General features: G+C 72.5%; 46 protein-coding genes (2 of these 46 only partly in view). 16 read left to right on the forward strand and 30 right to left on the reverse strand.

All coding sequences use genetic code 11. From position 1 onward, the window contains the following. Positions 1-13 carry the 5' end (the start) of a DUF5130 family protein gene (locus tag ACL02T_RS25420; protein WP_412833283.1) on the reverse strand. The gene continues 488 nt to the left of window position 1, outside the view, so 13 of the gene's 501 nt are visible here — the first part of the coding sequence; the start codon lies at positions 11-13; its stop codon lies off the left edge, out of view. Next, a protein-coding gene (gene ctaJ / locus ACL02T_RS25425) for an aa3-type cytochrome oxidase subunit CtaJ (protein ID WP_412833284.1) crosses the window boundary here: on the reverse strand, positions 1-245 show its 5' portion. 1 nt of this gene lie to the left of the window's left edge; the window shows 245 of its 246 coding nt (coding positions 1-245); it begins with the start codon at positions 243-245; only part of the stop codon is in view: it crosses the left edge, with 2 bases visible at positions 1-2. The genes ACL02T_RS25420 and ctaJ overlap by 14 nt, the downstream gene beginning before the upstream one ends. Positions 246-304: 59 nt before the next feature. After that, entirely contained in the window at positions 305-1,720 is a 1,416-nt protein-coding gene (locus ACL02T_RS25430; protein ID WP_412833285.1) for a DUF2252 domain-containing protein, read from the reverse strand. Between the two features lie 169 nt (positions 1,721-1,889). Between ACL02T_RS25430 and ACL02T_RS25435 the strand changes: the two genes are divergently transcribed. After that, positions 1,890-4,223 carry a hypothetical protein gene (locus tag ACL02T_RS25435; protein ID WP_412833286.1) on the forward strand — a complete coding sequence of 778 codons (2,334 nt, stop codon included), beginning with the start codon at positions 1,890-1,892 and terminating at the stop codon, positions 4,221-4,223. A gap of 116 nt (positions 4,224-4,339) precedes the next feature. Here the strand turns inward: ACL02T_RS25435 and ACL02T_RS25440 are convergent, their stop codons facing one another. After that, positions 4,340-4,906 carry a dTDP-4-dehydrorhamnose 3,5-epimerase family protein gene (locus ACL02T_RS25440; protein ID WP_412833287.1) on the reverse strand — a complete coding sequence of 189 codons (567 nt, stop codon included), beginning with the start codon at positions 4,904-4,906 and terminating at the stop codon, positions 4,340-4,342. After that, the gene (gene rfbB, locus ACL02T_RS25445; RefSeq protein WP_412833288.1) at positions 4,903-5,886 is read right to left on the reverse strand and encodes a dTDP-glucose 4,6-dehydratase; all 984 of its coding nucleotides are present in this window, start codon (positions 5,884-5,886) and stop codon (positions 4,903-4,905) included. The genes ACL02T_RS25440 and rfbB overlap by 4 nt, the downstream gene beginning before the upstream one ends. A gap of 40 nt (positions 5,887-5,926) precedes the next feature. Between rfbB and ACL02T_RS25450 the strand changes: the two genes are divergently transcribed. The 4 genes from ACL02T_RS25450 (at position 5,927) to ACL02T_RS25465 (ending at position 9,576) form a co-directional block, all read left to right on the forward strand. Continuing rightward, positions 5,927-6,757 (forward strand): SDR family oxidoreductase, encoded by an 831-nt coding sequence (locus tag ACL02T_RS25450; RefSeq protein WP_412833289.1) that lies wholly within the window; start codon positions 5,927-5,929, stop codon positions 6,755-6,757. Then, the gene (gene rfbA, locus ACL02T_RS25455) at positions 6,754-7,647 is read left to right on the forward strand and encodes a glucose-1-phosphate thymidylyltransferase RfbA (protein ID WP_412833290.1); all 894 of its coding nucleotides are present in this window, start codon (positions 6,754-6,756) and stop codon (positions 7,645-7,647) included. The genes ACL02T_RS25450 and rfbA overlap by 4 nt, the downstream gene beginning before the upstream one ends. An 83-nt stretch (positions 7,648-7,730) precedes the next feature. Beyond that, a complete protein-coding gene (locus ACL02T_RS25460; protein WP_412833291.1) occupies positions 7,731-8,705 on the forward strand; it encodes an ERCC4 domain-containing protein in 975 nt (324 codons plus the stop codon). A gap of 145 nt (positions 8,706-8,850) precedes the next feature. Next, on the forward strand, positions 8,851-9,576 hold the full coding sequence (locus ACL02T_RS25465) for a glycosyltransferase family 2 protein (RefSeq protein ID WP_412833292.1): 726 nt from the start codon (positions 8,851-8,853) through the stop codon (positions 9,574-9,576). Positions 9,577-9,637: 61 nt separating this feature from the next. On the opposite strand, the gene ACL02T_RS25470 is transcribed toward ACL02T_RS25465, so the two are convergent. Continuing rightward, complete coding sequence (locus ACL02T_RS25470; RefSeq protein ID WP_412833293.1) at positions 9,638-10,282, reverse strand: response regulator; 645 nt, start codon at positions 10,280-10,282, stop codon at positions 9,638-9,640. A 152-nt stretch (positions 10,283-10,434) separates the two neighbouring features. Between ACL02T_RS25470 and ACL02T_RS25475 the strand changes: the two genes are divergently transcribed. Next, on the forward strand, positions 10,435-10,860 hold the full coding sequence (locus ACL02T_RS25475; RefSeq protein WP_412833294.1) for an ester cyclase: 426 nt from the start codon (positions 10,435-10,437) through the stop codon (positions 10,858-10,860). A 37-nt stretch (positions 10,861-10,897) separates the two neighbouring features. Here the strand turns inward: ACL02T_RS25475 and ACL02T_RS25480 are convergent, their stop codons facing one another. After that, a complete protein-coding gene (locus ACL02T_RS25480; RefSeq protein ID WP_412833295.1) occupies positions 10,898-11,944 on the reverse strand; it encodes an LCP family protein in 1,047 nt (348 codons plus the stop codon). A gap of 230 nt (positions 11,945-12,174) precedes the next feature. Between ACL02T_RS25480 and ACL02T_RS25485 the strand changes: the two genes are divergently transcribed. After that, positions 12,175-13,275: a class I SAM-dependent methyltransferase gene (locus ACL02T_RS25485; RefSeq protein WP_412833296.1), complete on the forward strand. Its 1,101-nt coding sequence runs from the start codon at positions 12,175-12,177 to the stop codon at positions 13,273-13,275. A 10-nt stretch (positions 13,276-13,285) separates the two neighbouring features. On the opposite strand, the gene ACL02T_RS25490 is transcribed toward ACL02T_RS25485, so the two are convergent. Next, on the reverse strand, positions 13,286-14,602 hold the full coding sequence (locus tag ACL02T_RS25490; RefSeq protein WP_412833336.1) for a glutamate-1-semialdehyde 2,1-aminomutase: 1,317 nt from the start codon (positions 14,600-14,602) through the stop codon (positions 13,286-13,288). 374 nt (positions 14,603-14,976) lie between these two features. On the opposite strand from ACL02T_RS25490, the gene ACL02T_RS25495 reads away from it, so the two are divergent. From ACL02T_RS25495 to ACL02T_RS25510, 4 genes are all read left to right on the forward strand, one after another. Continuing rightward, positions 14,977-15,720 (forward strand): phosphatase PAP2 family protein, encoded by a 744-nt coding sequence (locus ACL02T_RS25495; protein ID WP_412833297.1) that lies wholly within the window; start codon positions 14,977-14,979, stop codon positions 15,718-15,720. 196 nt (positions 15,721-15,916) lie between these two features. Continuing rightward, entirely contained in the window at positions 15,917-17,182 is a 1,266-nt protein-coding gene (locus ACL02T_RS25500) for an MATE family efflux transporter (RefSeq protein WP_412833337.1), read from the forward strand. Further along, on the forward strand, positions 17,179-18,129 hold the full coding sequence (locus ACL02T_RS25505) for a glycosyltransferase family 2 protein (protein ID WP_412833298.1): 951 nt from the start codon (positions 17,179-17,181) through the stop codon (positions 18,127-18,129). The genes ACL02T_RS25500 and ACL02T_RS25505 overlap by 4 nt, the downstream gene beginning before the upstream one ends. Further along, positions 18,126-19,445: a polysaccharide pyruvyl transferase family protein gene (locus ACL02T_RS25510; protein WP_412833299.1), complete on the forward strand. Its 1,320-nt coding sequence runs from the start codon at positions 18,126-18,128 to the stop codon at positions 19,443-19,445. Before ACL02T_RS25505 ends, ACL02T_RS25510 begins: the two co-directional genes overlap by 4 nt. On the opposite strand, the gene ACL02T_RS25515 is transcribed toward ACL02T_RS25510, so the two are convergent. The 9 genes from ACL02T_RS25515 to ACL02T_RS25555 all read right to left on the reverse strand — a co-directional run bounded on the left by ACL02T_RS25515 (position 19,390) and on the right by ACL02T_RS25555 (position 34,278). Further along, entirely contained in the window at positions 19,390-20,970 is a 1,581-nt protein-coding gene (locus ACL02T_RS25515; protein WP_412833300.1) for a right-handed parallel beta-helix repeat-containing protein, read from the reverse strand. The genes ACL02T_RS25510 and ACL02T_RS25515 overlap by 56 nt on opposite strands. Position 20,971: 1 nt before the next feature. Beyond that, positions 20,972-22,396 (reverse strand): O-antigen ligase family protein, encoded by a 1,425-nt coding sequence (locus tag ACL02T_RS25520; protein ID WP_412833301.1) that lies wholly within the window; start codon positions 22,394-22,396, stop codon positions 20,972-20,974. Between the two features lie 9 nt (positions 22,397-22,405). Next, entirely contained in the window at positions 22,406-24,151 is a 1,746-nt protein-coding gene (locus ACL02T_RS25525) for a Wzz/FepE/Etk N-terminal domain-containing protein (protein ID WP_412833302.1), read from the reverse strand. After that, entirely contained in the window at positions 24,148-25,359 is a 1,212-nt protein-coding gene (locus ACL02T_RS25530; RefSeq protein WP_412833303.1) for a glycosyltransferase family 4 protein, read from the reverse strand. Before ACL02T_RS25530 ends, ACL02T_RS25525 begins: the two co-directional genes overlap by 4 nt. Before the next feature lie 265 nt (positions 25,360-25,624). Then, a complete protein-coding gene (locus tag ACL02T_RS25535; protein ID WP_412833338.1) occupies positions 25,625-27,583 on the reverse strand; it encodes a heparinase II/III domain-containing protein in 1,959 nt (652 codons plus the stop codon). A gap of 35 nt (positions 27,584-27,618) precedes the next feature. Continuing rightward, positions 27,619-29,799 (reverse strand): bi-domain-containing oxidoreductase, encoded by a 2,181-nt coding sequence (locus ACL02T_RS25540; protein WP_412833339.1) that lies wholly within the window; start codon positions 29,797-29,799, stop codon positions 27,619-27,621. 11 nt (positions 29,800-29,810) lie between these two features. Next, positions 29,811-31,730 carry an asparagine synthase (glutamine-hydrolyzing) gene (gene asnB / locus ACL02T_RS25545; protein ID WP_412833304.1) on the reverse strand — a complete coding sequence of 640 codons (1,920 nt, stop codon included), beginning with the start codon at positions 31,728-31,730 and terminating at the stop codon, positions 29,811-29,813. Positions 31,731-31,747: 17 nt separating this feature from the next. Beyond that, positions 31,748-32,914, reverse strand: coding sequence for a glycosyltransferase family 4 protein (locus ACL02T_RS25550; RefSeq protein ID WP_412833305.1), 1,167 nt, complete (start codon positions 32,912-32,914; stop codon positions 31,748-31,750). 38 nt (positions 32,915-32,952) lie between these two features. After that, positions 32,953-34,278 (reverse strand): nucleotide sugar dehydrogenase, encoded by a 1,326-nt coding sequence (locus ACL02T_RS25555; RefSeq protein ID WP_412833306.1) that lies wholly within the window; start codon positions 34,276-34,278, stop codon positions 32,953-32,955. 343 nt (positions 34,279-34,621) lie between these two features. Between ACL02T_RS25555 and ACL02T_RS25560 the strand changes: the two genes are divergently transcribed. From ACL02T_RS25560 to ACL02T_RS25575, 4 genes are all read left to right on the forward strand, one after another. After that, complete coding sequence (locus ACL02T_RS25560; protein ID WP_412833307.1) at positions 34,622-35,422, forward strand: sugar phosphate nucleotidyltransferase; 801 nt, start codon at positions 34,622-34,624, stop codon at positions 35,420-35,422. Positions 35,423-35,431: 9 nt separating this feature from the next. Beyond that, a complete protein-coding gene (gene rfbC, locus ACL02T_RS25565; protein ID WP_412833308.1) occupies positions 35,432-36,019 on the forward strand; it encodes a dTDP-4-dehydrorhamnose 3,5-epimerase in 588 nt (195 codons plus the stop codon). Between the two features lie 230 nt (positions 36,020-36,249). Further along, positions 36,250-37,776, forward strand: coding sequence for a sugar transferase (locus tag ACL02T_RS25570; protein ID WP_412833309.1), 1,527 nt, complete (start codon positions 36,250-36,252; stop codon positions 37,774-37,776). Positions 37,777-38,015: 239 nt separating this feature from the next. Further along, entirely contained in the window at positions 38,016-39,521 is a 1,506-nt protein-coding gene (locus ACL02T_RS25575; RefSeq protein ID WP_412833310.1) for a sugar transferase, read from the forward strand. Between the two features lie 61 nt (positions 39,522-39,582). On the opposite strand, the gene ACL02T_RS25580 is transcribed toward ACL02T_RS25575, so the two are convergent. From ACL02T_RS25580 to ACL02T_RS25630, 11 genes are all read right to left on the reverse strand, one after another. Further along, a complete protein-coding gene (locus tag ACL02T_RS25580) occupies positions 39,583-40,077 on the reverse strand; it encodes a hypothetical protein (RefSeq protein ID WP_412833311.1) in 495 nt (164 codons plus the stop codon). A 791-nt stretch (positions 40,078-40,868) separates the two neighbouring features. Further along, a complete protein-coding gene (locus ACL02T_RS25585) occupies positions 40,869-41,615 on the reverse strand; it encodes a hypothetical protein (RefSeq protein ID WP_412833312.1) in 747 nt (248 codons plus the stop codon). A gap of 191 nt (positions 41,616-41,806) precedes the next feature. Further along, positions 41,807-42,838 carry a protein kinase family protein gene (locus ACL02T_RS25590; protein WP_412833313.1) on the reverse strand — a complete coding sequence of 344 codons (1,032 nt, stop codon included), beginning with the start codon at positions 42,836-42,838 and terminating at the stop codon, positions 41,807-41,809. Continuing rightward, the gene (locus tag ACL02T_RS25595; protein WP_412833314.1) at positions 42,828-45,563 is read right to left on the reverse strand and encodes an ATP-binding protein; all 2,736 of its coding nucleotides are present in this window, start codon (positions 45,561-45,563) and stop codon (positions 42,828-42,830) included. Before ACL02T_RS25595 ends, ACL02T_RS25590 begins: the two co-directional genes overlap by 11 nt. A 30-nt stretch (positions 45,564-45,593) precedes the next feature. Further along, positions 45,594-45,998, reverse strand: a complete 405-nt coding sequence (locus tag ACL02T_RS25600; RefSeq protein WP_412833315.1) for a hypothetical protein — start codon at positions 45,996-45,998, stop codon at positions 45,594-45,596. Between the two features lie 60 nt (positions 45,999-46,058). Next, positions 46,059-46,547, reverse strand: a complete 489-nt coding sequence (locus ACL02T_RS25605) for a hypothetical protein (RefSeq protein ID WP_412833316.1) — start codon at positions 46,545-46,547, stop codon at positions 46,059-46,061. A 148-nt stretch (positions 46,548-46,695) separates the two neighbouring features. Next, complete coding sequence (locus tag ACL02T_RS25610) at positions 46,696-47,520, reverse strand: helix-turn-helix domain-containing protein (RefSeq protein WP_412833317.1); 825 nt, start codon at positions 47,518-47,520, stop codon at positions 46,696-46,698. 478 nt (positions 47,521-47,998) lie between these two features. Continuing rightward, on the reverse strand, positions 47,999-51,583 hold the full coding sequence (locus ACL02T_RS25615) for a tetratricopeptide repeat protein (RefSeq protein WP_412833318.1): 3,585 nt from the start codon (positions 51,581-51,583) through the stop codon (positions 47,999-48,001). Further along, complete coding sequence (locus ACL02T_RS25620; RefSeq protein WP_412833319.1) at positions 51,580-52,311, reverse strand: hypothetical protein; 732 nt, start codon at positions 52,309-52,311, stop codon at positions 51,580-51,582. The genes ACL02T_RS25615 and ACL02T_RS25620 overlap by 4 nt, the downstream gene beginning before the upstream one ends. Before the next feature lie 179 nt (positions 52,312-52,490). Then, positions 52,491-53,003 (reverse strand): hypothetical protein, encoded by a 513-nt coding sequence (locus ACL02T_RS25625; RefSeq protein ID WP_412833320.1) that lies wholly within the window; start codon positions 53,001-53,003, stop codon positions 52,491-52,493. A 100-nt stretch (positions 53,004-53,103) separates the two neighbouring features. Beyond that, positions 53,104-54,396 (reverse strand): helix-turn-helix domain-containing protein, encoded by a 1,293-nt coding sequence (locus tag ACL02T_RS25630; RefSeq protein WP_412833321.1) that lies wholly within the window; start codon positions 54,394-54,396, stop codon positions 53,104-53,106. A gap of 211 nt (positions 54,397-54,607) precedes the next feature. Between ACL02T_RS25630 and ACL02T_RS25635 the strand changes: the two genes are divergently transcribed. Further along, the gene (locus ACL02T_RS25635; RefSeq protein ID WP_412833322.1) at positions 54,608-54,763 is read left to right on the forward strand and encodes a hypothetical protein; all 156 of its coding nucleotides are present in this window, start codon (positions 54,608-54,610) and stop codon (positions 54,761-54,763) included. Between the two features lie 197 nt (positions 54,764-54,960). Here the strand turns inward: ACL02T_RS25635 and ACL02T_RS25640 are convergent, their stop codons facing one another. After that, positions 54,961-56,085: a DUF222 domain-containing protein gene (locus ACL02T_RS25640; protein WP_412833323.1), complete on the reverse strand. Its 1,125-nt coding sequence runs from the start codon at positions 56,083-56,085 to the stop codon at positions 54,961-54,963. Between the two features lie 111 nt (positions 56,086-56,196). Beyond that, positions 56,197-57,519 carry a UDP-glucose dehydrogenase family protein gene (locus ACL02T_RS25645; protein WP_412833324.1) on the reverse strand — a complete coding sequence of 441 codons (1,323 nt, stop codon included), beginning with the start codon at positions 57,517-57,519 and terminating at the stop codon, positions 56,197-56,199. Positions 57,520-57,671: the final 152 nt, after the last annotated feature.

The raw sequence follows: 57,671 nt of genomic DNA on the forward strand, positions 1-57,671 counted from the left end.
CACCAGTGGCCACGGGCACCCCCGGTCGTCGCGGCCCCCTCGGCCGGCTCGATGTGCTCGGCAGGGGCGGGCAGGTGTGCCCCCTCGGGGTTCGCCGTCCACAGCACGGGGTCGTAGTCCCACTTCTCACCCGTGCGGTACCTCGGCCGCTTCGCCATCTTGGGCGCGATCGTCAGCAGGGCCACGACCACGTAGATGACGACGGGCGGCACCACGAAGGCCAGCACCGTCTGCACCACGCTCACGGTCACACAACCTAGTCCATCCGTCGGGGTCCGGGCACGTCAGGCGCGGTGGACCCTGCTCACACCCCCGGCTCGCAGGGCAGCACGCCCCGCCGGATCGCTCCCGTCAGCTCGTCGAAGTCCCGTTCGGTCTGGTCGGCGTAGGCGCGGGCGAAGCGGCACATCGCCTGCCGCACCTTGCCGCCCCCGCCGAGGTACCCGCAGATCATCGACGCGCCGCTGGTGCGGGCGTGGCCCTTGGCCAGCAGCCGGCCGCAGACGGCGGCGTAGTCGGCGAGGGTGGCCGCGTCGATGCCGTCGAGGACGATCGCGCCCTTCATGTCGCGGAACTGCCGGACGTAGTACTGCCGGTCGCCGACGGTCGTCCAGCCGAGGAGCGGGTCGGACACGGTCTGCAGGGCCTGCTGGTACTCGACGACGCGCTGGCCCTGATGGGCGTGCCAGGCGTCGTCGCCGTGCACGTACGGGGCGACGACGGACCGGCGGGCCTGCTTGAGCTGCAGGAACAGGACGTCGTCGGCCGCCGAGCCCTCACACAGCGCGATGTAGGCGCGCAGCCCGACCGAGCCGACCCCGACGACCTTGTGCGCGACGTCGACCACCCGGTACCCGCCGACGACGCGCGCCCAGTGCGGCGGCAGGGTCCGCAGGTACTCGTCGAGGGCGGCCAGGATCCGCTCGTACTGCCGCGGATCGGGGCGGGTGATCAACGGCGGCTCGGTGACCAGGCGCCGGTCCGCGCCGTCCCGTTGGGTGAACCGGGGCAGCGCGCGGTCACTGGTGCGGCGCCTGGCCTTACGGGCCGCGGAGGCGACGGCCTTGCGACTGCTCTTGCGCGGGGCCCGCTCGTGCAGCTCCTGCGCGCCGATGCGTTCGAACGAGCGGCCCAGCAAAGGCTCGTCGGCCAGCCGCTCGAGGTGGCGGCGGTAGGCGTCGACGCACTCCTCGACGGCGGTCTCGCACTGCTGTTCACCGGCCGCGTTGTCCCGGCCGGCCACCCACACGCTCGCCGTCAGCCGGCGCAGGTCCCACTCCCAGGCCCCGGGGTGGGCCTCGTCGAAGTCGTTGAGGTCGAAGACGAGCTCCCGCTCCGGCGAGGCGTAGAACCCGAAGTTGCCGAGGTGGGCGTCGCCGCAGATCACCGGCCGGATCCCGGTGGCGGGCAGGGTGGCGAAGTCGGCGGCGTGCTGCGCCGCGGCGCCGCGCAGGAAGGCGTACGGGCTCGCGCTCATCCGCCCGATCCGGACCGGGACGAGCCGCCCGACCCGGCCCTCGTTCGTCGCGATCACGGACTCGACCGCCCCGATCCGCCGGTTGTCCGGCGACCACTCCCCGAGCGAGGACCGCGGCACGTCCCGGCGCAGGCCCCGGCCGAGGGCGTACCGCTCCGTGCGCGGCACGGCCGGCGCCGAGAGCCGGGCGAAGCCGTCGCGGTCGCGCGGGTGCAGCGAGGCGAGGACGGCGTGCGGTTGCATGCACAGGTGATACCCGACGGGCGGCCCCGCCGCCGGGTCCGACGGCACGTGGTCGCCTTCCCCTTTTCGGCACGCTGCCACGAGCGGTTGGCCGCACGGATACAGCCGGTGATCTCGCGGTCACCCGCTCGGGTTGTTCACCCGTCGCCGGCCGACGACGATGGGCCGCATGCGCTTCCGGCGGGCGGCCCTGGCCCTGGTCGCGGCGGCCGGTCTCGCCGGGCTCGCGGGCTGCGCGATCTCGGGGCCGACCCCGCTGTGCGATCAGGCGCGCGCGCTCGTCGACCAGGGCCAGCTGGCCCAGGCTGCGGAGCTGTTCGCCCGTGCCCAGGTGCGGGCCGAGGGGCAGTGTGCCCAGAACGGGCTCGACGAGGTCGGCGACCGCTACGCGATGGCCTACGAGGACGCCGCCCGCGGAGCCGCCGCCGAGATCGAGGGCCGGACCGATATCGCCCGCTCCGCCTACGAGTCCGCGCTCCGGCTCGACGCCGGCAACCAGGCGGCGTCGAACGGTCTGGTCCGCCTCGACCTGCCGGCGGCCGAGCGCAGCAGCCCGCTGCCCCTGCCCGCGGTCGCGCCCTACCCGCAGGCCCGGTGGTGGACGGGCTGGCAGCTCGCGGTGCCGGCCCTGGTGCTCGGCCTGCTGGCCGTCGCGGGCGTGGCGGCGTTGTGGCGGCGGGGTGGGTCGGTCCGGTACGACGAGCCGGACGGCGCCGGCCCGAACCCTCCCGGACGCAGGCCCGGACGAGCCGGCGCCGGGTGGCTCGGGTGGGGTCGAGGTCGGACCGACCGGCGGGCGAGCTCGGCCGCCCGAGACGCCGAGCCGTGGGACGAGGTCGGGCCCTCGGCGGACGGGGACCCGGCGTGGGACGAGGAGTGGTCCGGAGGGGACGAGCGCGTCCGCGGCGGGGAGCCCGGCGGCGGAGAGGGCCGCGGGAGGGACGCGGGCGGGGGCAGTGGCGGGCGACCGGGCCTCGCCCGCGGCGGCGCCACGCCCGAGCCGCGTGCAGGACGCTCGTGGCTGCAGGGCCGGGACCTCGGACGCGGCACGGCGCGGCGCGGCTCCCGCCGCAGCACGCCGGCGGAAGCCGACGCCCGGTGGGACCAGGCCCGCGCCGGGGCGCAGGACGAACGCGAGCCCGCCGCCGTACTCCCTCCGGGCTCCCGCCCGCTCCCCGCCGCGTCCGGCGCCGCGGCGGCCGTCGGGGTCCTCGGGGCCGGTGAGGTCGCAGCCGAGAGCCGGGAGACCGATTCGACGACCCGGCGGCCGGACGAGCCGATCCCGCGACGCGAGGTGGAGCCGTCACCGCCCCAGCAGGCCGAGCCGCCACCTCAGAAGGCCCAGCCGACACCGCAGGAGCCCCCGCCGCAGGAGGTGGCCGAGCCGTCGCCGCAGCAGAGGGCTCACCCCTCGGAGCCGAGCGAGGCCGAGCAGCCGGCCTCGGACGACGCCGAGCCGACCGACGCCGGCACCGTCACGGCCGGCTCGCGCGAGGCACCACCATCCGCGGAGCCGGAGCCGGAGCCGGAGCCGGAGCGCGGGCGGGCGGATCCGGTGGAGGGGCGAACGGACGAACCGCCCGCAGCCGAGTCGGGCGGGGGCGGTCCCGACCCGGCGGAGAGCGGACGGACCCCGAGCCAGGCCCGGGACGTGGAGCCGCGCGGAGCCGAGCCGCCCCGGTCGGGCGGCCGCACCGTCGCCAGCACGATCCCGGGGCCGGATCCGACGCTCTCGGACGACGAGCCGGTCGAGGAGCGTGCGGCCGCCGAGGCACCCGCCGTGCCGGCGGCGAAGCCCGAGCCGGCTCTCCGCGCTCAGCTCGCCGATCTCGACCTGGAGGTCGGGCAGCTCCAGCGCATCCTGAACCGGTCGCTCCGCACCGACCGCGACGGCGGACCGCCCCGCTTCTTCGCCACCCGCGAGCCGGTCAAGGGCCCGGCCGTCGCCGTCACGCTCGCGATCGTGGCCCTGCAGCTCACCGGCGGCGGACACACCGGCACGACCCTCTGCATCCGCCGCACGGTCTCGGCCGAACGGCAGCCGGGTCCGTGGGTGCCGGAGGCCCGCGACGACCGCTGGCAGGACGTCGCCGAGGAGGTCGACCACCGCCTCCCCGGCACCATCAACGACTCCGACGGCCGGATGTGGATCACGCCCGGCCGGGACGAGCTCCGCGGCGTCCTGCTCGACCTGAACCGGATCCGTCCCGCGTGGCTGCCCCTGCTGCACGGCGACGACCCGAGCACCTCGGTCCCGCTCACCGCGCCACCCCCGGATCAGGTCACGGGCCTGCGGACCGCCTTCGACGGAGCGCAGCCGCTGGTCAGCCCGCAGCCGCTCCCCTCGGGCATCCGCCTGCTCGCGATCGTCGACGCCCTGCTCGCCGGCCCCGCCCTCACCAACGTCCGCGTCGACGCCGTCGCCAACGAGGTCCTGGCCCTCGCGACCGCCGAGTCCGTCGAACACGCGCTCGACGACCACCTGCTCGCCCTCGGCCGCTGAGCCCACCGGACCTCGAGATCAGCTGGCGTGGACCGGCACGATCGGGATCCGACCGGGCACGTCCACAACCGGTGATCGTGTCCAGCCGGGTGTGGCTCGGCCGCGGACCGCGCCCCCTACCGGTACACCGGCAGGATCCCCTGGTCCTTCGCCTCGGCGAGGGTCGGTGCGTCCCGGTCCTTGTCCGACAGGATGAGCTCGAGATCCGACGGCCACGGCAGGCCCAACGACGGGTCCAGCGGCGAGATCCCGTGCTCGGCCGAGGGGTTGTACGGCGTGGAGCACAGGTAGGCCATCACCGTCGCCTCCTCCAGCGCGACGAACGCATGCCCCAACCCCTCACTCAGGTACACCGCCCGCAGGGAGTCGGAGTCCAGCTCCACCGCCTCCCACCGCCCGAAGGTCGGCGACCCCACCCGCACGTCGACGATCACGTCGAGCAGCCGGCCCGACGGGCACGACACGTACTTCGCCTGGCCCGGCGGCACGTCCGCGAAGTGCACCCCGCGCACCACCCCGAGCCGCGACACCGAGTGGTTGGTCTGCCCCACGACCAGGTCGAACCCCAACGCCTCGGAGAACACCGGCCCCTGGAACGGCGCCACGAACATCCCGCGCCGGTCCGGGAACACCGGCGGCTCGAACACCCATGCCCCCGAGATCCCCAGCTCCCGGTACTTCACGACGCCACCCCGCCTCGCAGGGAAGCAGCCTTGAGCGGCTCCCACCAGTCCCGCCGCTCCCGGTACCACGCCACCGTCTCCGCCAGCCCCACCTCGAACGGCACCCGCGGCTCGTACCCCAGCTCCGAGCGGATCTTCGACCAGTCCACCGAGTACCGGCGGTCGTGCCCCTTGCGGTCGGGCACCGGCTCCACCCGCGACCAGTCCGCCCCCACGGCCTCGAGCAGCCGCGCGGTCAGCTCCCGGTTCGTCAGCTCCGTCCCGCCGCCGATGTTGTAGACCTCCCCCGCCCGCCCCGAGGCCGCGACCAGCGCGACCCCCCGGCAGTGGTCGTCGACGTGCAGCCAGTCCCGCACGTTGAGCCCGTCGCCGTACAACGGCACCGTGCCCCCGTCGAGCAGGTTGGTCACGAACAACGGGACGACCTTCTCCGGGAACTGGAACGGCCCGTAGTTGTTGCTGCACCGCGTGATCGACACGTCCAGCCCGTGCGTGCGGTGATACGACCGCGCCAGCAGGTCCGAGCCCGCCTTCGACGCCGAGTACGGCGAGTTCGGCTCCAGCACGTGGTCCTCGCGCCACGACCCCGAGTCGATCGAGCCGTACACCTCGTCCGTCGACACGTGCACGAACTTCCCCACCCCGGCGTCCGACGCCGCCTGGAGCATCACCTGCGTCCCGACCACGTTCGTCGACACGAAGTCCGCCGCCCCCGCGATCGACCGGTCCACGTGCGACTCCGCCGCGAAGTGCACCACCAGGTCACAGCCACGCACGGCCGCCGCGGCCGCCGCGGGATCCCGGACGTCCCCCACGCGCAGTTCCACGTCGCAGCCGGCCAGGTTCTCCCGCCGCCCCGCGTACGTCAGCAGATCCAGCACCCGCACCGACCCCGCCGAGACCGGGTACGCACCGGACACCAGCGACCGCACGAAGTGCGACCCGATGAACCCCGCCCCACCCGTGACCAGAACGCGCACCCGGCGAGGGTAGCGACGGACCGGTCGACACAATGACCCCGTGCGCGCCCTCATCCTCGGAGCCGGCGGCCAGCTCGGGAAGGCGCTGGCCGCGGCCCTCCCCGACGCCCGGGCCCTCACCCGCGCCGACCTGGACCTGACCGACCCGGCCGCACTCGCCGCCGTCGACTGGTCGTCCTTCGACACGGTGTTCAACGCCGCCGCCTACACCAGGGTCGACGCCGCCGAGACCCTCGAGGGCCGCCCCCTCGCCTGGGCCGCCAACGCCACCGCCCCGTCGGCGCTCGCCCGCATCGCGACCGAGCACGACCTGCGCCTGGTGCACGTCTCCACGGAGTACGTCTTCGACGGCACCCACGAAGGCCCGATTTCCGAGAACACCCCCGTCGCCCCGCTCAGCGCCTACGGGGCCTCGAAGGCCGCCGGCGACGCCGCCGTCGCGACCACCCCGATGCACTGGATCGTCCGTCCGACCTGGGTGATCGGCGACGGCGCGAACTTCGCCCGGACCATGCGCACCCTGGCGCACAAGGGCGTCCGCCCGACCGTCGTCGCCGACCAGATCGGAAGGCCCACCCTGGCGTCCGACCTCGCCGCCGGGATCCTCCAGCTTCTCGAGTGCGATCCCGGCACCTACCACCTCACCAACGACGGCGAGCCCGCCACCTGGGCGGACGTCGCCCGGTTCGTGTTCGCGGCCTCGGGACGCGACCCCGGCGACGTCACCGACACCACCACCGCGGCCTACTTCGCCGACAAGCCCGATGCGGCCCGACGGCCGTCGAACAGCGTCCTCGACCTGTCGAAGGCGAGGAAGGCCGGCGTCACGCTGCCGGACTGGCGCGCGAGCCTGGAGGGCTACCTGACGTGAAGGGCATCGTCCTGGCCGGTGGCACCGGCACCCGGCTGCACCCGATCACCCGCGGCGTCTCGAAGCAGCTGCTGCCGGTGTTCGACAAGCCGATGATCTACTACCCGCTGTCCACCCTGATGCTGGCCGGGGTCCGGGAGATCCTGATCATCACCACGCCCGAGGACGCCCCGAGCTTCCACCGTCTCCTCGGCGACGGCAGCGACCTCGGCCTCGCCCTGACCTACGCCACCCAGGCCGAACCCAACGGCATCGCCGAGGCCTTCCTCATCGGCGAGGACCACATCGCGGGCGAGAACGTCGCGCTCGTGCTCGGGGACAACATCTTCCACGGCCCCGGCTTCTCGAGGACGCTCCGCGACGCCCGCGACGGCCTCGGCCCCGAGGGCGACGGGTGCGTCCTGTTCGGTTACCCGGTCAAGGACCCGCAGCGCTACGGCGTCGGCGAGGCCGACGAGCAGGGCCGGCTGATCTCGATCGAGGAGAAGCCCGACAAGCCTCGCTCCGACCGCGCGATCACCGGCCTCTACCTCTACGACAGCCAGGCGGCCGAGCTGGCCGAGAACCTGCGGCCGTCCGCCCGCGGGGAGCTGGAGATCACCGACCTCAACCGCGCCTACATGGAGCAGGGCCGCGCCCGGCTCGTCGACCTCGGCCGTGGCTTCGCCTGGCTCGACACCGGCACCCACGAGTCGCTGATCGAGGCCGGGCACTACGTGCAGGTCCTCGAGAACCGCCAGGGCATCCGCATCGCCTGCCTCGAGGAGGTCGCGCTGCGGATGGGCTTCATCGACGCCGAGGCCTGCCACGCCCTCGGGGAGAAGCAGGCCAAGAACGGCTACGGGCAGTACGTCATGGACGTCGCGACGTCCTTCAGCGCGACACGCTGAGCGACCCGACGGTCGTGTCCCGCGCGGCACGCCCCGACCGGCACGTCCGGGGCAGCCCTTGCGCGGTGCGTCAGACTCGCCGGGTGGAGCTGATCGTCGCCCGCAATCCCGACCCGGCCAGCTCGCTGCCCTACCTGATCCGGGTGCCGTGGGCCGGCGGGCTGGTGTTCCGGGCGAAGGACACGTGGCCGCGGACCAAGGCGATCTACTGCCACCCGGTCGGCGACGACGAGTGGCCGGACGACGCCGAGATCGTCGAACGGGTGGCGCTCAAGTCCTGTGTGCGGCGCGGCGCCGCGATCGACGTCGTCGCCGACCGGGGCCGCGAACAGCGCTCCCAGATCGTCTACACCCGCGCCCGGGGCCGGGAGATGGTGTTCTGGCAGTCCCCGCGGACCCGCCGGCAGGCCCGCCCGGACGTCCGGCTCCCGACCGCCCGCGCCGCCGGCATCCCCGAGCTCGAGATCGTGGTCGACGCCCACGAGCGCTACGCCTACTCCTTCGCCGGGCAGCAGGTGACGACGACGAAGCGGGGCCTGGCCTGCGGCGACTACGCCGTCCTGGGCACCGACGGGACCGTCGTCGCGGCCGTGGAGCGCAAGTCGCTCGCCGATCTGATCGGCAGCGTCTCGGACGGCCGGCTGCGCTTCGCCCTGACCGAGCTCGCCACGCTGCCCCGCGCGGCCGTGGTCGTCGAGGAGCGGTACTCGTCGATCTTCAAGCAGGACCGCGTCCGGCCCGCGGTGATCGCGGACGGCCTCGCCGAGCTGCAGGTCCGCTGGCCCGCGATCCCGATCGTCTTCTGCGACACCCGCGCGCTCGCCGAGGAGTGGACCTACCGGTTCCTCGCCGCGGCGCGCTCCTGGGCCGACACCGAGGTCGCCGCCGCGGAGCGGATCGGCGGCGCGTCCGCGCTGGTCGACGCCCCGGCCGCACCCCCGCCGTCGACCGCCGAGGTCCGGCGGTGGGCCCGGGAGAACGGGATCGCCGTCCCGGACAGGGGCCGGCTGCGGCCCGAGGTGCACGAGGCGTGGCGCAGGGCGCATTCGGCCGGGTAGTCCGGTGCGCGAGGAAGGTCGGTTTACAGTTCAACCACCTGTGTAACGCGTTCGCCGCGGGCGGCGATAGCGAGGCGGGCCGGTGCGTCGTCACCGGTCCGCGCCCGTGGCGGTCGGGCGCGTCGACACAGGCGGGGGTGGCGAGATGCACGGTCCGGGCACTGCGCGAGCGCGGGTCTCGGTCGTCGTGCCGACGCGCAACGAGCGCCGCAATGTCGAGCACCTCCTGGCCGGACTGCATCCGAGCCACGAGGTCGTGCTGTCCGACGGCGGATCCGTCGACGGCACGGTCGAGGCCGCCCGGCTCGCGCGGCCGGACTGCCGGGTCGTCGCGCAGGGCTGGAACCGGGGCTCGAGCCTGCTGGCGGGCCTGCACGCGGCGCGCGGCGACGTGCTCGTGATGCTCGACGCGGACGGGTCCACCTGCCCGAGCGAGGTGCCGCGGATGGTCGCGGCGATCACCGACGGCGCCGACGTGGTGCGCAGCGCCCGCGCCACCCGCCGCTCACCCTCCGAGACCGCGCTCGCGGCCGTCGCCTCGGCGTGCCTCGCCGCGACCGTCACCGATCCGTGGTGCGGGACGACCGCGCTGCGACGCTCGGTCGTCCCGCGACTCGGGCTGCCGGACCTGACCCGCCACGCGACCGAGTTCGAGCTGCTCCTCGTCGCCCGCGCGGCCGCGGAGGGGCTGGCGGTGCGCGAGGTGCCGGACGTCCGGGCCGCGCCCTGGCACCGGCCCGGCCCCCGCCCGTCGGTCGCCGAGACCATCCGGATGCTGCGGACCCTGCGGGCGGAGCGCCGGTCGGACCGCGCGCACCCGGTGGTCCCGCTGCCCCGCACCTCGGTCGAGGGGATCGCCGACCGTTCCTGACGCCCCGGCCGGGCGCCAGCACCTGCCGGCGCAGGCCGCCCCCGTCACCCGCTGGACCCGGTCAGCCCCGCACCCGACGGACGGCGGCGAGCACCATCCCCATCAGCTGCTCGGGCGTGTCCGCCCACCCCTCGGCCCCGTGCCGCACCGCCTCGTCGAAGCGTTCCGGCCGCCCCGACCGCGCGTAGACGACGAACGGGGTGTGCACGCCCGCCGCCCGCAGCTTCTGGAGCAGGTCGTACCCGGCCTGCGGGTGCTCCAGGCGCTCCATGTCCGAGACGACGACGTCGTAGGCCGGGTTCCGGCCCACCCGCTCCAGGGCGTCCTCGGTGGAGGAGCTCAGCTCGACGTCGACGCCCAGCGCCTCCAGCGCCGCCACCTCGTCCCGGTTGGTGCTGGGGTGGTCGTCGACCCAGAGCACGCGTGCCCGGCCGCCGGCGTCGTTCAGCATCGTCGCCGCGGTGTCGACCCGATCGAGCGCGGCCTGCTGCCCCATCGGCGGTGCGCCCTTGGCCGCGGTGGCCCGAGCGAGCGCCGTGGCGGCCTGCTGCCGGCTCGACGCCGAGATCTCCAGCCCGCCCGGCCCCTTCACCGTCAGCGAGCCGGACAGCAGCCGGCTCAGCGGCGTCCGGAACAGCACGACGACGAAGACCACGAGCACCGGCCACACCAGCACGCCGATCAACCCGGTGACGTCCGCCAGCACGACGCCTCCTCTCCCGGCCCGGGACTCGCGGGCGGTGAGCACGCCGTTACGCGTACGCAGAACTGCGCAGCGACGGCGCGGCCGGCGGGGAGCACCCTGGTTTCCCCTCCGTGACCGATCGGGGGGTCTTCCCACGGGACGAGGTGACGACGATGGACGACCTGCAGCTCATCCGGGACGAGTTCGCGACCTGGAACGACCGGGACCTCGACGGCTGGCTGGCGCTCTACTCGACCAAGGCGGTGTTCGACTCCCCCGGCGGGGTGCACCTGGAGGGGCACGACGGCGCCCGGCAGTTCTGGACGGGCTACCACGAGGGCTTCCCGGACCACCGGATCACCGAGCGGAGGATCTTCGGCCAGGACGGCCAGGTGCTGATCGAAGGGACGTTCGAGGGCACCCACACGGGCCCGATGCCGACGCCGGACGGCCAGGTCGTGGAGGCCACCGGCAAGCCGGTCCGCGTGCCGTTCTGCGTCGTCTACCTCGTCGAGAACGAGGTGATCGTCGGCCACACCCTCTACTTCGACCAGATGGAGATGCTCATCCAGCTCGGCCTGGTCCCCGCCGCGAGCTGAGCTGCGGAGGCGCCGATGGGGGGTCGGCGCCTCCTGCTCAGTTCGGCGTACCGGACAGCGCCTCGCCCGGGTGCGCGGCGACGTACTGCGCCGTCGTCCCCGCGCGGAAGGCGGACCAGAGCAGCGTCCCGGCCTGCTCGTCGAGGTAGACGACGGACTGGGCGCCCTCGCGTCCGAGCCCTGCGACCGGGGCGCTGGTGAACGTGACCCCGGCCGGCCGCAGCCCCTTCATCTCCAGCGCCAGGTCGCGCAGGCCGCCGTTGGTCAGGGTGTCGTCGACGCTGACGGTCCGGCTGGTCGCGTCGACCAGGTTGTAGAGGCCGACCGGGTCGGACAGGTCGTCACCGGCCTTCGCCAGCACCGCCTTGATCGCGTTCTGCTGGCGCTTGGCCCGGTCGAGGTCGCCGCCGGGCAGGTCGTGGCGCTGCCGCACGTAGGCCAGCGCCTGCGCCCCGTCGAGGTGGTTGAGGCCCTCGTGGAAGGCGACGCCGGCGTTGCTCGTCGCCGCCGCGACCCGCACGTCGATCCCGCCCACCGAGTCGACCATCTCCCGGAAGCCCGCGAAGTCGATCACGCCGAAGTGGTCGACGCGCACCCCGGTCAGGTTCTCGACCGTCCGGATCAGCAGCGGTGCCCCGCCGAACGCGTATGCAGCGTTGATCTTGTTCATCCCGCGGCCGGGGATGTCGACCCAGCTGTCGCGCGGGATCGAGGTGACGGCGGCGGTGCGGCCGTCCCCGGCCACCCGGGCCAGCATGATCACGTCGCTGCGCTGGGAACCGGCGTCCACCCCGGCCGGGGCGTCCGTACCGGTGGTCGGCTCGGGCGAGCGGGTGTCCGTGCCGATCAGCAGGAAGGTCGTGCCCCCGGTGGTCGCCGGGCGGGCGTCGGCGGGGATGCCGGCGAAGGCGTCGGGCACCCGGCCGACGTTGTTGCCCAGGCTCTCCGTGAGGATGTAGATCGCCGCCGCGGCCGCCAGGATCAGCGCCAGGACGGTGACGAGCAGGCCGATCAGGACCCGGCGGCCCTTCCGGCTCCGTCTCCCGACGGCGTCGAGCACCACCGTGGGCGCGTCCTCGTGCATACCTCTCCCGTCTCACGACCTCGATCGTCTTGTCCGAGACGGGGCACGGGGTGTTACACGAGTCAGCAGAAGGGGCCGTGCGTGGTCCTCCCGCACGACCGTCGTCGCTCGAGGATCTCGACGTACTAACGCGCACCCGTCGTGTCGCGACTCCAGGGTTACCGCGCGCAGCACTTGGCCCGGTCGCCGTGGCAGTGCGGCGTCGTCCCCGACCTCAAGGACGCTCCGACATGATCCGTTGCCGATTCTGCGGCTCCGAGCAGGGTTCCGTCGTCCTCGACGCCGGTCGCCAACCGGCCAGCGACCTCTTCCCGGCTGCGTCGGAGCCGGGTCCCGACGAACTGTACCCGCTCCGGATGTGGATGTGTGCGAGCTGTCATCTCGCTCAGCTCGTCGAGGACCCGACGGTCCCGGAGGAACCCCGTGGCCAGGAACCCGAGGCGTTGCTGCGGCAGGCGGCGGACGCCGTCGGGTCGCTGGCTGCCGCCGGCTTCCTGCAGCCGGGGTCGCGCGTCGTGGAGTACACCAGCCCGCACGGCGGTGATTGGCTCCCCCTGCTCACCGCTCGCGGGCTCGTGGCCGCCGCGCCCGACGAGCAGGCCGACCTCGTCGTGGACAACATCAGTCTCATGCATGAGCGCGACCAGGCGGCCGCGCTGCGGGAGCGGGTCGAACGGCTCACACCCGATGGCGTGATCGCCTTCCAGTACCACTCGCTCGCGACGATCCTCTCGCGCGCGCAGTGGAACGCACTGCGCCACGGGCACTACGCCTACTACTCGACCCCAGCCCTGATCGGGATGCTCCAGGCCATGGGGCTGGCGGCCGTCACAGCCGCCGGCTTCCCGCTCTACGGCGGCACGGTCCTTCTGGTCGCGCGCCGCGGCGGGCGTCCGGACGACCGCCTTCGACAGATCCTCGCCGAGGAGATCGAGGCGGGCGTCCTCGACGCAGTCACCGCGGAGGCGTTGCAGCGGGACTGTGCGGCCACCTCCGAGGCCCTCGCGTCCTTCGTGCGCGCGGAGCGCGCGGCGGGTCGGCGCGTGGTCGGGTACAGCGCCGCGTCACGGGCCGTTGCCCTGCTCTGCCGAGCCGGGATCGGGCCCGAGCTCCTCGAGGTGATCGGGGACGCCTCCCCCGCCAAGCGCGGGCGTCGCATGCCGGGCAGCGCGATCCCGATCGTCGACCCGGCCGCCCTGGTCGGGACCCGGCCCGACACGGTGGTGCTCTTCGTGCCGGACCTGCTCGACGAGGTGCGCCGGGCGATGCCGGAGATCGAGGCGAACGGCGGGACCTGGGTGGTGGCGGAGGATCTCGTCCCGGCGCGGTGACCGCGCCGGGTCAGGCGAACCGTCGGAAGACCGGCTTGACCGGACGTCCTCCCGTGTAGCGGAGCGGGTCCCCGGCTTCGAGGGCCAGACGGTAGACCTCGCAGGCGTCGGCGACGACCTCGATCGTCCGGTCGACGTCCTCGTCCGTCAGCGCGGCGCTGACCACGAACGACGGGCCGAGCACGCCACCGCGGACGAGTTCGCGCAGGAACAGCGTCCGGTACTCCTGCGAGGGACGGCCGGTTCCATCGAGCGTCGCAAAGACGAGGTTGCTGGAGCGCCCACGGACGACGACGTGCTCCCCCACGCCCGCCCGTGTCGCAGCCTGCGAGACGCCGGCACGCAGCCGGTCGCCGAGCCGGTGCAGCTCGCCGATCACGTCCTCCTCGGCGAAGACGTCCATGACGGCCATGGCCGCGGCCAGCGAGTGGGTCTCCGCCCCGTGCGTGGTGGACAGCAGGAACACCCGCTCGTGCTCGTGCCGGAGGCCGCCCCGCTCCATGACCTCGCGGCGCCCGGCGAGCGCCGACACGGCGAAACCGTTGCCCAGGGCCTTGCCGAAGGTCGAGAGGTCGGGGACGACGCCGTACAGGCCCTGCGCACCGGCCGGCGACCACCGGAACCCGGTGATCATCTCGTCGAGGACGAGCAGGCACCCGTGCCGGTCCGCCAGCGCCCGCACGCCGGGCAGGTAGTCGGCAGGCGGGTCGAAGGCCGTGGCCGCCTCCATGACGAGGCAGGCGATGGCGCCCTCGTGCTCCGTGAGCAGCGCGTCGAGCGCGTCGAGGTCGCCGTAGGGGAACGCGAGCGTGTCCTGGGGCGGAATACCGCTGGGCATCGGCGTCGTGCCGATGAACCAGTCGTCCGTCGAGAAGAACGGCTGGTCCCGGCACACGGCCACCATCGGGCGACCCGTGTGCGCGCGGGCGAGACGGACGGCCGCTGTCGTGGCGTCGGACCCGTTCTTGGCGAACTTGACCATCTCCGCGGTCGGCACGGTCTCCAGGAAGCGCTCGGCCGCCTCGGCCTCGACCAGGCTCGGCCTGACGAAGTTGGTACCCCTGCCGATCTGCGCCTGAACCGCGCCGACGACGCGAGGGTGGGCGTGCCCCAGCACGACCGATCGCAGACCGGACCCGTACTCGATGTACCGGTTGCCGTCGACGTCCCAGACGTGGGCACCCCGGCCGTGCGAGATGACGGGAGCCAGCCCCTCGGGGTACTGGTCGTCGCCCTTCGCATAGGTGTGTGCGCCGCCGGGGACGGCCCGGTGGAGACGTTCGTTGACCTCCTGCGACCTTCGCCGGGATCGCGTGCCGCGGTGCACACCGTGCAGTCGCTCCCCCTCCGCGGGCGCGTCACCGATGCACGGTTCCACCGGAGGCAGGAGGGCGGTCGTCACCGGTGACGGTCGGTCCTCTCGGCTGTCGAACACGGTCCCCCCGGGATGTTCAGAGGCGGCGAACGCCGGACGAGCCGGTCGCGCCGGTGCGGGTCTGCCGGCCCGTTGCGGCGCTGCACCGATCGCTCCGACGGATCGTAGGGCGGTTCGCCACCCGTGCTCGCGCCGTTACCGGTGGGGCGCCTCGACCGCGAGGTAACACGGGCCGGAGAGCGACCGAGCCCCGCACGACGGGCCCTCGTGCGGACCGGCGCAGGAGGGTGAGGACGACCGGACCCGAGACCGTCGCAGGAGGTCTCATGCCAGGAGCGGCACCAGCCGGGCGCGCGGCACTTCCGGGGGAACACGCTCTCGCGATCGCGGTCGCCGTCTCGTCCCTGATCGCCGCGATCACCATGGCGCTCCTGCTCGCGGGAGGGAGCACGCCGACCCGGGCCGACTCCCTCGTCCGAACCGCGGTGGCCGATGTCTGGTCGGAGCCCGAGCCGGGCGCGCTCGTCGTCGACTGGCTCGGGAGCCCCGAGGCCCTGCTCGCCCAGACCGCGCTCGTGGCTGTCGTGTGCCTCGCCGTCAACCGCCTCCGCATCGCGCTGGTCGCCGGCATCGCTCCGTGGGTCGTCGCCGCTGTGACGACCGGCGCCAAGCCGCTGGTCGCCCGGACGATCCACGAACCCTGGAACCTCGCCTTCCCGAGCGGCCACACGGCCGCCACCACCGCGGTGGCGCTGGTCGCCGGCCTGCTCGTGGCAGATGTTCTGTGCGTGCGGAGCCCGGGCTCCCGAATCGTCGTCGCGCTCGCCTTCGGGTTCGTCGGCGGCGGCGCCATGGCCGCTGCCCAGGTCGCTCTGGACGCGCATTACCCGTCCGACTGTCTCGGGGGGTTCCTCACCGCGATCGCGGCGGTGTTCCTCATGGCGGTGTCCGTGGACCGGGTGGTGGCGAGCAGGAATCAGCCGGCGCCCGAGGAGACGCGTGGCGGTCGGGCGGCCGACCGAGGCGGCCACGACCCCGGCGCTCGACCCGAACGCGACGACGGACGGTAACGGCCTGCGAGGTGGACACGAGCACAGGCCTGCCGGTGCCGGGAGCGCTCCGGAGTCCGACGAGGAAGTCCGACAGGAGCAGGACCTCGATGACGGGGACGGTGACGTGAGTAGCGGCGACGTCGAGGTCGGTCCGGCGAACCAGGTCCCCCCCGTAGGCGGGCCGACCCGGGGCTGGCGGGCCGTCGCCGGTCGTCTGAGCTGGGGGCTCGCCGACCAGGCCGTCTCGAGCCTCACGAACTTCGCCGTCGGCATCGTCGTCGCGCGCTCGCTGGGTGCGGTGGAGTTCGGGGCCTTCGGTCTGGCGTGGGTGACCTACGGGGTCGTCCTCAACCTCTGTCGGGGGCTGGCCACGGACCCCCTCCTGGTGCGGTTCAGCGGTGTCGAGCGGATGTCCTGGCGAGCGGCGGTCGCGCAGGTGTCCGGCAGCGCCGTCGTCCTCGGCGCCGTCGCGGGGGGTGGGAGTGTCCTCGTCGGCGCTCTGCTGGGCGGCACGGTGGGCAGCGCGTTCGTCGCACTCGGGCTCGTGCTGCCGGCGCTGATGCTCCAGGACAGCTGGCGCTACGCCTTCTTCGCCGCCGGCCGAGGCCGCAGCGCCTTCGCGAACGATCTCGTCTGGGGTGTGGCGCTCGTCCCCGCGCTGCTCGTGGCGGACCGGGAGCCCAGCGTCTTCGGCTTCGTCCTCGCGTGGGGAGTCGCTGCCGGCGCTGCGGCGCTGTGCGGGTGGATGCAGAGCCGGGTCATGCCCCGGCCGGGTGGGACGTGGCGATGGCTGGTCGAGCATCGCGAGCTCGGCGTGCGCTACATGCTCGAGAACGTCAGCATCAGCGGAGCATCCCAGTTGCGGATGTACGGGCTGGGCGCGCTGGCCGGACTGGCCGCGGTGGGCACCGTCCGCGGGGCCGAGCTGCTGCTCGGCCCGTTCATGGCCGTACTCATGGGTCTGAGCAACGTCGCTGTTCCCGAAGCGTCCCGGGTGGTGAGACGCCGGCCCCGCGGTCTCCCGCTCTTCTGCCTGGTCCTGGGCGGCGCGCAGGCGGGTGTGGCACTCCTGTGGGGACTCGGGCTTCTGCTCCTGCTCCCGGATTCCTGGGGAAGGTTCGTGCTCGGGGACGTGTGGCCGACCGCCTCGGCGCTGATCCTCCCCGCCACCTTGTCGGTCATGTTCGCCAGCATCTCGGCAGGTGCCGCCGCCGGTGTCCGGGCGCTCGGCGCGGCCCGCCTGAGCCTGCGGGCCCAGACCTGGGCATCACTCGCCTATGCGACCGGAGGTCTCGTCGGGGCCGCCCTCGGTGGCGCACGAGGTTCGGCGTGGGGGGTGGCCACTGCCACGTTCATCGGCGCCGTCGTGTGGTGGGTTCAGCTCCGCTCCGGACACCGGGTGCACCTCCGCCCCCCGCTGCCCCGCACCACCCGCTCCGCCCCGCCCCTGGGCACAGCACGAGGAGAGGAGACCTCATGATCGCCGCGCCACGGCTCAGCATCGGACTTCCTGTCTACAACGGGGAGAAGTACCTCGCCGAGTCCCTCGACGCGCTGCTCGGCCAGACCTACGGCGACTACGAGCTCATCATCTCGGACAACGCCTCGACCGACGGGACGGAGGAGGTGTGCCGCGACTATGCGGCCCGAGACCCCCGAATCCGGTACGTACGGCAATCGCAGAACATCGGAGCCTGCCCGAACCACAACTTCCTGGTGCACGAGGCGAGGGGCGAACTGTTCAAGTGGGCGTCCCACGACGACCTCTACGCACGGACCCTCCTGGAGCGCTGCGTCGACGCCCTGGACGACCGGCCGGAGATCGTGCTCGCCCACGCGTGGCAGGCCATCATCGACGGCGACGGCCACGTCGTCCTGCCGGTCGACTACTCCCTGACGACCGACTCGCCGTCTGCGGCCGAGCGGTTCCGGAGCGTGCTGTTCACCGTCGGGGGCGACGACTTCTACGGGGTCATGCGCACCGAGGTGCTGCGGCGCACCCCGTTGAACGGCAGTTACCACCACTCGGACCGGACCCTCATGGCCGAACTCGCCCTGAACGGGCAGTTCCACCAGGTGCCGGAGCGGCTGTTCTTCCGGCGCGACCATCCCGACCGGGCGGAGCGCGCGCGGCCGACCAAGCGTGCTCGCAGTGCGAACATGGATCCCCGCCGTGCCGATCGGCTCCGGCACCCGATGGTCCGCCTTCTCGCGGAGTACGTGTGGGGATTCGTCGCGGCCGTTCGACGGGCGCCGATCTCACCTGCCGAACGGCGGCGCTGCTACGGCCACCTCGCACACTGGATGGCCAGCCGTGCCCTCCCGGGGTCGTCACAGCGCATGGAGGATCGTCCGCCGGTGTCCGTCGACCCCACCGAGCCGTCCGTGGATTCGATCGTGGCGGGTCGGGAGCGGCGGTCGGCATGAGGGGACGTCCGAGCCGATCCCGAGGACGTCCCCCCGCCGTCGGGGTCTTCGGCCTCCTGGGCTCGGGCAACCTCGGCAACGACGGGTCGATGGCGGCGGTTCTGGCCCATGTCCGGTCCGCGCATCCGGACGCGCGCCTGGGTGCCCTCTGCGCGGGTCCCGATCGGGTGGCCGAGCGCTACGGGGTCCCTGCTACGCGTATGAACTGGTTCGAGGGGGAGTATCGGACCGCGGCCGGCCCTCGGGCGATCGCACTCAAGGCACTCGGCAAGGTGGTCGACGCCTTCCGGACCGCTGCGTGGGTCCGCCGCCACGACCTGGTGATCGTGCCCGGGATGGGTGTGCTCGAGGCGACCCTGCCACTGCGGCCGTGGGGTTTCCCCTACTCCTTGTTCCTCCTGTGCGCCACCGGACGACTGCTGGGCACGAGGATCGCGCTCGTCGGGGTCGGCGCCGACGAGATCCGGCGCGGCGCCACCCGGCGACTGATCGTCTGGTCCGCCCGGCTCGCCCACTTCCGCTCCTACCGCGACGAACTGTCCCGCGACGCTCTCGCGCACATGGGTGTGGACACGGCCGAGGACCCCGTGCACCCCGACCTCGCGTTCGCCCTCGACCTGCCCACGGCTGGAGCGCGGTACGGGGGCGGCGTCGGCGTCGGCGTGATGGACTACAGCGGCAGCAACGACGACCGCGCAGATGCACAGGAGATCCGGGCACGGTATCTGCAGCGGATCACCGAGGTCGTGCGTCGACTGCTCCGCGAGGGACGGGAGGTACGGCTCTTCACCGGCGACGAGGCCGACGAGGTGGTCGTTGCCGAGATCCTCGCCGAGGTCGCCACCAGGCCCGACGGCGTGGATCCCGCCAAACTGCACGCCGGCGCCACGAGTGATCTGGAGACGCTGATGGGGCAGATGGGCAGGATGGATCTCGTCGTGGCCACCCGCTACCACAACGTGCTGTCCGCGCTCGCCGTGGCGACGCCCACCATTTCGCTCAGCTACGCCGGCAAGAACGACGCGCTCATGGCGGACATGGGATTCGCCGAATTCTGCCAGCCGGTGAGAGGTTTCGAGGTCGACCGGTTGTTCGAGCAGATCGCGGAACTCGAAGACCGGCAGCACGAGGTCCGGGCAACGCTCACCGAGCGTACGGAGCAGGCCGCACGCCGTGTCACGGAGGTGCTCGCCCAACTGTCGCCGGCGCTGCTGCCCCCTGCCGGCGGGCAGGCCGCAGTATCGACGAGACTCCGGACCCTCACCCGCCGCTCGACCGTGGACGTGGGTCCTCCACCAGCTCCGCCTGCCCGTTGAGGTCGCGCCCCCAGGCTGTCTGCCACCGGCTCCAGTCGAGCTCGCTCCCGGCCCAGCGGAACTGCGGCTCGGTCAGGGAGCTGAGGAAGTAGGTGTTGTTGTCGAAGCGATTGCCGTTCGCCGCGAAGATGCCCGGGTTTCCGGTGTCCTCGACCGCACCGGTCATCTGACCGCGGTAGAGCGTGACGGTGTTGTCGTGCACCCGTACGTTCCGGACGACGTGGGGGCCGTGCGGCGCGGGCTCCTCGAGCTCGCGGTTGCCGCTGTCGATGAGGCTGATCCCGTTGGCGTTCCCCGTGACCGTGTTCTGGGCGATCTCGATACTCCGGATCCCGCCCGAGGACTGGATCTGGATACCCGCGTCCCACGCCCAGCCCTTGTGCACCCGCCCGTTCCCGATGATGTCGTTGTACCTGATCACCGCGTCGTAGCTGATCTCGTACTGGATGCCGGCGTGCCAGTTGTCCGCGACTCTGTTGAACTCGTAGACGGTGTCCATGTTCCCGCCGTCCGACCACAGGCCGGGCCCCATGTTGTCGTGGACGTAGTTGTGGGCGACGGTCTGGTTCTCGGTCATCCAGCTCTTGCCGCCGCCGGCCTCCCACTCGGCCGAGTAGCCTGCTTCTCCGTTGTAGGCGATCTCGTTGTCGGTGATCGACGAATCCGAGCCCCACGCCCCGAAGCCCAACTGGCCCTGATGATGAATCACGTTGCCGGTGACCGTCGCAGCACTGCCGACTCCCACGCCGACACCGTGGTTGAGGCGCACCTCGTTGTTCAGCAAGCGCCACCCGGAGCCTGCGACGCCGGCTACGTAGGGGAGTATCTGGCGACTTTCGATCGCGCCGACCTGGGCCGGGTTCGCCGCGTGCTCGACGACGAGGTTGGCAACGGTGACATCGTCGGCCGTCGAGCGGATGAGGCTCTCCGCCACTGCCTGCTCGACGAGGTGTGCCCCAGGATCGTCGCCGATCGTGAGGGTGTTGGAGCCGTAGTCGGCGTACACACTGCCCGGGGTGACCTGGGAGAGCGAGGTGACCCTTCGTAGGCGTTGCTTGTCCAGGAAGACGTCCTCGGCATCGGTGCAGGTGGGCGCGTCGTCGAGACACTCCCCGGCGTCGCTCGGGGCGCGCGGCAGGAAGCCGGTGGTGGACCAGACGTCCCCGCTGCGTCGCCAGCCGGTCAGCGGCTTGGAACCGCTCAGCGTCGCCCCCTGGAGACCGATGAGCACGTCGCCGTCGCGAGGCACCACCGGCGACTCCAGGCGGTACGTGCCGGCTGCCAGGCAGAACGTCGTCCCTGGCGGGTGCGCGTCGATCGCCTGCTGCACGTCGTCGGCCGTCGTGATCGACACTCCGCTGCACGAGCGGGGAACGGGTCCGACGGCGCCCGTCAGACCGGCCGGCGGGACGGGCGCGCGGGGAACGGGTCGCTGCTGCCACTGCAGGACCGACACGACGACGAGGACGAGCAGTGCGACGACGGCTCCGAGGGACATCCGTCGGGCCGACACCGCACCGGCCATCTCACCGTCTCCCTTGCGCCGGCTGTGTCCCGTCCGGCGAACGCGACACGGGGGCACCCCCGTCGAGCCACGCCCGCTTGGTCGTCACTCCCACGCCGAGTCCGAACGCCGTCCACAGCAGAACCGCGATCTGGGGTCCCTCGAGCTGAGGGTCGAAGATCGAGGAGATCAGGATCGCGGTGACGACGACCAGGCACAGCACCGCGAACTGCCTCCGCGCGTGCAGCGCCTGCCGGCCGAGCCGCCGTGCCCCGCTGACGAGACGCCAGTACCACGCGGCCCAGAGCACCACCCACAGCGAGAAGCCCACGACACCCATCCGGGCGAGGATGTGCAAGTGCGAGTTGTGGGGACTCCGCAGCGACTCCTTCCCGGCGTCGTACACCCCGACCTCCGAGGCCAGGTTCTGACCGAACCCGGAGCCGTCGATGAGGTGGCCCTCGCCCACCTGCTTGGCGATGATCTTCGACCACAGCTGCTCGCGGCCCTCGACCGTGCCGTCCAGGTTGCCCTCCGCGTCACCGCCGCCGAGGCTGCCGATGTTGTCGACCAACTGCGACACGGAGAACGTGCGCCCCTGGATGCCGGCCAGCGGGATGTCGATCCGGAGGAAGCTGACGAATCCGACCGTCACGGAGATGAGGAGCACGGCCTGGATCCCGAGCCGCAGCCGGTCCTTGAGGAAGAGCAGGCCGATCGTGGCGCCTGCTGCGACGCCCAGCAGGCCACCCCGGTTCTGGGTGGCGGAGAGCAGGATGACCGTGAGGGCGAGCACGCTCCAGGCCATCCGGCGGGTGGAACTCCGGTCGTCGCGAATCAACCACAGAAACCCGAGCACCAGGAGCGCGGCTATTGCCGCGTTGCCCGGCTTGTGTGACAGCACGGAGACGGTGCTGAAGGGGACGTAGGGGGCCTTCTCCGCTGCGGGCCCGAGCAGCAGAGCCGCGGGAAGCCACAGGAGCAGCCACGGCGCCAGCCTCCTGAGCTGGACGACCAGCCGGTCGGGGAGGTCGGGCGACCGGGCGAGCGCGGCCACGCCGAGGAAGGCGAACAGGCAGTAGTACCAGAGCGCGGAGTCGCGGATGGCGTCCATCCCGTACTCGGCCATGCCGGGCACCGCCCGCACGAACCCCCAGAGGACGAAGACCGTGAGCAGCGCCAGAAGCGGTTCGTCCCTCATCGGGATGCGCAGGTATCCGGTCGCGCCGAGTACGCCGAGGACGCCGGCACCGAGCACGATCTCCCCGATGTAGAACGGTGTCCCGGGAGGATGGAGATAGGCGAACGCCCTGTCGAACAGCAGGTACCCGGCGAGGAGGGGCCCCAGCAGCCGACCGTAGAGGTCGAGGAGCCGGCCGGGTCCCCGAGTGCTGTCGGGCAGGAACGAGCCGCCTTCCCTGTCGGAGGTGGGCAGTCGAGCGGACACCGGGAGGCCCTACCGACGCGGCTGGGGCACCGGGAAGGACGCCGCACCGCCGCCGGTCCGCCGTCGCGGATCCTCGTGCACCGCGGACTGCGCATCCTGATCGCCGTCGGCCGATGGCCTCCCCGGGGCCAGGCGGCCGACGACGGTCCGGACCGATGCGAGCGGTGACTGCTTCGCGGTCCGGTGGAAGACGTAGCCCAGGACCTCCGGGTCGATCAGGTGGAGACGGTCCACGACGTCGACGTGGTCCCGCACCAGGTCCTGCTCGCCGACCACGACGACGATTCCGTCGCAGGCACCGGCCAGCTCGCCGGCCTCGGCCACCTCCAGCACCGGCGGGCTGTCGACCAGGACGACGTCGAATCCCTCCGCGACCTCGGCCAGGAGGCTCTTCGCCGCCTTCGCGTAGGCGGCGCCCGTGATCGAGGGCGCCGTCGAAGGACCGGCTCCGAGGACGGTCACCGCCTCGTTCCAGGGACTGGGCCGGAGGCGATCGACTGCGGCACCCTGGCCCGCGACCAGCTGGGCCCACCCGTCCGCCGGGTCGTCGCCGGGAAGGAGCAACCCGGTCAGGACGCCGTCGGCACCCGCGTCCACGACCAGGACGCGCGTGCCGCCGGCGGCGAGGGCGAGGGCGAGGTCGGCCACGAGAACGCTGCGTCCCGGGTTCGGCCGCGGGGAGACGACGGCGAGGACCTGCGCTCGCGCCCGGGTGGCGCGGATCCGTTCGAGCGTCCCTGCAGCGAACTTGACAGCCTGGCCGGCGACTCTGGGCTCACCGCGGACCATCACCGGCACACCGACCGGAGCGGATCCGTCGGGCTGCGCCTTCCCGATGTCGAGGGCGGGAACCTCACCGATCAACGGGGCGCCGTAGAGCGCGCCCGGCCCGGCTCGGTCGTCGAAGCGCTTGCGGCGCACCGCCCAGACGTAGGCGAGCGCGGCGCCGAGGACGAGCCCGAGCACCAGCCCGATGATGGCCGCGTTCCTCGAGTTGGCGTTGACGGGCACCTCGGGCGTGCCGGCCCACGCGACCGTCGGTTGCCGCGCGAGGTCGACCTGGCCGGCGACCAGGGCTTCCGTCCGCTGGTTCTCCAGCGCGCCGTACTGCTGCCGGGTTCGCGGGTCCCTGATCGCCCGCTCGATCCCGGCGGCTCTCGCCTCGGCGTCGGCGAGGATCGCCGCGGACCGCACTTCGTTGAAGGCCTGCAGAGCCGAGTTCGCACCGACCTGGGCTGCCCGGGCGTCAGGCCAGGTGAAGGCCACGGCGACCGTGGTGGATCCGAAGCTGCCGGGGTTGGCCCCCTCCGGAGGGGTGATCTCGAACGAGCTGCGGTCGCCGATGAAGTCGTCGACGACGAAGACGTCATCGCGGAGGCCGTCGTTGGCGATGCGGGTGGCCTGCTCCGCGACCTCTCGCGAACGCAGCAGCAACACCTGGCTGTCCAGGTACTGGTCGGCCTCCTCGCTCGGCGTCGACACCGGCAGCGGCACCGTCACGCTCCCCCGGGCCCGATACAACTCCGGGACGACGAGTGTGTAGCCCACGGCGACCGCCATCGTGATCAGAGTGACCACCACGACCATCGGCCAGTGTCGGCGAACCGCCCCGAACACCGTCGGCTCCTGCCCGAGCTCGTCCGTGCCCCGCGACTTCCCGCCCACGGCACTCGCCTCGTCTGACCTGACCATGGATGCCGGACCCCCTGCGTAACCGGAGAAGAGCCGTTCGGCCTTCACCTCTGGATCGGTCACCGCGCACCAGCGCTGTGCCGAGGATTGTGATTGCCGGTCGGACGACCGATCCGACGGATCCTCGCGGCCTCGTAGGCAGCGAGGAGACGGGCGTAGCTCGTGCTCGGAGTCATGTGCCGGAGATAGTGCTCGCGCGCATCCGCCGCAGCCCGCAGGAGTTCGTGACGGTTGGCGAGCCGCGCATCCAGTGCGGAGCCCAACCCGTCCACAGTGGGCGCGCACAGCCAACCGCCGTCGGCGATGAACGACCGGGCGTTGGGCGTGTCGCACGCCAGGACCGGGCGGCCGTGCGCGAAGGCCTCCGCGACCACCGTCGGGAGACCCTCGTACCAGAGCGACGGCACGGCGACCAGCGCGCAGGCGCGGATCCGCTCGGAGACGAAGTCCGCGGGCCGCTCGCCGTGGTACACGATCGATCCTCCCGATGCCGCGGCACGGCCTGCGACGTGCTCGGCGTCGGGGCCGTTGCCGATCACCTCGAGGACGACGTCGCGGGCAGCCGCCGTGCGGATCCACGCGTCGAGCAGGAGGCGGATGCCCTTCTCCGGCGAGAGCCGGCCGATGAAGAGCACGGTGCGGCCCGGCTCGTCCGGCGTGCCCGGATCCGAGGTGCTGGTCGGTCGGACCACGACGGAGGCGGGGTCGGCCCCCAGCGCGATCATGCGATCCGCGACGAACCGGGTGAGGACGACGTGCGCGTCCAGCTGGGCCCACAACCTGCGGTCGATCACCTGGTTGACGGCCACGGGGATCGACTGGAGGCGAGAGCCTCGGTAACAACCGTGCGCAACCGCCGGCCACGGCAGGACCGCCGAGGTGCACTCCTCACAGAACCTCTCGTTGCGGTAGTGCGTGCCGGCAGCGCAGGTCCTGCGGTAGTTGTGGATCGTCTGCACGGTCGGTATCCCGCGCGTGACGGCCTCGTCGAGCACGCTCGTCGTGAGCAGCGGGAAGAGGTTGTGCACGTGCACCACGTCGGGGACCCAGCCGGCGTCGAGGACCCGGGCGAGATCCTTCCGGGGGCGCCTCGCCCGCACGCCGAAGTTCACCGCGAGCAGCGCCCCCGGCGTGATGTCGTCCGACGACCTCGTGAACTCCACGACGTCGTGCCCGTGCCGCCGCAGGAGATCGACGTCGCGCCTGACCGCGCTGTTCTCACCGGATGGTTCGCGGGAGATGTAGAAGTTGTGGGCGACGAGGACCTTCATGCCGCCCCCGCCGGACCCGACGTCGTCGCGACCGTCGCGGAGCCGCGTCCGCCGTGAGCCGGAAGCTGCACATCCACGGTCCACGCCATCGTGGCTTCCACTCCTCGAGGCCTCCCCCACCGTGCCCGGAGACGACGCGCCGCCGGCGGGGGAACGGGTCGGACGTCGGGTCGTTCGTCCGGCATTCCGGCTTCGTTAACGGCGTCGCCGGACTCGTCTGGGCGATCTGTCCGTGTTTCGCCGAGCGGCCGATCGCCCCGGTCGATCACCTCGGCCCCCTGCCCGAGGAGCCGAACCGCAGGCGCGTCCGCAGCTCCCCCGGGGTCTCGCCCGGCCCGCCGCGGCCGACGAGCGTCACGGACGGCTCCTTGCGTCCGAAGGAGGGCGAGTACCAACCCAGAGGGGGTTCGGTCTCGCCGCGGTGTGCGCTCCAGGCCAGCTGCTGCGGGAGTTCGAGTTCCGCCTCGCAGACGCTGCCCTCGCGGCGCCACCGCAGCTGCGCACGGCGTTCGACGAGCTCGACCTGGATCTCGGGGCCCAGGTGGAACGCCAACCGCACCCCGTGGGTGCCACCACTGACGACGTCGTCGACGATCCGCAGCTCCCGTTCGGCGGCGTCGAGTTCGACCGACCGACGGTGCACCACGGAACGGCCGCGCCGGCTGTAGCCGCTGTGCTCGCCCACCCATCGGGGGGCCCCGGCCGGGCCGCAGTGGGCAACGAGCACCCGACTGCGGGCGTGGTGGGTCCAGAGGAAGGGGCCTCCCGAGACGGACTGGTCACGGCCGTCCAACTCGAGGGTGTTGTGCCCGAGCGTGGACCGGAAGTACGACCGCCACTCCGGCTCACCGTGGTAGCAGTAGGTACCGGGATCGGCGAACACGTCCACGCCGCCGTACCGGACCTCCACCGACAGCGCGTCGGCATGTGCGTGGGCCGCGATGGAGAGGAACCCGTGCGGTCCGCCGTCGCAGCGACACCAGATCTCGTCCTCGCCCCTGCCTGCCCGCAGGATCGTGAGGCCGGCGTCGGCGAAGTGACCCGGCCGCTGTGGGGGACGGCCCGCCACGGGCCGGCGGGGGCCGGTGAGTGCGCTCAGCAGGGCCGTGCGGACGTCGCCGTCCCCGGCTCCCGGCCACCAGTCGATCCTGCCGAACACCACCTCACCGGTGGACAGCAGCGAGCCCCATCGGTCGGTGCCCTGCCCGTCGAGCACGAGACCATGGCCGTCGTCGGCGTCGCCCTGCCGAGGTGGACGGCCTCGTGCGTCGACGACGGCGGCGAGCGCATCGGTCATCCGCTGCAGGACCAGCCACGTCGACGCCGGCACCGCCACGCCTGCTGCCTCGGCCTCGATCGCGGCGGCCAGACCGAGCTCCAGGACCAGCCCGTGGTACTCGCTCGCCAGCTCCCGGTTCAGGCCGGAGGGGAAGGTGTTGCGGTCGAGCTCCTCGTCGAGCAGCCGCAGCGCGTCCACGCGCCATCGCTCGCTCTCGGGGAACCAGGGGAACGCGCACGCCGCTGCGAGCCGACCCGCCGCTTCGGCGACGACGTGGTTGTTGGCCGAGGAACCACGGCTGGGGAACGCCGCGAGCCAGCGCTGGTGGTGCCAGATCTGCTGCAGGGCAACGGGATCGTCCTCGAAGAGCCCGGGAGCGCCGGGCCACCCGTCGAGCAGTCGCCGCACCCACACCCACGACAGCAACCGGATCCCCAGTTCGATGCCGCTGATCCAGTGCACGCCGCGGAGCGGTGGATTCGCGGCCCACCACGACTTCAGATGATCGGCCACCCGGTGGGCGTAGCGGTCGTCGCGGCTGAGCGCGTAGGCCGCGGCGAGCACGGTGAGATGCTGGTGGCGCGAGGGCTCCCAGATCTGTTTGATGTCGCCGACCGCTCCCTCGTCCCGGTACGGGATGTCGAAGGCGTACGCGTCGGCCGGCGCCCGTCGCCCGGTCTTCGGGTCGTAGGACCAGTCCGGGGCGGCCAGGTCGGAGCGGGCGATCCCGAAGTACTCGGCGTGTCCGTCCATCAGCCGCTCCGCCGTCGCGAGCAGACGCTGCACGGCCGCCCGCGGTACCGGCACGTCGCGGGGCAGCACGGCGGTGAACCGCCGATCCGGCAACCACGCCTCGGTGTCCGCGCCGAGCACCCGATGCCCTGTGCGCCAACGGTGAACGCGCGCCGCGGTGCCGATCCGCCCCGCGACCTCGGCCGGTCCCATCTGGGACAGACGCCGCAGGTACCACCCGGCGCTCGTCACGGCGTGGCACCGCCCAGCCGGACGGGGACGCCGCTGCCCAGGCTGGTCTGGACGCTCAGGGTCGCCGTGGTCGTCGCCACGAGCGATCGGAGGTCGACGGGCATCGGCCGACCGGACCGTACGGCGTCGAGGAAGGCGTCGAGCTGTGCTCGCTGTCCCTTGTCGCGCCCACGAGGAAGCCGGGGACTGCGCCACTGCCGACGTCCGTGCACCGCGGCGCGCGCGAAGTCGTCGAACCGCAGGACCTTCCCGTCCGCGAGCATCTCGAGGGTCTCCTTCGGGAACCGCGGAGAACCCGTCGTCGCGTAGGTGATCGTCGCCGTCGAGCCGTCCCCGTAGGAGAGGGAGACCTGCACGTCGGCCTGCCCCCGGGTGGCCACGGCGAAGACCGCCTCGGGGTCCGCGCCGACCAGCCAGCTCACGGTGTCGACGAAGTGCCCGCCCTCCCCCGCGAATCGGGAGCCCTCCCGGTCCGCCCTCAGGTACCAGCTGTTCGGCTCGAGCGTCCCGGCGTTCACGAGGTAGCGGACGGTGGCCGGCCCGGTCCTCCGGCCGAAGCGCGCCACGGCCTCGCGCAGCAACGGGGCGAACCTGCGGTTGAAGCCGATCTGCAGCCGGTCGTTGCCCGACTCCTCGACCGCGTCGATCACCGCTGCCAGCTCCGCCTCGCTCAGCGCCAGCGGCTTCTCGACGAACACGGCCTTGCCCGCGAGCAGAGCCCGACGGGTGAGGTCGGCGTGCGAGCTGTGCCGTGTCACGACGAACACCGCGTCGATCGACGGATCGCCGAGCACGGCGTCGACGTCCGTGGAGGCACCTGCGAATCCGAACCGGCGTCGCGCGTTGGCACCGGACAGCGCCGAGGTCGTGACGACGTGCCGGAGCTCGACGTCCTCCCGGCCGGTCAGGTGCGGCAGCAGCATCGACGAGGCGTAGTTGCCCGCCCCGATGAACCCCACCCGCACGGCGCGTCCCGAGGGAAGCGCCGGTGCCGGTCGCACGGCCGTGACGGGGAGGGCCACCGATGCCGCCGGCGGCGGCATGTTCGGCGCAGAGTCGCCGTAACGGAAGAGCACCGCGACCGCCTTCAGGTCGCCCGAGTGCAGCCGCTCGTAGGTCTCGGTGGCCGAGTCGAGGTCTGCGACGTGCGAGATCAGCGGCCCCACGTCGATCCGTTCCCTGCCGAGCAGGTCGAGGAAGCACTCGAGGTTGCGCCGCTCGGTCCACCGCACGTACCCGATCGGGTAGTCCCGCCCCTCCAGCTCGTAGGACGGGTCGTAGCGGCCCGGCCCGTAGGAGCGCGAGAACCGGACGTCGAGCTCCTTCTCGTAGTAGGCGTTCCACGGCAGGTCGAGCCGGCACTTGCCGATGTCGACGACGCGCCCCCGGTCGCGGCTCAACTTCGCGGCCAGCTCGACGGGCTCGTTGCTGGTCCCGCCCGCGGCCAGGTAGACCTGATCCACGCCGTGCCCGCCCGTCAGGTCGGCGACGGCGGCGTCCACCACCCCCGACGCCGGATGGCTGCAGGTGAGGGCGCCGAGCCGCTCGGCCAGCTTGCAGCGCTCGTCGTCGGGGTCGACCCCCACGACCCGTGCGCCGGCGGCCACCAGCAGCTGGACCACGAGCTGCCCGATGAGTCCGAGCCCGACGACCAGGGCGACGTCACCGAGCTGCGGCTCACCCCGCCGCACGCCCTGCATGGCGATCGCGCCGACCGTGCCGAAGGCGGCGTGCTGCGGGGCGACGCCCGGCGGGACCCGGACGTAGAGGTTCTGCGGCACCCAGTTGAGCTCGGCGTGCAGCGCGTGCTCGTTGCCGGCACAGGCCACCACGTCACCGATCGCCACGTCGTGCACTCCCTCGCCGACCTCCTCGACGACCCCGGCGAGCGAGTAGCCGAGCGGAGTGTAGGAGTCGAGTTTCGTGGTCACCTTGCGGTAGGTCGCCGACAGGCCGGCCGTACCGACGCTCTGCACGACCTTCGCCACCTGGTCCGGCCGCGCCCGGGCCTTCGCCACCAGGGACATCCCCGCCTCGCCGACCTTCATCAGCTCCGTGCCGGTCGAGATCAGCGACCAGCGCGTGCGCACCAGCACGCCGCCCGGTTTGCACGCCGGCGCCGGGACCTCGAGCAGCGTCAGCTCCCCGGTCCTGTAGTTCTGGACGACCTGCTTCATGAACTCCCCACTCATGCGGCTCGAACGTCGCGTGCGCCGGACGCCGTCGCGTTGCGGTACCAGTGCTCGAGCGTCAGCACGTGCCACAGGTGCTTCGCCCGGTCCTGCTGGCCGGCCGCGTCCTCGGCGACGAGCCGCTGGAGCGCCTCCCGCCGGAGGAGACCCGACGAGACCAGCACGCCGTCGTCGACCACCTCGCGGACGAGCGGCGCGAGGTCGCGGCTCATCCAGGCCCGCAGCGGAGCGCTGAACAGGCCCTTCGGGCGATGCACGATCTCGGGCGGCAGGATCGACAGCGCGGCCTGTTTGAGAGCCACCTTCCCGCTCCGACCGACGATCTTGCGTGGGCCGGGGAGCCGGAACGCCGCCTCCACCACCTCGACGTCGACGAACGGGACCCGGACCTCCGTCGACGCGGCCATGCTGGCGCGGTCGGTGTAGGCGAGGTTGAGTCCCGGCAGGAACAGCCGGGAGTCCGCCAGGCACATGCGGTTCACGTGATCGCGCAGTCCTTGGTCGGCGTAGGTGTCGGCGTGCTCGGCGAGCACGGTGTCGACCGCGCCGGCGAGGTCGGGACTGACCAGATCGAGCAGCTCGAGCCGGTCGTACATCGTGTAGCTGCGCCGGAAGGCGCTCTCCTCCGGCAGGTCGGCGAAGGACAGGAAGCGCTTGGCGAACCGCACCGAGCGGTACCCCCGGCTCGCGCTCGCCACCGGGAGCCGGTCGACGGCCGCTCGCGCCGGCCTCCGGAGTGCCTCGGGAACGCGCTGGTAGCGCACGGCGAGCACGTTCGCGACGTGCTTGCGGTAGCCCGCGAACAGCTCGTCGGCACCCATCCCGGAGAGCATCACCTTGACGCCGGCCTCGCGGGCCGCCATGCAGATCAGGTACGTGTTGATCGCCGCCGGGTCGCCGATCGGCTCGTCCAGGTGCTCGACCATCCGCGGGAGCATGTCCAGGACCTGTGGGGCGATCTCGATCTCGTGCAGGTCCACGCCGAAGCGGGCCGCGACCTGTCGTGCGTGTCGCAGGTCGTCGGGCATCGCCTCGAACTTCGCGTCGGCGGCCCGGAACCCGATCGTGTACGCCGAGATCCCCGGTCGGTGCTTCGCCGCGAGGGCGGTCAGGTAGCTGGAGTCGAGGCCCCCGGAGAGGAACGTCGCCACCGGCACGTCGGCGACCAGGTGTCGGCGCGTGGAGTCCTCGACCACCGCAGCCAGGTCGAGCGGCCCGGCCCCTTCCGCGCGCTCGGCGGCCTCCCGGATCGACCAGTAGCGTCCTCGCTCGACGCTGCCGTCCGGGCGGCAGCGCAGCCACGTCCCGGGCGCGAGCTTCTCCGCCTCGCGGTACACGCAGCGGCTGTCGGGCACCCAATAGTAGAGGAGCGAGGCCACCAGGGCGGTCTCGTCGACGTGCAGCGTGCCGCCCAGTGCACCGGCGAGGGCCTTGAGCTCGGAGGCGAAGACCAGCCCACCGTTGCGCCGGACCAGGAACAGCGGCTTGATCCCCAGCTGGTCCCGGACGAGCACGAGCTCCCCGGTGCGCTCGTCGAAGATCCCGAAGGCGAACATGCCCCGCAGCCGCGGCAGGCAGGCGAGACCCCACCGGCGCCACGCCTCCAGAACCACCTCGGTGTCGGAGGTACCCCGGAAGGACACGCCCGCCGACTGCAGTTCGGCTCGCAGCTCGGATGCGTTGTAGAGCTCGCCGTTGTAGGTCAGGGCCAGCCCGTCGGACACCATCGGCTGCGCCCCGGACGGCGAGAGGTCGACGATCGAGAGCCTCCGATGACCCAGGTGGACCTCGCCGGCGCCGGCGACCTGGGCGTACTGCCCGGTCCCGTCCGGACCGCGGTGCGCGACGGCCGCCGTGAGCCGCGTGGTGAGCGGGCCGCCGTCGGGCCAGTGGTAGGTGCCTGCGATCCCACACATGAGGTTGCCTGGCTCCTTCAGCGGCCGGTGAGCCGGTCGTACACGGCGACGTACCCCGGGACCTGGTTGGACCACGCGAGGACTTCCTCCACGCGCCGGCGGCCGAGCGACCCCATCTCCTTGCGGCGCACGTCGTCCGACAGCAGTTCGAGGATCGCGGCGGCGTAGTCCGGCACCTGGTTCGGCGGTGCGTACACCGCGGCCTCCTGGGCCGACACCCGCGTCTCCACGAGGTCGAACGCGACCACGGGAAGGCCGAAGGCCATGTACTCCATCGTCTTGTTCATCGTCGAGACGTCGTTGAGCGGGTTCTTCGGGTCCGGGGAGAGCCCGACGTCGGCCGTGGACATCACCCGGGCCACCAGCTCGTCGGGTGCTCGCCCGGTGAACTCCACGTGCTCGCCCAGCCGGAGGTCTGCGGCGAGCCGGCGCAGCTCGGGGCCGGCGTCCCCGTCGCCGATGAGGGTGAGTGCCACATCCGTGCGGCCGTGCACGTCGACGATGTGGTGCAACGCCCGGATCGCGATGTCCACGCCGTCCTGGGGCCCCATCACGCCGATGTAGACGAGCAGGTACCGATGCCCGCGGCGCAGCGAGGGGTCCGGCTCCCCGCGGCGGAGCGTCGTCGGGTCGGGTCCGGTCCTCACGACGGTGACGTCGGCGGTCCTCTTGCGGCCGCGCTCGATCGCGACCCGCCGGTAGGACTCATTCGTGGCGATCACGTGCGTCGCCACGCGGTAGGTGAGGCGCTCGGCGAGCAACAGCGCCCGGTGGGGAAGGGAGGCCGGACGTGCGAAGCGGGAGAGGTACAGCTCCGGACAGAGGTCGTGCTGGTCGAAGACGAGCCGCACGCCGAACAGGACCTGGAAGGGGAGCACGGCGGCGAAGAGGACGTCGGGCGGGTTGCACACCTGGACGACCGCGAACGGCTGCCGGCGCCACACCCGCACCAACAGCGCGAAGGTGGCGAGGATCGACCAGGCGTACTCCGCCAGGAACAGCGCCTGCCGGGTGATCGGGGGGAAGGGCCGGTACCGGTGGATGTGAACGCCCTCGAGCTGCCGGTAGGCCTGCTCGCCGTCCCCCTTCGGGCAGATTGCGGAGACCTCGTACCCGGCGGACCGCAGCGCACGACACTCGTTCCAGACCCGGCGATCGAACGGCACCGAGAGGTTCTGCACCACGATGCAGACGTGTCGCCCCCGCGGACCCCGCCGCGCCCTCACCAGCCCACCCCCTGGTAGCCGGCGAGGCGTTCGAGTGGGGCCAGCCTGCCGTCGACGTCGAGCACGACCGGTGGCGCCGCATCCAGCACCGCAGCCACCACCTGCGGTTGCGCGCAGGACACCACCGCGACGTGCGCCCCGAGAAGGGCCTCGGCGGGATCGTCGTGCAGCACCTTCTGCAGGTGCGGCAGTTTCGCCTGCACGTACTGGAGGTTGGCACCGGACAACTTCGCCGGCGCGACGACCGGATCGTGGATGCGCACCTCGAGCCCCTTGCCGATGAGGATCTCGGCGAGCTCCACGTTCGGACTCTCCCGCAGATCGTCGGTCTGGTGCTTGAAGGCGAGACCGAGCAGCGCGACCCGCCGGTTGCCCCCGCCGGTCTCGTCGACGGCCTGGAGGATCCGGTCCGCCAGATCGCGGACGAGGATGTCGTTGGACGCCATCGCACCACCGAGGACGGGCATGTCGACGGTGTTCATCCGGGCGAGGTGGAGCAGGCTCCGGACGTCCTTGGGCAGGCACGACCCGCCGAAGGCGAATCCGGGCCGCAGGTAGGCCGGGGAGATGTTGAGCTGGCGGTCCTCGACGAAGACCGCCATGACCTCCCGCGAATCGACCGACAACAGCCGGAACAGCCGTGCCAGCTCGTTGGTGAAGGCGACCTTGAGGGCGTGGAAGGCGTTGGAGGCGTACTTGACGCTCTCGGCGGATCTGATCGCCACGACGTGGACCGGGCAGGTGACGAAACCGAACAGCTCGCGGACCGCGGCTGCCGCCGCCTCGGATCCACCGATCACGAGGAACGGTGGATCGAAGAAGTCCGCGACACTCGATCCCTCGCGGAGGAACTCCGGGCACATGGCCACCTGCAGGTTCGATCCGATCCGGCGACCGGATGCCTGCTCGAGCAGCGGGACGACGATCTCGTCGACGGTGCTCGGCGGAACGGTCGAGCGGATCACCACGGTGTGCGGCCGGCTCGTCCCCGCGAGGGCCCGGCCGATCTCGGTGACGACCCTGCGGATGAAGGTCAGGTTCGTGCTGCCGTTGCCTGCCGACGGCGTGCCGACGCAGACGACGGAGAGATCGGAGTCCGCCAGCGCCTCGGCCGCGGAGGTGGCGGCCCGCAGCGCGCCGGAGGCGACCGCCTCGGCGGTCAGCGCGTCCAGGTCGGGTTCCACGACGGTCGGACGCCCCGCATTGATCGTCGCCACCTTGGCCTCGTCGGTGTCGACGCCGATGACCCGATGGCCACGTACCGCGAGGCCCGTCGCGGTCACGGAGCCGACATAACCGAGCCCGAACAGCGTGACGTTCACTGGACCTCCACGATGTCGTTCCGGTCGGGGCGACGTGGCGGAGCCGCTCGTCGTCGAGCGGCCGGCGTGCAGGCGGATCCTCGTCGCCTACGACGCGAGCGTTACTTAGGCCAGCCGGGGGAGGCGCTGCCCGAGCCTTGGGCCGACGAGGGAATCCCTCAGTTACGCAAGGTGATTCTTCTCCTGCCTTGCCCGACAACTCTCGGCGGATCTACCTCGAACGGTCCAACTCGGCCTCGCTGGTGATCACTAAGAGTTAACACCCTCCGGCGGGCGGCCGAGTCAGTGTCTGGCCGCCCGCACCGCAGCGGGCAGGGACACCACTCCGAGGGGGCTGTCACCGATGAAGGTCGTGCTCTTCTGCGGCGGATACGGGATGCGGATGCGCGACGGCGTGTCGGACACACCGAAGCCGATGGTGCCGGTCGGTCCGCGTCCGCTGATCTGGCACGTCATGCGGTACTACGCCTACTACGGTCACACGGACTTCGTGCTCTGCCTCGGGTATGGGGGCCGGCACATCAAGGACTTCTTCCTCAACTACACCGAGACCGCGTCCAACGACTTCGTGCTGCACCGCGGCCAGGTGCACATGCTCGAGACCGACATCTCCGACTGGTCCGTCACGTTCGTCGACACCGGGCAGGACTCGGCGATCGGCGAACGCCTCCGCCGGGTGCGTCACCTGGTCGAGGGCGACGAGATGTTCCTCGCGAACTACGCCGACGTCCTCACCGACGCCCCGATCGACCAGATGATCGCACAGTTCCGGGCGGACACCGATGCCGTCGCCCAGCTTCTCGCCGTTCCCCCGCAGGCGGCCTTCCACGTGGTCGGCATGGGTGACGGGAACCGGGTCGAGGCCATCACCGCGTTGAAGGAGATGCCGATCCAGGAGAACGGTGGCTACCTGGTGCTCCGGCCCGAGATCTTCGACTACCTCCCCGAGGGCGGGGACCTGATCGGTGACGCGTGCACCACCTTGGCCAAGGAGGGCAGGCTCGGGGCCTACGCCTACGGGGGGTTCTGGCAGCCGGCGGACACGGTGAAGGAACGCGCTGTGCTGGAGGCGCTCTACCAGGCCGGGAACACACCCTGGATGCCGTGGCGGACCGACCGCTCCCCCTCCGTCGCCGGGGCCTGACCGAGCACCATGCAGGCGATCGAGCTCTCCCTTCCCGGCGTTCTGCTCTTCCGACCGACCCCCCACCACGACGATCGCGGCTTCTTCACCCGCACGTTCGACTCGGCCGTCGCCGAGGAGCACGGACTCGCTCCGCGCTCCTTCGTCCAGGACAGCCAGTCCCGCTCTCGTCGGGGGACGCTGCGCGGCATGCACGGGCGGCTCGGGCGCGGCGAGGCGAAGCTGGTGCGCTGTGCCCGGGGCGCGGTGCTCGACGTGCTCGTCGACGCCCGACCCGGGTCGCCGACGTTCGGCAGGTCGCTGGCAGTGCGGCTCGACGACGTCGACCTGGTCCACCTGTTCGTGCCACCGGGTCTGCTGCACGGCTTCCAGGCCCTGACCGACTGGGCCGACGTGTGCTACCGGATCGACCGCGAGCACGATCCGGCCGAGGACGTCGCCGTGCGGTACGACGACCCGGATCTGGGCATCGAGTGGCCGCTCCCGGTCTCGGTGATCAGCGAGCGGGACCGGCGAGCGGACCCCTGGGTGTCGCTCGTCCGTCGCCTTCGGACCACGGGCTCCCGCACGGATCGCGCGCCGTCCCTCCATTCATGACTACGGAAAGGGATCACGCACCGTGTCCGTTTACAGAGGTCCGGCAGATCGCCGGAAGGCTTGTCCGATCTCGACGTAACGAAGATCTCCACGTCATCGAGTCACGCCGAGGACTGTGATGACTCGTGGGGCGCAACCAGACGATTACTCAGCGTGGCAGAAGCGACGTGACGACGCGGTCACCCGGACGTCCGCCCAGCGGCGGTGGACGAACGGGCGGGATGGTGACTATGTCCTCGAACCTCGAGGTGGGCGGTTCCGCGGAGAATGCACGCAGATCCGCGAGCCGGAACGGAGCGGTAGGGCCACCCCGGCCCCAGATCCGCTCGGTGGCACCGGTGGTGCCGTGGCGCCCCCCCTGGGAGAGCCACTACGCGTGGTCCGTGATCGCGAGCGACCTGGCGGCGGTGGCCCTGGTCGTCGTGATCGGCCACCTGCTCGGCCTCGGTGAGTACTGGCCGCACTTCGACAGCCGCATCTCGCCCACGCTCGGCATCGTCAGCAGTGTGATCACCCTGTGCTCGCTGTTCTTCTGCCGGGCGTGGGAGCCGCGGATCCTCGGTCAGGGTTCCGAGGAGTACAGCCGCGCCTTCAGAGCCCTCCTGACGAGTGCGATCGTGTTGGGCCTGGGCGGGCTGGCGCTGCAGATGTCCGCCGTCCGTCCGTGGGTCTTCGGCCTGATCCCGCTCTCCGGCGCCTTCATGCTCTGCGGTCGCCTGGCGTTGCGCGCCCGGCTCTACCGCAGGCGACTCCGGGGCGAGCACATGCACTCGATGGTCGTCGTGGGAACGGACCAGGCCGTCGCGGACCTGATCGTGCGGACCCGCCGGGACACCCGGACGGGCTGGGTGGTGACGGCCGCGTGCACGCCGACGGGCCGCGGCCCCGGCGGCGCGGAGGACATTCTCGGCGTGCCCGTGCGCGGCGACCTCGACGCGGCGGCGGAGGTCGTGCGCTCCGGCCGCCATCGGGTGGTCTCGGTCTGCGCTGCGCCCGGCTGGTCGCCCCGGCGGCTGCACCGGCTGGCGTGGGACATCGAGGGTCTGGGGGCCGAGCTCGTGGTGGATCCCGGGCTCATGGAGGTCGCGGGACCCCGACTGCACGTCGCGCCGGTGGACAACCTTCCTCTCCTGCGGCTGACCGAGCCGGCCTTCACCGGCGCCTCCCGGGTGGTCAAGACCGGCATCGACTGGATCGGCGCGATCGCCATCCTGGTCCTCGTCGCCCCGCTGATGGCCGTGGTCTCGATCGCCGTCGCCATCGACGGCGGGCCGGTGTTCTTCCGGCAGACGAGGGTCGGCCGGGACGGCAAGCCGTTTGCGATGGTCAAGTTCCGCTCCATGGTCGTCGACGCGGAGAAGAAGCGCGCGGATCTGGAGCAGCACAACGACGGCGCGGGCCCGCTCTTCAAGATGAAGAACGATCCCCGGGTCACGCGGGTGGGTGCCGTCCTCCGCAAGTACTCGATCGACGAGCTTCCCCAGCTCTTCAACGTGGTCGCGGGCTCCATGTCGCTCGTCGGCCCACGGCCTCCCCTCCCGGAGGAGGTCCGGCGGTACTCGCGGGACGCCGAGCGTCGCCTGCTGGTCAAGCCCGGCCTCACCGGCCTGTGGCAGGTGAGCGGGCGCAGCAACCTGTCCTGGGAGGAGTCGGTCCGGCTGGACCTGCGCTACGTGGAGAACTGGTCGCTGATGCTCGACGCGCAGATCCTGTGGAAGACGATCGGGGCCCTGCTCAGGGGCAGCGGGGCGTACTGAGCCTCCTTCCTCGAGGGGTTGCTCGCCGAGACCGGATCTCCACGATTTTGGTGAAGCTTCACAGACTCTGTGACAATCGGTAACGCCGCTACTCGGATGGGCGACATGCGGAGTGATCGACGTTTGCCGGATCGCTCTCCCTCGGTCCCCGGCCCTTCTCCGGACGAGCCGTGCCCGCGGCGGCGACCCGTCATGCGGGATCGCATCATCGGTTCTGTCGTTCTGGGGGGCTCCAGATCGTGTTCAACCCGTCCGAGGTCACCGTGCCCGCCGGCGTCCCCGCCGTGCCGGCACAGCGGTCGGCTTCGCCCGTCGCCGGGCGTCCCGTCGACGACGAGGGTGGTCCCGTCCGCTGGCAGCGCCGGCTGCGGTCGCTGGTGGTCCTGAGTGACGTCACCACCGTCCTGGGGGCGACCGGGCTCGCCGTGCTCGCCGGCTGGACCGGGATCTACGAGGCGAAGCGCGCACAGCTCGTGTGCGGGGCGATCGCTGCCGCCCTCCTGCTGATCGCGATGCCCCTGGCACGCGCGTGGGACGGGCGGATCCTGGGCGTCGGCAGCACCGAGTTCAAGCGCCTCGGCCGCGCCGTCGTCGGCGCCGCGGTCGCCCTGGCCCTGGGCGGCCTGATCCTGCTCGTCGCCTCGGTCCGGATCTGGGTGTTCTTCCTGGTTCCGCTGATCGGATGTCTCGTCGCCCTCGGCCGGTTCGGCATCCGGAAGTGGCTGCACCGCCAGCGCGGCCGCGGCCGAGCGATGCTGTCCGTCCTCGCCGTCGGCGACGAGCGCGCGGTGGCCGACATGATCCGCCGCACGCGCCGCGACCCCCACTTCGGCTGGCGCATCGACGGCGCCTGCACCCCCACCGGCCGCGGCCTCGACGGCGCTGCCTCGATCGAGGACGTCCCGGTCGTCGGCGACCTCGACTCCGTCGGCCCCGCCGTCCTCGGCCAGGGCTATCGCGTCGTCTCCGTCTGCCAGGCCCCCGGCTGGGGCCCGAAACGCCTGCACCGCCTCGCCTGGGAGCTGGAGGGCACCGAGACGGAGCTCGCCGTCGCCCCTGGGCTCATGGAGATCGCCGGCCCGCGGATGCACATCGCACCGGTCGACGGCCTGCCGCTGCTGCGGCTCTCCGAGCCCCGCTTCACCGGTGTCGCCCGGGTGCTGAAGACGGTCGTCGACCGCACCGCAGCCGTCCTGCTCCTCCTGCTCGCCGCGCCGCTCTTCCTCGCCGTCGCAGTCGCGGTCAAGCTCGACGGCGGCCCGGTGTTCTTCCGCCAGGAGCGCGTCGGCACCAACGGCCGCACGTTCCACATGGTCAAGTTCCGGTCGATGGTCGTCGACGCCGAGGCGAAGCTCGCCGAGCTCCGCGCGGGCAACGAGGCCGCCGGACCGCTGTTCAAGATGGCTCGCGACCCGCGGATCACCAAGGTCGGCGCGGTGCTGCGCAGGTACAGCCTCGACGAGCTCCCTCAGCTGCTGAACGTCCTGGGCGGCAGCATGTCCCTCGTCGGCCCCCGCCCGCCGCTCCCGGCCGAGGTGGCGACCTACGAGGACGTCGCCCGCCGCCGCCTGCTCGTCCGCCCGGGCATGACCGGGCTGTGGCAGGTCAGCGGCCGCAGCAACCTCTCCTGGGAGGAGTCGGTCCGGCTCGACCTGCGCTACGTCGAGAACTGGTCCATGGCCCTGGACCTGACGATCTTGTGGAAGACGCTCGGCGCGGTGCTGCGGAGCCGCGGGGCGTACTGAGCGCCGAGGTGACCGACCCGCTTCGAGGACGTGATGCGCCTCCGACCACCCGTCCACCTCGCTAGCCCCCCGCCGCGATGGCGGATCGGGACCACCACTCCTCGAGAGCCACCCCATCACGGTCTTCTCGGGTCAGCATGCCGAACGCCGGCGGAATGTCGGTGAGCAGGGCCGTCTGCCCTTCCGTCGACCCGTTTCCGAGGGCGCCCGGGTTCGGCGGGGTGAGGGCCATCCGCCGCCACCGCCCCTGGAGGGCTCGGAGATCTCCCTTCGGATCCCGCAGGACGCCGTACCCGAGCGCTGCCCGGTCCGTCCAGTACAGGGCAGCTCCGGTGGAGTCCACCCGGCACAGCAACAGCCCCTGTTCAGCGCCGTCGGGCCCGGACCACGTCCCGGCGACGTTCTCCGCTTCCCCGCATCGGCCGGCCGCCCGGTCGGACACTTCGGCCACCTTCATCGCGGCCGCATTGGCCCGCAGCTCCGCGTCGAGCAGCTGCACCGTGGAGAAGCGGTAGAAATCCGCCGCAGGCCGCACGGCAGTCGCGGCGCACGACATGGTGGCGACGATGGCTGTGCCGGTGCGTTCCGGGAGCGCGACACAAGTCTCGGCGCCGTACTCGACCGGCAGGCCGGCGACGAGCGCCGACTCAGCCGGACTCGGGCGGTACCCAGGAGCCTGCCCGACCGGGATCGGGGGCCCTGGCCAGACGGGGACGACCAGCGCTACCGCGGCGGCGACGGGGCTCGTGAGCAGCGCGAACCCGCCCACGCGACGGCGGAGCAGCCGGGTCCGACTCGGGAACTCGCCCCTCGGCAGGGGTATACCCCGCCAGCCCGCCAGGGCGACGGCCCCACCGGATGGGTGGCGCCGAGAGCGCCTCCCACGACCACGCTCAGCGCCAACCAGGCTCCGACACCCACCTGCACCTGCTGCAGTGATTCCGCGCCCGGCAGGAAGACGAACCCGATCATCCCGAGGGCACCGACCGCGGTCTGCACGAGCAGGGAGATGATCGCAACAATGCCGGATATGCCCTGCCAGTCGTCCGACCCCAGCTCCACGCCGTCCTCCGAGACAACCCCGCGCCGCCGATCGTGACCCGAGGTCGCTTCCCCAGCACGCCGCGTTACAGAGGGAGCCAGCAGAGCCGTCCCACCTCAGGCTCGGTCCGGTCGACCGCGCCAGGCTGAGTGGCATTCAGCAGTAGGTGCCGCGAGCGTGGGAGCAGGTGGCCGCTGTGCACCTATCTCGGGCCCCGACCGGCCCGACGCCGACCCCTCCGCGGGTCGGACCGGTCGGCGCCGCAGCAACGTCACGGCAGTCACAGGCGAAGAAGCCCGTGGTCGTCAGTCCGGCGGCAGGAGGCCGGGACGGTTGGCCGGGTCGGCGACGTACCCGTCCAGCCACTCCCGCGCTTCTGCCGCCACACGGTCGAGGTTCGCCCGTCCGGACTTGTACTCCGCGAGGGCACGGCCGCCGGGAACGCGCTGCAGCAGCCCGCGACGCCCCTTCCCCTCGGCACGGCCATCCCGGACCTCGGCGGTCAGCCGGTACAGGGTCTGTCCCAGGCGGAGGGCGTCGCGCGCGAGCGCCGATGTCCCCCTACCGGCCGCAGGTGGCTCGGCGGGCCCGTCCACAGCCGCTTCCGCCGGCTCGACCGGGACGTCGATCCGGCGGCGGAGCAGGACCGCGGCGAGCAGGCGGGCTTGTCCGACCGGCTCCGCCACGCCGTACTCCCGCGCGATCCCGCACACCACCAGGCCCTCGCCGGCCGCGGCCAGCAGGTCCGTGACCGGCACCTTCTCGGCGGCGGGCACGACCGAGACCGCCGCGGTCGACGAGGCCACGAGCACGGCGTTCAGCTGCCCGACCGTGCGGACCCACCAGGCCGCCCGCTCGTCCAGTGTCGCATCCGAGGGCCGCGCGACCACTGTCGCCAACCGCCCCATGATCGCGACGCCACCGGCCCGCGCTCCGCTCGTCTCGGGCGATTCAGGCGGCGCGGTCGCGAGGGCGGCGAGGACCGGCGCCGCAGCGGTCGAGAAGTGCTGTAGGGCGCGGCCGAGGGTCGCGTCGTCGACGGATCGGGTCATGGGAGCTCCTTCCGGGTGGGGGTGGCACCGACTCCTGGTCGCTCGCCACGGGCGAAACCTCGTCGGCGAGGCTCGATCGGGAGCGACCAGGGGACGGTCGGGTACTGGACGAGGGACAGCTGCAGGACGCGGCGCAGGCGTACCTGCCCGCTCTCGACCCAGCGGTGGACGAGGTGCCGTGGTCGGGATGGTCACGGCCGACCCTCGACGTCGATGAACGTCACGAAGCCGGCCGGCCAGGCCCTACCGGTGATGAGGCCGGTAGCCGCCTCGTTCCGCCGGTCGACGGCACCCTTGATCGCGGCGTCGGGGACTCCGTGGCGGCTCAGGATCTCGGTGAGGGTCTCGGGGGCGAGCTGCCGGACCGCCTCGACGATCGACGGATCGAGTGGCCTGCCCAGCACGTCGGGAAAGAACTCCGAGCGCAGCGGCTCACCCGTGTCGACCGGGAAGGTCAAGTCGTTGTCGATCGCGGCCGGGCGGCCGTCGGACTGGGTCATCACGTTGTGGGGATGCCGGTCGAGCGCACCGGTGATGTAGTCGAGCGTCCCGAGCATCTGCCGGTCGAGCTCGGTGTACCGCTCGGGCGGCCGTGGCGGGAGCGGGGCGTGGTCCTGCAGGGAGCCCACTCCCGAGGGCGTGTCGATGGTGGTGGTCGTGGGGACCAGCCCGAAGCCGAGCTCGCGATCGACCTCGTACACCGCGACGTCCCGCTCGTAGTACGTGCCCGTCTCGACACCCTCCCGTAGCGGCGAGCCCCTCAGCTGCTCGGCGAACCACTCGCCGGCCTTCGGCTTGAACACGGCTTTCCGCCCGTCGGGGTAGGTGATTTCGAACGACAGGCTCGCGCCGCTCTCGGACGTTCGCTCCTTGCGCGCGTTGGCGAAGTCGCGGGCGCGCAGTTCGGACTGCCGTGGGTCGATCTCCGGTGTCCCGGGCCGGAGGTCCGGCACCTGGTCCGCCGAGGCGTCGCGGCCCTCCCGCACCGCCTCCGCGACCGCCAGCTGTCCAACCGTCCACGAGAGTTCCGCCTCTCGCGCCTCGGTGCGGGCAAACTCGGCGAGAGCCACCTGCCCCAGGGCACGCCGGATCGCCTCGTCGTCCCGTTCGAATGGGACGTCGTCGACTCCCCACCCCAGGCCCTGATCCCGCAGCACCCACGGGTCGCGCTTGATCTCGTGACCGTCGTCGACCTCGTCGACCTCGCCGAACTCATGACGCATCAGCGCACGTCCTCTCCCCGATCGCCGCCGCGAGCCGGCCGCGGATGTCCTGACCGGAGACCGACAGGGCCGCCCTGCCCGCCTCGAGGTGCGTGCAGGCGCAGTACGTGTCGCGGGCTGCGCCTGCGCAGCGCTGCGCCACCAAGGCGACCACGGGGAGCAGCGCGCCGGCACCGCCCCGGTACGCGTCCCAGATCTCCCGGGCGTCGGACTCGGACTCCCGTGCGGCCCGGGCTCCCCGGGTGCGCACGTCGGGGGCACACCCGCTCGGACAGACCTCCGGGGTGCACAACCGGTAGGGCAGCATCTCCGCCACCGCCCGGCGATGCTCCGCCATGTGCGCGGCGACCTCGGTGTCCGGCACCGTCCGAGCGCTGTCGACGCCCTCGGCCGCCACGATCCCGACGAGTTCGGGCTCGTCCGCCGTCGGCCAGCGGACGAGCGCCTCGCCCGCCCGCAACCGGTTGGTGAGCTCGCGATCGAGGTCCGCGGCGTCGAGGTCGTCGAGGGCGTTGGCGCGGTCGGCGGCCGATTCGAGCCGATGCACGATCCGGGTACCGGTGTTGGCGACCGCGGTCTGCGCGAGCGCGGTCGGCCGCTGGCTGCTCAGCACGAATCCCTCGCCGGAACTGCGGAGTTCGGAGATGGCCTCGCAGAACGCCCGGACCGCCTCGGCCCGCAGCCGGTTCCCGCTCTCCGGCTCGCCCCGCTCGCCGTCGGCCGCGGAGAGCAGGCGGTGCGCCTCCTCGATGACCGTGACGTGCCGCAGCGCACCACCCGAGGCCCCGCGCCGCCGAGCCGCCGCGCGGAGGCGCTGCAGCAGGAAGGCGGAGAGGAGCAACTTGTCCTCGGCGTCGGCCAGTTCGTCCATCTCGACGACGGTGGGCACGGCGAGCAGGCCGTCGACGTCACTGGAGCGCGTGCAGTCCAGCATGCGCCCTCGGCCACCGCGGAGCAGCCGTTCCAGCCGGACCCGGAACGCGACGCCGACGTTCTGCGCCTCGCCACGGTAGCCGTGCCGCTCGAAGATCTCGGTGAACGAGCCGAGCAGTGCCCGCAGCGTCGGCGGGGTGAGCCCGTGCTCCGGTGTGGTGTCGTGCTCCCAGCCGGCCTGCAGGTAGCACAGCTCGAGCGCCTCCTCCAGGAGCGCGGGCAGCGGCGTGGGGAGCGGCAGGGCGAGCGTGAGTGCCGCCATCACCGCCCCGGCGTGCACCTCGCACCGCACTCCCGGTGGAGGTTCGAGGGGATTCAGCCGGAACCCGGCCAGGTCGTCCCGCCCGAGCGTGAGGATCCGCAGGTCCTCCAGCCCCGCGACGCCCAGCAACCCCCGGTACTCGGTCTTGATCGGCTCGAGGGCGAGGAAGGGCACCCGGTGCTCGCGCCACAGCCGGACGAGCAGCGACAGCACCGTGGTCGTCTTGCCCGAGCCGGACGACCCGACGACGAGGAGGTGCCGGGTGAGGTCGGGCACCGGGAGCACGATCGCTCCTGACCGGGTCCCCTGGTCGAGCGCGGCGCCCAGCAGCAGGCCGTCGTGCTCGGTCCCGTCCGGGCGGACCGCAGCCCGTCGCCGGTCGGCCCGCCGGCTCAGGGGTACGCCCGGCACCCCCTGCTCGTCGGGTACGGGGAGCACGGCGATGCTCGCGACCTCGTCCGGGCCGTACAGGTACTGCATGCGGCGCAATCCGCGCGGCGCCGACTCGTCCTCCCACATGCGGAGGATGTCGAGCGGCCAGATCTCCATCGCGGTCACGCTCTCCCTGATGAACTCCGCCTCCGCGGGCGGACGGACCTCGGGTGAGACGACGGCGAGCGGGTGTGCCGAGCCGTCCCGGGTGAGGTGCAGGGCGGCCGCCAGCTCGGCGGCGTACACGGGCAGCACGCCCGCATCGCCGGCGAGGGCGACGCGGGCGAGGACCGGACGGCCGGCGATGTGGCGGACGCGCTCCTCCCAGGCCTCGAGGGCGATGCGCGCATTGGCGTCGGCCGGATAGTGCTCCTGGTGGCCGAGCAGCGAGTAGTCGGTGCGCTCGTGGGCGTACAGGCCCAGGGCGGTCAGAGTGCCCCCGAGTGCGTCGCGTTCCTGCGGGTCGAGCTCGGTGGGCTTGACCAGGATGCTCACCGTCAACGGCGCCGGCGTCCGCGCAAGGGCTCTCCAGAACGCGGCCCATCCCGAACCGTCCCCGGTCACACCGTCGAGGTGGTAGTAGTAGTCGCTCGGTACGAAGGTCCACTGCGGGAACGTCACCTGCTCGGTGCGCTGCAGTTCGAGCACCCGGTGGTGCGACGGGATCGTCAGGACCTCGTCGACGTCGTGGGCGACCTGGACGGTGAAGTCGCCGGGCAGGCACAGCGCCGCCGCGGTCAGTGCCGAGTCGACGGCCCGTGCCGCCGCGTCGTCCCGGCCGTAGGACTTGGCCAGCAGGTACATCCGCACCCGCGTCCGGTTCGCTTCGGGAGCGGCCCGGTAACGAAGCTCGAAGGCGTCCAGACCCGATGTCGCGACGGCGGCGGTGATGACCTGGCGGGCGATCTCGCGCATGCGAGGTCCGGCCGACAGGGCGTCGTGGTGCGGGTCGGCCGGCATCGCGGCGACCTCGAGGCAGCCGACGGTCTGCAGGGACGGGGGCAGGATCTCCGGGTATCCCGCACCCCAGCACGTCCGGGGCAGGCGGTGCACGGACAGGGAGGGGAGTTCGCCTGCGGCGAGGGGCTCGACGGACATGGGTACTCGCTCGGACCTGGGCGACGGCGATCAGAGGAAGGGGTTGGCTCGCGGGGCGCTGCCACCGGCGGGCCCGTTGCCGCCGGCCGGCGAGTCGAACGGGTTCCCTGCGGCGGGCGGGGCGACCGCACCGCCGGCGGCGCCTCCGAACGGATTCGCCCCGGATGCCGGCGTCGCCGCACCTCCGATCTTCTGCCAGGCGGTCTGCTCCTTGTTCCGGATCGACCTGATCCGGAGGTAGTAGATCGACAGGGCGAGCACCTGCATCAGCACGGAGAAGAACGCGAAGGGCAGCAGCCCGAGGATGGCGGTGTTGCGCCTGAGGTTCTCCCAGATCGTCGGCTGCGTGCCGCGCCCGGGCATGAAGAACAGCGCCACCACCGCGAGGGGGATCTGGATGCAGTAGCAGAGAACGAGGATGTCCTTGTAGTCCACGGAGAGGTCCTTGTCGGAAGTCGGGGGTGGGGAGGTGGGGTGCCGGGGCCAGGAGCGAGGTCAGGTGTTGCCGACGAAGCCGGCGCCGCCGTGGGCACCTCGCGCGGATTCGGCCGCGTCGACGAGGTCCTGCACGGTCGGGACGTAGACCAGCTGCTCGAAGGAGTCGATCGTGATCGCCAGCTCGCGCTGGTTCTCCGGCCGCAGGTTCAGGTTCTGCCGCATCGCGTTCTCCCGTGCGTTGCCGGCATTGAGATTGACCATGAACTGAGGCATCTCATCGGTCGCGACGGTGTAGCCGACGTGGAGCATCCCGCCGCGCGGGGTCGAGTGGACCTGCAGCCGGATCGGGTGGCCGCTGCCCAGGAGGCCGCGGAACTTGATCACCGCCTCCAGGTGGTAGTCCTTCGTCCGGCGGTCCTGTTTCGGCTGGAACTCGAGGCCGATCCCCGCCTCGTCGGTCCGGGTCTTCACGACCTGCAGGAAGGTCATGGCCATGTGGGCCATGCCGGGGATGGCGTGGTTCTCCTGGAAGTTCAGTTCTGCCACGGGGAGACGACCTCACAATCGATGGAACGTGGGACGGGCTGCGGAGGGCAGCGCCGACCGAGCCGCGCTCGACCCGGGTTCGGGAAGGGTCGAGCGTGACTTCGATCGGTGTGGGCGAGACGCCGGTGGACCCGGCGGGCGGAGGCCTTCAGCCCTGCTGCGTGTCGCAGCTCGGGAGGCCGAGACTGCCTCGGGAGGCCGGGTCGACGTAGACCTCGGAGAGATATCCGGTGCGGCCGTCCGGCCACGAGACCTGGTACCAGAGATCGGACTTCGCCCGGTGCGGATTCTCCGCGGCGGGCGAGTCGAGGTTGTAGTTCCACATCATGTCGCCGCGCGCGGTGCACGTGGCCGCCAGCAGGGCCCCGCTCGAGATCTCGGTCCCCTGCACCTTGCAGCCCTTCGTCGCGCAGAAGGCCGCAGGACGGCTCGACAGGTACGCCGGACCGGTGTCCTCCACGAGTTCGGACGCGCCCAGCGCGATCTTGTTCTGGACGGTCACGACGGCCGACGGGACCGGTGCGGCGGCTACCGGCTGCGCGTCGCCGCCGGCCAGCAGCGCGAGGCCCCCCGCCACGGCGGCTCCGAGGAGCGCAGCCACCACGGCCACCACCGCGACAGTACGGCGACGGACCCCGGTGACCGGCCCGGGAGGCTCGACACCGCCCGCCGGTGCGTCGTCCCCCTCGCCGGGATCGTCCGCCGCTGCGGTGGCGGCCATCGACAGGGTGGCGTGCCGGAGCATCCAGTCCTGGACGCGCTCGGGGGCGAGCCCGATGGCGTTGAGGACGTCCTCGACGAGATCACGGCTGGGCAGCCCGGGTCCGGTGCAGGCCTTACCGATCGCGCTCTTGCTCCAGTGCACCCGCTCGGCTGCCCCACGCAGGGAGATCCCGCGACTGCGGAGCTCCTCGGCGAAGTCCCGGCAGAACCTGGCGGCAGTGTCCTGCCGTTCGACTGACGTGTCGTGCACGGCTGGAAGTATCTGGATCACCTGTCCGATGCACCAGCGCCGTTCGCCCGGTCACCGTCCGTAAAACGCCGCATGGACGGCAGGCCGGTCCGGAGGGACACCCGGAGCGCGGCGAGCAGAGCTTTCTGACCTGCGAGGACACTACTGTCCACGGCTTCCGTGGACAGCTGTCCACGGCTGTCCACTATTGATTCCGCCGCACGGACGTGGACGAGCGGATCATCAACTCTGATGAGGACGACAAGGATGGAAGGGCGAATAGCGACAGATCATCGAAGTTCGGCTGTTCGCCCGTTTCGCCGGCTTTCGGGCCGGCGAGCAAGCCACCGGCGCACAAGACGGCCTCCTTACCTGCAGCCCGAAGAACACCGCTTGTGGACACGCGCAGTCGGAGATCGACCGGCCTCGCCCGCGGCGGGTGAGCATGGTCGGTTCTGGGCCGGCACCGGCCGGCCCCGGTGGGCCTCCCGACTGCCCCTCACCACCTCCCCCACCCCACCTCCGGCAGCCTCCGCACCAACGGATGCTCCGGATCCAGCGCCCGTGCCCCCTCCCGCACCTTCTCCAGCTCCGACGCCGCCGCTGATCGCTCACCCCGCCGGACCAGCACCCGGGCGAGGTGTTCGCGGGCCACGAGGGTGTCGACGTGCGCCTCCCCCAACTCACCGACCCGCCGGCCCAGGACGTCGCGGAACACGATCTCCGCCTCCTCCAGCCGGTGCTTCTCCAGGAACACCAGACCCAGCGCATCCAGGCTGCGCATGGTGTCCACCTCGTGCGCCCCGACGACCTCGTCGTGCAACTTCACCGCCCGACGGGCCTCACGCTCCGCCTCGTCGAGCCGGCCGTCGAGCCGCAGCAGCCAGGCGGTGACCGTCGCACAGCGCAGGTCGTCGAGGTCGGGACGGCCGGCCGGCAGCAGCGCGGCGAACCGGTCGAGCTCCGCGAACGCCTCGGCCCGCCGTCCGGCCAACCCCAGCAGCCAGATCCGGCGGTACCGCCCGACCAGGGCGTGCGGATGCTCGGCGCCGAGGACCCGCACGAGGTCGGCCAGCACGGAATCGCACGCCAGCAACGCCTCGGAGACCCGCCCCGCGCTCCCCACCACCCACACCAGGTACTCACGGGTCGCGAGCGTGTCCGGGTCGTCCGCCCCCAACACCTGCTCCCGCACAGCCCGGATGGCGCGCAGCTCCTCCTCGGCCGCGCCCAGCCTGCCCTGCAAGGCCTCCACCACGGCAGCGCCGTGCCGGATCTCCAGCACCAGCCGGTCCGAGGGCCCCAGCACCGACACCGCGAACGGCAGCAGCTGGGCGAAGCGGCGCCGCGCGTCGGCCAGCCTGCCCCGCTGCGTGATCACCCGCGCCAGCAGGTACCGCGTGGTCAGGGTGGCGCGGTGCTCCTCCCCCAGCACCCGACGGCGGTCGGCGAGCAGCGCCACGAGCTCACGGTCGGCCGCCTGGACACGCCCGCACTTCAGCAGCGCCCAGGCCCGGTAGGACCGCGAGTCCATGGTGTGCGGGTGGTCCGGCCCGAGCACCTCGCGACGGCGCCGCACGACTCCCCGCAGCTCCTCCTCGGCCCGTCGGGCATCGCCCAGGGCCAGGGTGAGCCGGGCGAGCATGTGCCGGGTGCGCAGCGTTCGCGGATGGTCGACGCCGAGCACCTTCTCCTGGTCCACGAGCAGCTCGGAGTAGGCCTCCATCGCGTCGACGAACCGGAGCCTGCGCATCGCGACCCAGGCCTCCCGCACCCGCACCATCAGGGTGAGGGAGTGGGTCGGCGGCAGCCCCTGGTCCTCCAGCTCCCTGCGCAGCGCGGCGAACAGCTCCTGCGCCTCGGCGAGGTCGTCCGGGCCCGCCCCGTCCTGCGCGAGCAGGCAGCCGAGCCGGTAGCGGGAGTTGTAGACGTCGAGGTGCACACCCGTGCCCAGGGTCTGCCGCCGCAGCTCGACGACGGCGCGCAGCTCCTGCTCGGCCTCCGCCCGGTCGCCGGACATGCCCAGCACCCAGGCGAGCCGGTGCCGGGTGGCCAGCGTGTCGCGGTGCAGCGCGCCGAGCAGCTCGGTCCGGTCGGCGAGCACCCCGACCAGCCGCCGGGCCGCCTCGGTGAGCCGGCGCTGCTCGGCGAGCACCCAGCCGAGCAGGTCCCGGGCGGACAGCGTCGCGGGATGGCGCCGGCCGTGCACGCGGACCTTGTCGGCGACGACCGCGCGGACGAGCGTCTCGGCCCGCTCGAGATCGTCCTCGACCGCGGCCACGGCCCACGCGCGTGTCTGCCGGGCGTCGAGCCGGGCGGGATGGTCGTCGCCGAGCGCCACGGTCAGCGCCACTGCGCGGTCGAGCAGCGCGAGGGAGGCGGGGCTGCCGTCGGCGCGGGCGAGCCTGCCCGCCACTCGGTCGGCGAGCCGCAGCGCCGCGGCCAGCTCGGTGTCCGACGCGTCGTCCGGGAGAGAGTCGAGCAGCTCACCGGCGTGCGCGTGCAGCCGGGTCGCGGCGGGCCAGTCCGTCGGGCGCCCCGAATCGAGGGCGTCCGCGGCACGGGTCAGCACAGCGACGGCGCGTCGGCGCGCCGCGGCTCCGCCGGCCTCCCGGGCCCGGTGGGCGAACCCCTGGTGGAGCCGGAGCACCGGGGTCCCGTCCCGCAGCTCACGTTGCTCGACGAGCCCGACCCGGACGAGCGCGTCCAGCGTCGCCGGGTCCGTGGTCAGGACCGAGGTGGGGACCGGCTCCTCGGGCTGGAAGCACCCGAGTACCTGGAGCAGCTCCACCGCACGGTCGCGCAGACCGGCCGGCAGGGCGTCGACACACGCCCGGTAGGCGACGGCGACGGGGTCGGGAGCCTCCGACGACTCGGGGGCGAGCCCGGCGAGCAGCGCGCGCAGCCGGTCCGCTCCCCCCGCGACGGCGGCGTCGGCGGCACCGCGCAGCGCCAACGGCATCCCCCCGAGCAGCACCGACAGCCTGCGCGCCGCCTCCGCCCAGACAGCCCGGTCCACCTCGGGGAGCCGGTCGAGGATCACCCGCGCCCCCGCGTCCGGGTCGAGTGCCCCGACCCGGTGGACCACCGCCTCGGTCCCCCAGTCCCCCTGCCCCCGGGTGGTGACGACGACGGTGCCGGCCCCGGACACGCGCGCCCACGCCGGGTCCCCCGGGGCCGCCGGGCCGGCGTCGTCGAGCACGACGGTCCACGGGTCGTCGGCGTCCTCGAGGACCTCCCACAGCTCGGCCGCCCGCCGGGCCGGGTCCTCGGCCTTCAGCGCGACGTCCAGCCGGTGGGCCGGGGCGCCGAGCAGCCGCGCGACGCGGTACAGGCCGTCGCAGAGGTCGTCGAGGTCGTGCGCGGTCACGCAGAACGCACGGCCCCGGCCGTCGTCGAGCCGGGCGGCGACCGCGCGCGCGGTGCTGGTCTTGCCGAGACCGGCGGGCCCGACCAGCACGAGCGGCGGTCCGATCGGTGGCGCCGCCCGCTCGACGAGTTCCGCGATCAGCTCCTCGCGACCGTGCAGGACCGGGAGCTCCGCGGCGGCCGGTACGCGCTCGGCGGCCGCGCTGCCGGGGTCGGCACCCGTGAGCCCGGACAGGTGCCGGGACGTCCGGCGGGGGCCGTGCTCGCCGGTCCGCCCGCCCGTCTCCTCGCGGGCGGCCTCGAAGAGCACCAGGTAGCCGTCGTCCACCCAGCGTCCTCCGAGCAGCTCGACGACGTGTGCGGCGAGCCCGGCCCGCACGGTCACGTCGCCCTCGAGGACGCGCTGCACGGGGGCGGCCACCTCCCCGGCGGCGGTGAGTCGGGCGCGGACCCACTGCTCGTTGCGACCGCTCCAGCGCAGCAGCGACGCCATCTCGCGCCGCCAGTCGTCGCGGGCGTCGGCGGGCGTGGGCGGCCGTTGGGGGTCGCCGAGCGCATCGAGCGCACGGAACCGGAGCAGGACCTCGGCCACCTCGGACTCGGGGACCGGGGGCAGCGACTCCTCGGGCGGGGGCTCGGCCCAACCGGGCACATCGTGAGGCGACGGGTCCTCGGGCTCCGGGCCCTCGTGCCCGGCGACGTCGGACGTCTTCATCTCTCCCCTTCCCTTCTCCGGCTCCGTCGCCAACGGCGGAGTTGTGCCTCGATGACCCGGGGGCTGACGTGCAGGGCCCGGGCCGCGGCGGCCCAGGTCGCGTCCGGGTGGTCGAGGCGGTACCGGGTGGCCTCCCGCAACGGCTCGCGCATCGTCTCGACCAGTGCGCCGACCACGGCGGGGTCGACCTGCCGCAGGTCCTCGACGACGTCGCGGCCGCCGAGCCGTTCGTCCTCCTCGGCCAGCCGGTACGCGGCGGCCGCGACCTTCCGCTCCTTCGTCCGGGCCCGCCGCCAGGTGGTCAGCTCGTCGCCCAGCACGAAGTAGCACCGGGTGACGTAGTAGCCGGGCACGCGACGGCCGCCGGGTCGCCAGTGCCCGCCGAGCAGGTCGATGCGGCGGAACCGGTCGAGGGCCGTCGTGCACGTGGCGACGAACAGGGCTGTCGGCTGCGCGGGGTCGGCGTCGAGCGCCTGCGCGTCCTCGGGGGCGAGCACGACGGGGTGCAGGTGGGCCGCCCGCCGGTGCGTGTTCGCCTCGCGGGCGAGCGTCTGCCGGGCATGCTGGTGGTGCAGCACGCGCAAGGCGTAGTCGACGAGATGCGCCGCCACCCACTCCCACTCCGGGCCCTGCGCGCCGCCGTCGCGCAGTTCCTTCATCGTCTGCTCGTCGCCGACCCGGCAGAGCAGGCACCCGCACCACCGGCCCGTCTTGCCTTCTGCACTCACGGACGCGCCCTCCCCGGCTGTCCGGGCGCCCACCGCGTCGCCCTGCCCCCGACCCTCGATCTCGCCGCGCTGTCCGTCGTACGGGCACCGGGAGCGGCGACCCCACGCAGACGACGAAGAGATTCTCGACGATCTCGTCCCCCTCATGTCAGGCGAAGGCCCGACACCGGGACGCGGGCTCAACGGCCCGGCCACCCCCACCGCGGCCGGACGACGACCAGCAGCACCCGCTCCGGCCGCGGCGAGTCCCGCTCCAGGTACGCATCGAGCGCCCCGCACGCCTCCGCGACGACCGGCGCGGCCCGCGCGATGTCCTCGACCCTCGTCCCGTACCGGCGGAACACCGCGACGACCACGGTCTCCCCCCGCGCCCGCGCGTCGACGAGCAGCGGCAGGTTCCCGCTCCGGTTGACCACCCCCGCCCGCGCGAACCCCACCCGCACCCGGTGCAGCACGACCATGCCGAGCAGCTCCCCGCGCATGTGACTGCGGTACGCCGGCGACACGCACCCGAACAGCCCGGCCGCGACGACCGCGACCGGCCCGACCCAGCCGAACTCCGCCCACAGCGCTCCGAGGCAGCCGAGCAGGGTCAGTTCGCGCCACCACCGGGCCAGCACCGTGCCCGGATTCCGCCGCGGGTAAGGGCTGCGGTCGAAGCGGCCGAGGTCTCTCTCCGGGGGCTGGCGCATCGCGACCTCCGCAGGAACCGGACGGCCCGAGTGGCCGACGTGAATTCGTACGGCGCCATGCCGCCGTGCCCCTCGCCCTGAACGGAGACCCGCCGTCCGCTCAGCGCCCCCCGTTCCGCATGCGTCGCAGCGCCTCGTCCAGGTCGAACCTCATGTGCAGGTCGGCACGGAGCCGTTCGGCCACCGTCTCGGCGAGCAGGCACCAGTGGTCCATGAAGGCATCGAGGTTGTCGCTGTCGCGCACCGCGCCGGCCGGCAGTCCGGCGTCGAGGGTCAGCACCCGGCTGCCGAGCCCGGCCAGCTGCTGGTCGACGACGGCCCGGTCGGAGATCGAGGACCCCCGATCGGTTTCGGCGTCACCCCCGTGCTGCCGCCACGCCGTGCGGGCCCAGGAGGTCCAGTCGATCAACTCGTCCGTGGGCCGCAGGTGCACGACGAACGGGTTGCGGCCCCGCCGGTCCCCGGCGAGCAGCCGTGCGGTCTCGGCATAGCCGTCGCCCCCCGCCGCCCACACGCGGCTGCGGCCGATCTCCCCGCCCGCGACGTAGGTCCGCGCAACCTCCAGGCGGTCGCGATCGAAGAGGCGGTGGTCCCACCGGTGGGTGATGCGACTGAAGGCGCGCGAGGCGACGAACCCGACGTGCGAATAGTCGTAGTCGAACCCGTGCGCGAGCAGTGAGGCAACGTCGGCCGAGCCGGACCAGTGGCCTCCGATCACGGAGATGGTGTGGGGCACCCCGACCAAGGGGTTGACGCCGCCCTTCCGGATGGCGACGAAGCGCGGCACGTTGATCACCAGCTCCGGGTGCGACGTGTTCAGGTGCCGGGCCGTCTCGGGGCTGCCGATGAATCCGGCCGTGAACCACGCCATCTCGTGGTGCAGGAGCTCTTCCAGGTCAGCCCGGATTTCCACCGCGCTCATGGCCTGCACGGGTTCGAACGCCACGAGGTCCGCGTAGTGGCGCCGGTACTCGCCGGTGCCCTGCCACAGCGGATCCACCACGGCGCGGTAGCGCCCGCTCGCGAGGCCCTTGCCCGCGATGATCGCGGCACCGTGGACGTCGTCGAAGGGCACGCTCGCCGCGGCCAACTGGGTCCGGGAGGCCTGGTCCTCGAGCTGCTCGAGGTACGTGAGCAGCCGAGACACCCCGGGCAGGTGTCCGGCGAGGTCCAGCATGCGGAGCTGCGAGAGTCCGAGGGCACCTGCGATGCGGAGAAGCTCGTCCGCCGTCGGCCGCTTCCGTCCCCCGAAGATCTCCGCGATGTGCGCACGGCTGTAGCCGGCTTCCGCAGCGATGTCCCGGTACGTGGTCTCCTTCGCGGCGCGCCGGAGCACGACGCACCATTCCTCGTCGAGGAACCGGGGCTCGCCATTGCCGCTTCGCTCTGCCATGCCCGCAGACTAGGAAGATCGCACCCTGCCGCGGACCAGGAAGTCCACGACCGCCCACTCCGAGTCCACCGCGGTGGACTCCGGCTCCCGCCGGTGAGTGCCACGCGCCGCCGTCGCCGACTCCGGGTCCACGATTGGCGACGCCCGCTGGTCCAGGCGGAGGGCCCTGCCGACCCTGGTCGTACGGCATCAGTCAAGCGGAGGCGACAGCATGATCCTGATCCGTATCGGCCAGATCTTCTCGTTCCTCGCCGTCGTTGCGGTCGCCGGCCTCATCGGCGGAGTGGTCCTGACGGGACAGGCGGAGCCACCGCAGGTCGAGCACTGCACCACACCCGCCACCCCTGATGCAGCTGCAGGTGGCTGACGACGCGATGACAGGTCCCGCCGCCCCGTGTCAGTGCCGAAGCGAGCCGCGGCGCAGAACCCGCTCAGCTCGCGTGCGGCAGTCACGAGGACGAGCCACGACAGCCATCCTGCCCGCGACGAGGCGGCCGCCTTCACCCAGACCGACCTGGCCCTCGACGACATGACCTCGATGTTGGACAGAGGCGCTCGGCGGGATCAGGGTGGTATCTCCCGCACGAGGTTGTGGAAGGAACACTTCCCCGCCCCGTTGTCCAGTGTGGTCGCCCCGCCCTCCGACCAGCGGTGCAGGTGGTCCAGGTGCCGGATCGGGGCGTCGCAGTGGCGTTCGGTGCAGCGTCCGCGGTCCCGCGACCGGACGAGACCGGCGAGCAGCCCGCCGAAGGCGCGCCTGCGGGACTCGCCGCCGATCACGATCCCGTCCGCGGTGACCAGCCGCCGCCAGGTGGCGCGCCCGGGCTCGACCAGGAGCTCCGCGAGGACCGGGCCGAAGCCCGGCAGCTCCACCGGCAGCGGGCCATCACCGGTCACGAGGGCCTCGACCGGGACCAGGACCTGCACCTCCACGCCGACCACCGGCTCGGCGGGGGTGACGCCGGTGAGCCGCTCGACCACCGTGTCCGCCATGATCTGCCCGGCGGTGCGGGTGACCGGATCCGCACCGACCCAGTGCTCGGTGACGGCCTTGCGCAGCGCCGCGTAACAGCCGACCCCCTGCTCGGCGGGCAGGTAGGCCCGCAGCACGGCCATCCCGTCGGCGGCCGGGCTGAGTGTGACGTGGCGGTCCCGGCGAGCGGCACGGGCGCGCTCGGCGAACTTCTCCGGCGCCACCTCGGCGACCACCATCTTGGCCAGGTCCGCGACCCGCCGCAGCCCCATCGAGGTCAGGTCGTGGGCGGCGAGCCGTGCGTCCACCTCGACCCGCTCCTCGGGCTCGAGGTGCGAGGCGGCAGCGATGATGGCCGCGACCTTCGCCTGGTCCAGCTCCCCGACGCCGAAGAGCTCGCGGACCCGGTCGAACCCCGCGTGCAGGTCCCGGCCGATCCGCAGCTGGGCCCGGGCCCGGGTCGGCGAGACCCGAAGGGCGTACCCCAACCGCTCGACGAGCCGCGCCTCGACCTGCTCCAGGGTGACGTGCTCGGCGGCCACCTGCGGCAACCGCTCCTGCACCTCGGCGCGCGCGAACGCCCGCACCGCCTCGGCCAGCTCGGCCTCGATCTGGTTGCGCAGCGCGACGAGCCCCTCCAACCGAGCCAGCTCCACGGCAGCGGTCGAGACGCCGGGCACGGCGGTCTCGATCGGTGACGCGAGGGCTGCGGACATGGGGACAGCCTAGCGGAAGTCGACCTTGGAGTCGAACGTGTGTTCGATCGAGTACGGTCCCGTCAGCCAGCCGAGCACCCCGTGGCCGGGTGAACTCGTGGCCCACCACGCTCAGCCGGAGTGGCGACGCCCCAGCGCCCGGTAGCTCCACCCCGCGGCTTCCCACTTGTCCCGGTCGAGCGCGTTGCGCCCGTCGAGCACCCGCTTCTGCCGGACGACCGTGCCGAACTCCCCCGGGTCCAGCTCACGGAACTGCCTCCACTCCGTCAGCAGGAGTACCGCGTCGGCTCCCTTCGCCGCTTCCTCCGGGGTGTCGGCGTAGTCGATCTGCGGCCACTGCTTCTTGCAGTTCTCGATAGCGGCCGGGTCCGTCACGACGACGTTCGCGCCCTGCAGCTGCAGCTGCGCGGCCACGTTGAGCGCGGGCGAGTCCCGGATGTCGTCGGACTCCGGCTTGAACGCCGCCCCGAGCACCGCCACCCGCTTGCCCAGCAGCGACCCGTCGAGCACCTCACGCGCCAGCTCCACCATGCGGATCCGCCGCCGCATGTTGATGTTGTCGACCTCCCGCAGGAAGGTCAGCGCCTGGTCCGCACCCAGCTCGCCGGCCCGCGCCATGAACGCCCGGATGTCCTTGGGCAGGCAGCCGCCGCCGAACCCCAGGCCGGCGTTGAGGAACTTCCGGCCAATCCGGTCGTCGTAGCCGATCGCGTCGGCGAGCTGCTTGACGTCGGCCCCGGTCGCCTCGCACAACTCCGCCATGGCGTTGATGAAGGAGATCTTCGTGGCCAGGAACGAGTTGGCCGCGGTCTTCACCATCTCCGCGGTCGCGTAGTCGGTCACCACTTTGGGCGTCCCGACGGCGACGATGGGTGCGTACACCTCGTCGAGCAGCGCCTCCGCCGCACCTCCGGTCTCGTCCTGCGGAAGGCCGTAGACGAGGCGGTCCGGCCGCAACGTGTCCTGCACCGCGAACCCCTCACGGAGAAACTCGGGATTCCACGCCAGCGCGGCGCCGGGCGCCTTCTCGGCCAAGAGCTCCGCAAGCCGCGCTGCGGTACCCACAGGCACCGTCGACTTCCCCACCACCAGCTCGCCCGGCTGGAGCACGCCGAGCAGCGATTCGACCGCACCCTCCACGTACTGCAGATCTGCCGCATACTCGCCACGCCTCTGCGGCGTCCCGACACAGACGAAATGCATCTGGCACCCCACCGCCTCCGCCAGGTCGGCGCTGAACCTCAACAGCCCCGACCCGAGCGACCCGGTGAGCAACTCCTCGAACCCGGGCTCGAAGAACGGCGTCCGCCCCTTCGCCAGAAGCCCGATCCTGGAGGCGTCGACATCGACACCGATCACCTCATGCCCGAGCTCGGCCATGGATGCTGCATGAACAGCCCCCAGGTACCCGCAGCCGATCACCGACAGCTTCATCGAGTTCCTCTCGCCTGTACTTCCGCGAACTGTCGCTCACCGACCGTCATGGCGCGCAGCGTAGAGCGAGAAGGACCACACTGCGCATCGCGCACTATGTCTACGGTTACGCCGTACGCCACTCGCTCGTACTGCATTAGGCCTAAAACCGT

The sequence above is a fragment of the Pseudonocardia oceanicola genome (genome assembly GCF_047200735.1).
GTDB lineage: Bacteria > Actinomycetota > Actinomycetes > Mycobacteriales > Pseudonocardiaceae > Pseudonocardia.

Excerpts from the sequence above, each read along its gene's own strand:
- ACL02T_RS25430 (WP_412833285.1), bottom strand. The coding sequence starts at position 1,720 with ATGCAACCGCACGCCGTCCTCGCCTCGCTGCACCCGCGCGACCGCGAC.
- ACL02T_RS25495 (WP_412833297.1), top strand. The coding sequence starts at position 14,977 with ATGCCAGGAGCGGCACCAGCCGGGCGCGCGGCACTTCCGGGGGAACAC.
- ACL02T_RS25435 (WP_412833286.1), top strand. The coding sequence starts at position 1,890 with ATGCGCTTCCGGCGGGCGGCCCTGGCCCTGGTCGCGGCGGCCGGTCTC.
- ACL02T_RS25535 (WP_412833338.1), bottom strand. The coding sequence starts at position 27,583 with ATGGGACCGGCCGAGGTCGCGGGGCGGATCGGCACCGCGGCGCGCGTT.
- ACL02T_RS25465 (WP_412833292.1), top strand. The coding sequence starts at position 8,851 with ATGCACGGTCCGGGCACTGCGCGAGCGCGGGTCTCGGTCGTCGTGCCG.
- ACL02T_RS25640 (WP_412833323.1), bottom strand. The coding sequence starts at position 56,085 with ATGTCCGCAGCCCTCGCGTCACCGATCGAGACCGCCGTGCCCGGCGTC.
- ACL02T_RS25560 (WP_412833307.1), top strand. The coding sequence starts at position 34,622 with ATGAAGGTCGTGCTCTTCTGCGGCGGATACGGGATGCGGATGCGCGAC.
- ACL02T_RS25615 (WP_412833318.1), bottom strand. The coding sequence starts at position 51,583 with ATGAAGACGTCCGACGTCGCCGGGCACGAGGGCCCGGAGCCCGAGGAC.
- asnB (WP_412833304.1), bottom strand. The coding sequence starts at position 31,730 with ATGTGTGGGATCGCAGGCACCTACCACTGGCCCGACGGCGGCCCGCTC.
- ACL02T_RS25480 (WP_412833295.1), bottom strand. The coding sequence starts at position 11,944 with ATGCACGAGGACGCGCCCACGGTGGTGCTCGACGCCGTCGGGAGACGG.
- ACL02T_RS25475 (WP_412833294.1), top strand. The coding sequence starts at position 10,435 with ATGGACGACCTGCAGCTCATCCGGGACGAGTTCGCGACCTGGAACGAC.
- ACL02T_RS25570 (WP_412833309.1), top strand. The coding sequence starts at position 36,250 with ATGTCCTCGAACCTCGAGGTGGGCGGTTCCGCGGAGAATGCACGCAGA.
- ACL02T_RS25580 (WP_412833311.1), bottom strand. The coding sequence starts at position 40,077 with ATGTCGTGCGCCGCGACTGCCGTGCGGCCTGCGGCGGATTTCTACCGC.
- ACL02T_RS25585 (WP_412833312.1), bottom strand. The coding sequence starts at position 41,615 with ATGACCCGATCCGTCGACGACGCGACCCTCGGCCGCGCCCTACAGCAC.
- ACL02T_RS25625 (WP_412833320.1), bottom strand. The coding sequence starts at position 53,003 with ATGCGCCAGCCCCCGGAGAGAGACCTCGGCCGCTTCGACCGCAGCCCT.
- ACL02T_RS25540 (WP_412833339.1), bottom strand. The coding sequence starts at position 29,799 with ATGAAGCAGGTCGTCCAGAACTACAGGACCGGGGAGCTGACGCTGCTC.
- ACL02T_RS25515 (WP_412833300.1), bottom strand. The coding sequence starts at position 20,970 with ATGGCCGGTGCGGTGTCGGCCCGACGGATGTCCCTCGGAGCCGTCGTC.
- ACL02T_RS25645 (WP_412833324.1), bottom strand. The coding sequence starts at position 57,519 with ATGAAGCTGTCGGTGATCGGCTGCGGGTACCTGGGGGCTGTTCATGCA.
- ACL02T_RS25595 (WP_412833314.1), bottom strand. The coding sequence starts at position 45,563 with ATGTCCGTCGAGCCCCTCGCCGCAGGCGAACTCCCCTCCCTGTCCGTG.
- ACL02T_RS25630 (WP_412833321.1), bottom strand. The coding sequence starts at position 54,396 with ATGGCAGAGCGAAGCGGCAATGGCGAGCCCCGGTTCCTCGACGAGGAA.
- ACL02T_RS25590 (WP_412833313.1), bottom strand. The coding sequence starts at position 42,838 with ATGCGTCATGAGTTCGGCGAGGTCGACGAGGTCGACGACGGTCACGAG.
- ACL02T_RS25510 (WP_412833299.1), top strand. The coding sequence starts at position 18,126 with ATGAGGGGACGTCCGAGCCGATCCCGAGGACGTCCCCCCGCCGTCGGG.
- ACL02T_RS25505 (WP_412833298.1), top strand. The coding sequence starts at position 17,179 with ATGATCGCCGCGCCACGGCTCAGCATCGGACTTCCTGTCTACAACGGG.
- ACL02T_RS25530 (WP_412833303.1), bottom strand. The coding sequence starts at position 25,359 with ATGAAGGTCCTCGTCGCCCACAACTTCTACATCTCCCGCGAACCATCC.
- ACL02T_RS25485 (WP_412833296.1), top strand. The coding sequence starts at position 12,175 with ATGATCCGTTGCCGATTCTGCGGCTCCGAGCAGGGTTCCGTCGTCCTC.
- rfbC (WP_412833308.1), top strand. The coding sequence starts at position 35,432 with ATGCAGGCGATCGAGCTCTCCCTTCCCGGCGTTCTGCTCTTCCGACCG.
- ACL02T_RS25635 (WP_412833322.1), top strand. The coding sequence starts at position 54,608 with ATGATCCTGATCCGTATCGGCCAGATCTTCTCGTTCCTCGCCGTCGTT.